Below are 57671 nucleotides of genomic sequence, written 5' to 3'. Positions count from 1 at the left end.
CCGTGCGGTCGACCGGACCGCCGACTTCTTCGTGGAGGGCGGCGACTCGCTGGCCGCCACCCGCCTGGTCGCCCGGCTGCGGGCCGAGGGTGTCACCGGCGCGTCGATCGGTGTGCTGTTCGAGCGGCCGGTGCTCGCCGACTTCGCGGCTCGCCTCGTTCTGTCCGATGCCTCCGAGTCGACCGGCGCGATCGTCGCCGATCCGGCGGCGCGACACGAGCCCTTCCCTCTGACCGACGTGCAGCGCGCGTACTGGCTCGGCCGGGATCCGAGTTTGCCGCTCGGTGGCATCGGCACCAACTACTACCTGGAGTTCGAGCTTCCCGAGGTGGACATCGCCCGGCTGGAGCACGCGTGGAATCGCGTGGTGCGCCGGCACGACATGCTCCGCGCGATCGTGTCCGAGGACGGCACGCAGCGAGTGCTGGCCGACGTGCCGTGGTTGCACATCGCGTGCGACGAGGTGGCCGATGCCGAGGCGGCCGGCGCACTGCTCGCCGAGACCTGCGCGCGCCCGCCGTTCGACATCGCCGACTGGCCGATTCACCGGTTGCGGGTCGCCCGCTACCCGGGAGGCGCGCGGATCGGGCTGTGCGTCGACTACGTGGTGCTGGACGGCCTGAGCGTGCTGATCGTGCTGCGCGAGCTGGCCGCGTGCTATTCCGACGAGTCGGCCGAGCTGCCGCCGATCGACCTCACGTTCCGCGATTATCTTCTGTGTCAAGCAGAACCACGCCCGGTGTCCACTGTGGACGAACTGCCGCCGGCGCCCGCGCTGCCGCTCGCGGTCGACCCCGAGGCGGTGACCGAGCCGACGTTCACCCGGCGCCAGGTGCTGCTCGACCAGAAGCGCTGGCACGCGTTCACCGAGCGCGCCCGAGCCGAGGGTGTCACGCCGTCGGCCGCGCTGCTGTCCGCCTACAGCCATGTGCTCTCGGCGTGGAGCGGGCAGTCCGGCGTGACGGTGAACCTGACCCTGTTCGACCGGCCCGAGGTGCACCCGCACATCGATCGGGTGCTCGGCGACTTCACCTCGCTGCTGCTGGTGGCCTGCGAGACCGAGCCGGACGACGATGGGGCGAGCCGGGCGCGGCGCGTGCAGGCGCGGCTCGCGGACGCGTTGGAGTGCCGCGACGTCTCGGCGATCGAGGTGCAGCGCGAGCGCACCCGTCGTACCGGCGCGAGGGACGCCGTGGTGCCTGTCGTGTTCACCAGCACGCTCGGGATCGGCGGGCTGGGCACCGAGTTGGGTGAGCTGGTCGGCGGGCTGTCCCAGACGCCGCAGGTGTGGCTGGACCACCAGGTGCTGGAGCGGCCGGACGGCGTGCTGCTCTCCTGGGACGCGGTGGAGGACTTGTTCCACGACGGCGTGCTGGACGCGATGTTCGTTGCCTACCAAGGGATTCTGCGTCACCTGTGCGACGGGGACTGGTCTTCGCCCCTGCCCGATCCGCTGCCGGCTGATCAGCGCGCGGTGCGCGATCGGGTGAGTGACACCGGCGTCGAGGTGCCGTCGCAGCGCCTTCACGACGGGTTCTTCGCACTGGCGTCGGAGTGTCCACAGTGGACCGCACTGGTGAACGGCGAGACACGGTGGACCTACGGCGAGCTGGCCGACACGGCGCTGCGGGTCGCGGGATGGCTTGTGACAAAAGGTATGTCGGCCGGCGACACCGTGGCCGTGCGGCTGCCGAAGTCGCCCGAGCAGATCGCGGCCGTGCTGGGAGTGCTGGCCGCCGGTGGGGTGTACGTGCCGATCGGTGTCGATCAGCCCGACGCGCGCGCCGAGCGGATGGCCGCACGAGCAGGGATCACGCACGTGCTGGATGCCGACCACATCGCCGAAGCGATGGTGGCCGAGCCGCTGCGCGCCCCTGTCGTGGTCGATCCGGGCGCGCCCGCGTATGTGATCTTCACGTCGGGTTCGACCGGTGAGCCCAAGGGTGTGGAGGTGTCGCACCGGGCGGCGTGGAACACGATCGCGGATGTCAACGAGCGTTGGCATGTTGGCCGTGGCGATCGGGTGTTGGCGGTTTCCGCGTTGGATTTCGACTTGTCTGTGTATGACGTGTTCGGGTTGCTTTCCGTTGGGGGAGCACTGGTTCTGGTCGGCGAGCACGAGCGGCGGGATGCCGCACGGTGGGCGGATCTGGTCGCATCACATGATGTGACCATCTGGAATACCGTGCCGGCGTTGCTGGACATGCTGCTCACAGCGGGATCGTCGGAACAGCTCGACGGGCTGCGGCTGGCGTTGGTGTCGGGTGACTGGGTGGGGCTCGATCTGGCACCCCGATTGGCTGAAACCTCGTCGGGTGGCACGCTGATCGCCTTGGGCGGTGCCACCGAGGCCGGAATCTGGTCCAACTTCTGTGCGGTGCCAACGGTTGTGCCACCCGAGTGGTCCTCGATCCCGTACGGCGCGCCGCTGGCCCGACAGCGGTACCGGGTGGTCGATCCGTCCGGCCGGGACTGCCCGGACTGGGTGCCCGGCGAGCTGTGGATCGGCGGCGCCAGCCTCGCCTCCGGGTACCGGGGCGATCCGGAGACCACCGCCGCGAAGTTCGTGTGGCACAACGGAGAACGGTGGTATCGGACCGGTGATCTCGGCCGGTACTGGCCGGACGGCACGCTGGAGTTCCTGGGGCGCACCGATCACCAGGTGAAGATCCGCGGCCACCGCATCGAACTCGGCGAGATCGACTCCGCCGTCGAGGCGCACCCGGGCATCCGGCACGCGGTGACCACCGTGCACGGCACCCGACTCGCCACCGCCGTCGTCCCGGCGCACGACCCCGTCGATCTCCCGACGGCGAGCGCCGCACCCGAGGGTGACCCGCAGGAGATCGCGCTGACCGTCGCACTGATGCGCCGCCTGCTCGACGAAACCGTTGTCGCACAAGAGTTCCACGACGTCCGGGACCGGTGGGCCGACTTCGTGGCCCGGCACGGCGGCACCGTGCCGCCCGTGGACACCCGGCACGCCGAGGTGATCGAGCGGATCCTGCACCGGCTGCCCGCGATCCTGCGCGGCGACACCAGCCCGTTGACCCTGCTCGACGATCCTGTCCTCGCCCCCGACGCGCAGTTCGCCAACCACCCGGCCGCCGCCGTCGCGCTGGACGCCGTTGCCGCCGACATCCCGGCCGGTCTCCGCGTCGCCGAGCTGGGCGCGCGCGGCGGCCACACCGCCCGACGCGTGCTCGACGTGCTGCCGGACGGCACCGAGTACACGCTGCTGGACTCCTCGGCCGCCATGCTCACCAGCGCCCGCGATCGGCTGGGTGATCGCGTGGACTACCGGCACCTGCCTGGCGACGCGCTGCCCGAGGACCTGTGGCAGGCGTTCGACGTGGTGATCGCCGCGGGCGCGCTGCACCGCTACCCCGATCCGACACACGGCGCCACGCTCGCCGCCGCGCTGCTCACCCCCGGCGGCCGGCTCTACACGATCGAGCACACCGCGCCGCCCGTGCTGCCGTCGATCGTGGTGGACCTGTTGCGGCACAACGAATCCGAGCCGCTCGACGCCGACGCGTGGATCGCCGTCCTGGCCGCCGCCGGCCTGCGGGCGAGCGCCCACGGCACCTCGATCGTGACGCTCACGGCCGAGCAAGCCGAGGTACTCGATCTGCGTACCTGGACCGCCGGCCGGCTGCCCGCGCACATGCTGCCCGATCGCTACGTCCTGCTGCCCGCACTGCCGCTGACCGCGAACGGCAAGGTCGACCGCAAGACCGTGCACGGGCTGCTGGACACACCAGACGTGAGCACCGAGTCCGAGCAGCCGGCCGATGGCGTCGAGCGGATCGTCGCCGATCTGCTCGCCGAGTTGCTCGGCGTGCCCGTCGTCGACCGGCGGGCCGACTTTTTCGCGCTCGGCGGGGACAGTCTGACCGCGACTCGGTTGATCACCCGACTGGCCGAGGCTGGCGTGGCCGGCGCGACGATCGGCGAGCTGTTCGCCCGGCCGGTGCTCGCCGACTTCGCGGCCACCCTCACGGTGGGCACCGCCGGGAAGTACGAGCTGACCGTGGTCGCAGACCCCGAGCGACGGCACGAGCCGTTCCCGCTCACCGAGGTGCAGCGCGCCTACTGGGTCGGCCGGCAGGACGGGTTCACCCTCGGCGGCGTCAGCGCGCGGTGCTTCTTCGAGCTGGACGGCGAGGATCTCGACATCGCGCGCCTCGAACGAGCCTGCGACACGCTCATCGCCCGGCACCCGATGTTGCGCGCGGTCATCGAAAACGATGGCACACAACGGATTCTGGCCGAGGTGCCGGCGACGCGGATCCCGGTCGCCACCGCCGCCGGCGCGCACGAGGCCAGCGCGATCCTGCGCGCCGAGTTGGCCGACCGCACGATCGACCTGAGCCGCTGGCCGCTGTTCGAGGTGCACGCGGTGCGCTACCCGGGTGGCGTGCGGCTTGGTCTGAGCATGGAGAACATCGTGCTCGACGGGCTGAGCATGCTGATCGTGTTCGCCGAGTTGGCGCGGCTGTACCGGGAGCCGGAAGCCGAGTTGCCCGCCGTCGGCGTCTCGTTCCGCGACACCGTCACCGGCCTGCGGGGCGCGCCGGACGCCGAGCCGGCCCGCCGGTACTGGCTGGAGCGGATCCCCGAGCTGCCGCCCGCGCCGCGCCTGCCGCTCGCCCGCGATCCGTCCACGGTCGGCCGGCCGCGGTTCACCCGCCGGGAGACCCGGCTGTCCGTCGAGGAGTGGCAGTCGCTGCGCGAGCGGGCCCGCTCGCACGGGCTCACCCCGTCGATGGTGTTGCTGACCGCCTACGCCGAGGTGCTGTCCGCCTGGAGCGGCGGCGACGCGCTGACCGTGAACCTCACGCTGTTCGACCGGCCGGCCGCGCACCCCGACATCGACCACATTCTCGGCGACTTCACTTCGCTGCTGCTCGTGCCGCACGAGCCGGTGGCCGGCGAGAGCTGGCTGGACTCGGCGCGTCGGGTGCAGGCCAGGATGGCCGCCGCGCTGGAGCACCGGGCCGCGTCCGCCGTGTGGGTGCAGCGCGAGATCGCCCGCGCGGGCGGGCCGTCGGACGGCGCGATGCCGGTCGTGTTCACCAGCGCGCTGGGCGTGAACGACGGGCTGCTGGCCGACCTGCCGGACGAGTTCCCGCGCATCGTGGACGGGCTGTCCCAGACCGCGCAGGTGTGGCTGGACCACCAGGTCATGGAGTACGCGGGCGAGCTGCTGCTGACCTGGGACGCGGTGGAGGAGCTGTTCCCGGACGGCGTGCTGGATGCGATGTTCGTTGCCTACCAAGGGATCCTGCGTCACCTGTGCGACGAGGACTGGTCGGAGCCGCTGCCTGATCTCGTGCCGGACGACCAGCGCGCGGTGCGCCGCGAGGTCAACGCCACCGAGGCACCCGAGTCCGGTCGGCTGCTGCACGAGGCGTTCTTCGCCGCCGACCCCGAGCGGGTTGCACTGCGTTGGAGCGGCGGTCAGATGAGCTACGGCGAGCTGGCCGAGGCAGCGCTGCGCGTCGCCGGCTGGCTGACTGAACGCTTCTGCGGCGTGGGCGAGCCGGTCGCCGTCCGACTCCCCAAGGGACCGGATCAGGTGGTCGCCGTACTCGGCATCCTGGCCGCCGGTGCGGTCTACGTCCCGGTCGGCGTGGACGCGCCGCGCGCACGGCGGGAGAAGATCTACGCGAGTGCGGGTGTCCGGTTCGAGCTGGACGACCTGGCGCCGAGTGCCACCGCCGAGCCGCTGCCGCACCCGGTCCCGCAGCCGCCCGATGCCACCGCGTACGTGATCTTCACGTCCGGGTCGACCGGCGAGCCCAAGGGTGTCGAGGTGTCACATCGGGCCGCGATCAACACGATCGAGGACATCGACGAGCGGTTCGGCGTCGGCCCGGACGACCGGGTGCTCGCCGTGTCCGCGTTGGACTTCGACCTGTCCGTGTACGACATCTTCGGCCTGCTGTCCGTCGGCGGAACGGTTGTTCTGGTCACCGAGGACGAGCGGCGCGACGTCACATGTTGGCTGGAGCTGGTCACGACACATGATGTGACCATCTGGAATTCGGTGCCGGCACTGCTCGATCTTCTGCTCGGAGCGGGCACCGTCCCGGCGAGTCTGCGGCTGGCACTGGTGTCCGGCGACTGGGTCGGCCTGGATCTGCCGGGCCGGCTCGCCGAGGCCGCGCCGGACGCCACCTTGGTCGCTCTCGGCGGCGCGACCGAAGCGGCGATCTGGTCCAACGCGGTCGAGGTCGACGAAGTCCCCGCCGAGTGGTCCTCGATCCCGTACGGCTTCCCGTTGCGCAACCAGTGTTACCGGGTGGTCGACGTGCGCGGCCGGGACTGCCCGGACTGGGTGTCCGGCGAGCTGTGGATCGGCGGAGTCGGACTGGCCAAGGGATATCGCGGCGACGAGGCGACCACCGTCGACCGGTTCACGCACCGCGACGGCGCGCGCTGGTACCGCACCGGCGATCTCGGCCGGTACTGGCCGGACGGCACGCTGGAGTTCCTCGGCCGGGCCGACCACCAGGTCAAGATCCGCGGCCACCGCATCGAGTTGGGCGAGATCCAGGCCGCACTGGACGCGCACCCGGACGTCGAGTCGGCGATGGCGGTGGCCACCGGCGAGCGCACCCGGCGGCGGCTGCACGCGTTCCTGCTCACCAGAACCGGCGAGCTGCCCGACCTGACGGAGTCACTGCGCGATCGGCTGCCCGACTACGCGATCCCTTCTGGCTACACGGTTCTCACCGAGTTCCCGCTCACCGCGAACGGCAAGGTCGACCGGGCGGCGCTCTGCCGGCTGGCCGACGGCGTGCGCCCTGATCAACCAGCCGAGCCGCCGCGCGGACCGGTGGAGACCCGGCTCGCCGAACTGTGGGCCGACGCGCTGGACGTGCCGGCCGTCGCCAGATCCGACGAGTTCCTGTTGCTCGGCGGCGACTCGCTGCTCGCCATGCGCGTACTCGCCGACGTGCGCACCGAGTACGGCGTCCGGCCGCCACTGCGCGCCCTGCTCGCCGGCGCGACGCTCGCCGAGTTCGCCGCTGAAGTCATCCGACACGAATCCGAGAACGACGAGGAAGGCGTGGTATGAGCACCAGCTCGCCAGAAATCCCCCGGCTGATCGCCGAGTTGGACGGCATCGGCGTCCGGCTGTGGACCGAGGACGGACAACTGCGCTTCCGCGCTCCCAAGGGCGTGATGACTCCCGAGCGCGTGGCGGAGCTGCGTGCGCGCAAGGCCGCGATTCTGAATCACCTGGCGGCCATCGAGGCGGAGCCGACCGTGCGGCCGGCACCCGAGGAGCGGCACGACCCGTTCCCGTTGACCGACATCCAGTCCGCGTACCTGCTCGGCCGCAACGACGGCTTCGACTACGGCGGCGTGGCCTGCCACGGCTACCTCGAACTCGGTGTGTCCACAGTGGACACCGAGCGGCTGGACGCGGCGTGGTGGGCGCTGATCCAGCGGCACGACATGCTGCGCGCGGTGATCCACCCGGACGGCTACCAGCAGGTGTTGCCCGAGGTCGAGCGCCGGCCGCTGCGCGTCACCGACCTGCGCGGGCAGGACGCGGACAGCTCACTCGCGGAGATCAGGGCCGATCTCGCGCACCGGGTGTACCCGGCCGACGCGTGGCCGCTGTACGAGCTGGCGGTCACCCGCACCGACGACGGCGATCTGCTGCACCTGTCGATCGATTTGCTGATCGCCGACTACCAGAGCGTGCAACTGCTGCTGCGCGAGCTGGACACGCTCTACCGCGATCCGGCGCACGAGTTGCCCGCGCTGGAGTTGACCTTCCGGGACTACGTGCGCGCGCACCGGGCCCGCACCCAGCCCGGCGCGCAGGGCGGCTACGAGCGCGATCGCGAGTACTGGCTCGGCCGGGTGGACGAGCTGCCGCCCGCGCCCGAACTGCCGCTGGCCGACCGTGTGCTGGACGACGGCACCCACCGGGAGAACACCGGCAAGGCGCGGTTCACCCGCCATCAGGTCACCCTCGACCCGGCGCGCTGGGAGCGGCTGCGCCAGCGCGCGGCCGAGGCCGGTGTCACCGCGTCGGCCGCCGTGCTGGCCGCCTACGCCGAGGTGATCGGCGCCTGGAGCCGCACGCCGAGGTTCACGCTCAACCTGACCGTGCTCAACCGCGAGCCGCTGCACCCTGGGGTGGACCGGCTGGTCGGCGACTTCACCTCGGTCAACCTGCTGGCGGTCGACCAGTCCCCGAACGACTCCACCGCCGACTTCACCGCGCGGGCCCGCGACGTGCACGGGCAGCTGCTGACCGACCTCGATCACCGCGCGTTCTCCGGCGTGGAGGTACTGCGCGAGCTGGCCCGCCGCCGAGGGCGCACCGAGGCGCTGATGCCGGTGGTCTACACCAGCACGATCGGTGCCGCCGAGGCTGCCGCACCGGACGGTTTGCTTGCCGGGCAACCGATCGGCGGCCTGAGCCAGACCCCGCAGGTGTGGATCGACTGTCAGGCGATGGAGTGGCAGGGCGCGCTGCTGGTCAACTGGGACGTGCGGGACGGCGTGTTCCCGAGCGGCATGATCGCCGAGGCGTTCGCCGCGTTCGAAGGGCTGCTGCTGTCGCTCAGCGAGGGCGAGTCGTGGACGGCGGCGCACCCGGTGGCGTTGCCCGCCGTGGAACTCCGTGACACAACCGCCCCGCTGCCGGACGGGTTGCTGCACGACGCGGTGGTCGCCGCCGCCGAGGCCGCCCCCACCCGCCCGGCCGTGGTGACCGAGGACCGCACGGTCAGCTACCGCGAGCTGATCGACTCGGCCAACGCGGTGGCCGCCGCGTTGCGCGAGCGCGAGGTGGCCGCCGGCGAGCTGGTCGCCGTCGCGCTGCCGAAGAGCCCCGAGCAGATCGCCGCCGTGCTCGGCGTGCTGCTCGCCGGCGGCGCGTACCTGCCGATCGACCCGGACGCGCCGCCCGTGCGCCGGGACACGATCCTGGCCGACGCCGCCGTGCGCACGGTGATCACCACAGGCGGCACCTGGCCGGAAACCGTTGTGCCACTTGACATCGGTGCCCTCCCGGCCAGCGCCCCGGTCGAGCCGATGGCCGTGGCGCCGGACGGTCCCGCGTACGCGATCTACACCTCCGGCTCGACCGGCACGCCGAAGGGCGTGCTGATCAGCCACCGCGCCGCGCTGAACACCGTGCGCGACATCAACTCCCGCTACGGCGTGAACCGCAGCGACCGGGTGCTCGGGCTCGCCGAACTCGGATTCGACCTGTCCGTGTACGACATCTTCGGCCTGCTCGCGGTCGGCGGCTGCGTCGTGCTGCCCGACCCGGAGCGCACCGCCGACCCGTCGCACTGGGCCGACCTGATCGCCGAGAACGGCGTGAGCATCTGGAACTCGGTGCCCACGCAATTGCAGATGCTGCAAGACTTTCTGGCGACCAGCCCCGGCGTGGAGCTGTTCACGCTGCGGCTCGGACTGCTGTCCGGCGACTGGATTCCGGTCGCACTGCCGACCGCGATCCGCGCCCAGGTGCCGCTGATGCAGATGGTCGGACTGGGCGGTGCGACCGAGGCGTCGATCTGGTCGATCCACCACGACATCGGCGAGATTCCCGAGGCGTGGCACTCGATCCCCTATGGCGCGCCGTTGACCAACCAGACGTGGCACGTGCTGGACGACGCGCTGCGCACCCGCCCGGACTGGGTGGCCGGCGAGTTGTACATCGGCGGCGCGGGCCTGGCGATTGGCTACCTCGGCGACGAAGAGCGCACCGCACAACGGTTTCCGACCCATCCGTCGACTGGCGAGCGCCTCTACCGCACCGGAGACTACGGCCGCCGGCTGCCGAACGGCGAGATCGAGTTCCTCGGCCGGATCGACGACCAGGTGAAGATCCGCGGCCACCGGATCGAGCTGGCCGAGGTGGAGAGCGCGCTCGCCGCACACCCCGCGGTCGCCTCCGCCGTCGCACTGGTCGACGGCGACAAGCCGATGCGCCGTCGGATCGTGGCGTTCGCCAGGGCGGCCGGCCGTCCGGCGGGTGACGCGGACGGCGACGGTGTGGCGAGCGCCGTGCGGGCGGCTGCCGCCACCACGGCGGCACGTGGTCTCGACGTGCCGGCCGACGACCTGGTGACCTTCGTGCGCGCGGCCGACGAGGTGGCGCTGCTGGCCATGGCGGCCACGTTGCGCGGTGCCGGCCTGTTCGCCGATCAGGCGCACTCGTTCGACGACATCGCGTCCGCGACCGGTGCGGCCACGCGGCACCACCGTCTGCTGCGGCGCTGGCTGAACGCGCTCACCACCGCCGGCATGCTGCGGACCGACGGCGATCAGTATCGCGACCTTGGCGATTCGGCCCCGCTGCGGGAAAAGCTGGCCGAACTGGAGGACACCGTCCAGCGGCAGGCCTACGGCTGGGAGCTGGTGCAGTACCTGCGTGGCTGCGCCGAGCACCTGCCGGAGCTGCTGCGCGACGAGCAGAGCCCGCTGGAGCTGCTGTTCCCCGGGCAGAACCTGGACACCGCGCAGGCCGCGTTCCGGGACAACCCGGTCAACCAGCACCTCAACCGCGTGCTGGCCGAGTCGGTCCGCGCGATCGCCGCCGAGCGCGGCTCGCTGCGGGTGCTGGAGATCGGCGCGGGTGTCGCCGGCACCAGCAGCGCGCTGATCCCCGCGCTCGCCGGGTACGACGTGGACTACCTGTTCACCGACGTGACGCAGTTCTTCCTGAGCGAGGCGCGGCAGACCTTCGCCGAGTACCCGTGGGTCAGCTACGGCATCTACGACCTCAACGCGGACCCGCTCGTGCAGGGCTACCTGCCCAACTCGTTCGACGTGATCGTCAGCGGAAACGCCTTGCACCTGGCCAAGAACGCGCCCGAGGCACTGGAGCGGCTGCGTTCGCTGCTGGCCCCCGGCGGGTGGCTCGCGTTCATCGAGGGCACCGGCGAGAACCTGCCGCTGATGGTGTCCATGGAGTTCCAGGGCGAGCTGTCCGGGTTCACCGATCTGCGGCACACCACCGACCAGACGCTGCTCACCGACGAGCAGTGGCGCCACTTGCTCGAGGACGCGGGCGCCTCGATCGAGGTCGGCGTGGACGCGACCGACGCGGAGGTGTCGCTGGGCCGCCAGCACGTGTTCCTGGCCCGGTTCAAACTCGACCGCCAGCCGGTCACCGTCGCCGAGATCACCGCGCACGCGGCGAGCCGGCTGCCCGAGTACATGCTGCCCGCGCACCTGCAGCTGGTCGACGAGTTTCCGTTGTCCGCCAATGGAAAGCTCGACCGGCCGCGGCTGCGCGCGCTGCTGCCGAAGCGCGGCGAGGAGCGGTCCCGTCCGGCCGTCGCGCCCACCGACGAGCTGGAGCGGAGGCTGGTCGCGATCTGGTCGGACGTGCTCGGCCACCCCAACCTGGGCCGGGACGACGACTTCTTCGCCGTCGGCGGCGACTCGCTGCTGCTGGCCCGGCTGATCGGGCAACTGCTGGAGCGGGAACCCACGGCCGAGGGCATCGACTTCGGGCTGCTGCTCGGCCAGGTGCTGCGCCGCCCGACGGTCGCGGCGCTCGCCGCCTACCTGCGCACCGTGCCGGGTGCCAGCGAAGCCGTCGAGCAGTCGCCGCTGGTGACACTGGCCGAGGGGAGCGGTCCGGCGATGGTGCTGGTGCACGAGGGCACTGGCACGCTCGCGCCGTACCGGCACCTGATCGGCGCGCTGTCCGAACGGCCCGTGCGGCTGCTCGGCATCGAGGCGCGGCGGCCGGAGCACTACCTGGGCATCGACACCGACGAGTTGATCAAGCGGCTCGCCGAGGACTACGCGCGGCGGCTGCTGGACGCGGGCGTGGACACCGTGCACCTAGTCGGGTACTGCCTCGGCGGCTTCCTGGCCACCGAGATCGCGCGGGTGCTCACCGAGGCGGGCGCCCAGGTCGCGAGCCTGACCGCGGTCAGCTCCTACCGGGTGCCCTACGAGGTCGAGGACGATCTGGCCGCCGATTACGCGTTCGCCAGGATCCTGGGCGCCGATCTCGCCGCGGTCGGGTTCCCGACCGACGAGGCGGAATTCCGGTCCGCCATGCGCGCCGTGCTGGCCAAGACCCCGGGCCGGGTGCCCGACGGCGCGCTCGGCGAACTGGACGGCGAGTTCGCCGAACTGGCGGCGGCGTTCCGCAAGTTGGCGAAACAGCCGCACGACGAGCGGCTGGAGGCGATCGTGGCGAGCCTGCCCGCCGGCCGCTTCCCGGTCGACGGTGAGTATCTGCGCACCAGCTACCGGATGTTCCGGCACAACCTGTCCGCACTCGCCCGGTACGCGCCGGAGCCGTACGTCGGCCCGGTGACGCTGCTGCGCGACTCCGGGCACGCCCGGCTGCTGCCGACCCGCGACGACGAGTCGACCACGTTCTGGCAGCGGCTGTGCGTCGACGAACCGTCCATTGTGGACATTCAGGGTGACCACTTCAGCTGCCTGGCACCCCCGCACGTCGACACCGTCGGCACGATCCTCACCCAGGAGCCGAAGTGAACGAATCGATCGTTGGTGTCATCGGAGCGACCGGAGCCGCCGGCCGGGAGGCGGTGCGCGCGCTGACCGACCCGACGTTCTTCGGCGAGCCGACACCCGTGCTGCGCCTCGGCGGACGACGGCCGGACGCCGTCCAGGAGATCGCCGACGAGTTCGGCGGCTCCGTGGTGGCGGTCGACCTGGAGGACCCGGCCGCACTCGCCGAGTTCTGCGCCGGCTGCACGGTCGTGCTGAGCTGCGCCGGCCCGTCGTACACGATCGGCGACCGGATCGCCCGCGCGGCGTGGGCGGCCGGCGCCGACTTCGCCGACGTGTCCGGCTACGACCCGGTGTACGGGCAACTCGTCGCGCTCAACCCGGAAGCCGATGGGCGTGCCGCGGTGTTGTCCGCCGGGATCTACCCCGGGTTGTCCACGCTGATCCCGCGCTGGCTGGTGTCACAAGGGCTCGGTGATCCGGTCGGGCTGTCCGCGTACGTCGGCGGAATCGAGGAGGCCACCGTCGGGTCGGCCGCCGATCTGGTGCTGTCCATCGGGGACGGCGCGGTGTGGGGCTCCTCCGGCGCCGGGCTCGCCGCGTGGCGGGACGGCCGCCGCCAGGAGCACCGGCTGCGGGTGGCCGAGGACATCGAGGTGCCGTTCTTCCCGGACCGGCTCACCGCGCAGCCGTTCCTCAGTTCGGAGGCCGAACGGCTCGCGGCGAACCTCGGGCTCGTCGAGCTGGATTGGTACAACGTGTTCATCGGCGACCACATGCGCACCGCGCTGAACCGGCTGCGCGGTGGCTCGCCGGACGATCCGGAGGCGCTGGAGGCGTCCGCGCGTGAGCTGATGCGGGCCTGCGAGCTGGACGTCGGCGGCCGCGAGTCGTACTACGTGATGGCGTACTGGATGCACGGCCGGGCCAACGGGCGGCCGACCAGGCTCACCGGTGTGCTGCGCTGCGACGACACGTTCCAGGTCACCGGGGCGGTCGGCGCGCTGGCTGTGCGCGCGCTGCTGGCCGGTGAGGTGCCGCCCGGCGTGCACATGGCGGCCGAGGCGCTCGACCCTGCCGACACGGTGACCCGGATCCGCGGGCTGCCGTCGGTGCTGGCGCTGGAGTCCATCGACACCACGAGTGCCGCCGACGAGGAGGTCGAAGTGGGGGCCCTGTGACGCGGGTTGTGGTGTGTGGCACCGGATTCGGGCGGATCTACCTCAAGGGGGTGCGGCGATCCGGCATGGAGTTGGCCGGCGTGCTGGCGACCGGTAGCGCCCGGTCGGTCGAGGTCGCGCGCCGGTACGACGTGCCGCTGTACACCTCGGTGGCCGATCTTCCGTCCGATGTGGACATCGCGTGCGTGGTGGTCCGGTCGGGGTTGCTCGGCGGGCAGGGCACCGCGCTGGCGGAGGAGCTGCTCGCTCGTGGCGTGCACGTGTTGCAGGAACAGCCGGTGCACGCGGACGAGGTGGCCGGCTGCCTGCGGGCGGCGCGGCGGGCCGGCGTGCTGTACCGGGTCAACGCGTTCCACCCGCATCTGCCTGTGGTGCAACGGTTTCTGGCCGCCGCGCGCACACTGGCGAGCCTGCGCGAAGTGTCCTTTGTGGACGCGGCGTGCGCGGTGTCGGTCAGCTATCCGTTGGTCGACCTGCTCGGCCGGGCGCTCGGCGGACTGCGGCCGTGGTCGTTCACCGCGTCAGCGGGCTCGCCGTTCAGCGTGGTGACCGGCACGATCGGCGGCGTCCCGTTGACCGCACGGGTGCAGAACCAGTTGCACCCCGATGACCCGGACAACCACGCGCATCTGTTGCACCGCATGGCGATCGGCACCGACGGCGGCGTGCTCACGCTGGCCGACACGCACGGCCCGGTGCTGTGGACGCCTCGGCTGCACGTGCCGCGTGTCGACGGTGATCTGGTTCTCGACGGCGACGCGATCGGTGCGGACGGCGACCTGGCCAGCACCACCGTGCTCGCCCCCGCGCCGGCCACCTTCGCCGAGCTGCTGGACCGCGAGTGGCCGGACGCGGTGGCGCACGCGTTGACCGAGTTGACCGCTCAGATCGGCCGGCCGGGCGCCGAGTCGCGGCGCGTCGAGCAGTACCAGTTGAGCGTGTGCACGGCGTGGGCCGATCTCACCCGCGAACTCGGCCCGCCCGAGGTGGTGCGCCCGGCACCGCCGAAACCGTTGCCGGCCAACGAATTGGAGATCGCATGACCCTGCGCTGCTACGAGCGTCGTCCGGGCGCACGGCTGCGACTGTTCTGCTTCCCGCACGCCGGCGGTTCGGCGAGCAGCTTCCGCACCTGGCCGGAGCTGCTGCCGGCCGACATTGAGACACACGCCGTGCAGTACCCGGGCCGGGAGAACCGGATGCGCGATCCGTTGGTGCACCGAATGGACGACCTGATCGCCGAGATCGTGGACGCCGTCATCGCGCTGGACGACCTGCCGTTCGCGTTCTTCGGACACAGCATGGGCGCGGCGGTGGCCTACGAGACCGCTGTCGCGCTGCGCGATCGGGGTGCGCGCCGGCCGGTGCACCTGTTCGCCTCCGCGCGCGAGGCACCGCACCTGGCCAGAGGCGGTGACGTGCACCTGCGCGACGAGGACGGCATCTGCGCGGAGATCGGCCGGCTGGGCGGCACCGCGGGCGAGGTGCTCAAGCAGCGCGAGCTGCGCGACCTGATCGTTCCGGTGGTGCGCAACGACTACCGGCTGATCGAGACCTACCTGCCCACGATCGGCCCGCCGCTGGACCACCCGGTGACCGTGCTGCGCGGCGACGTCGACCCGGAGGTGACCGAGGACGAGGCGCTCGGCTGGAAAACGGTCGCCGGTGACCGGTTCGAGGTCGTGGTGTTCGCTGGTGACCATTTCTTTCTGGTGCCGGCACGAGAAAACGTCGTCGAATTGGTGCGGCGCGAACTGCGTGCTCACAATGAAACGGAGAGCGGAGAAATCACATGATCGAAGATTCGACCGACGCCTATCTGCACGTCGCCGAGTTCTACGATTTGCTGTCCCAGCCGCACTGGGACCATGTCGCCACCGAGGTGCTCACCAAGGCGTTGGCCGACGTCGATCCCAGCGTGGGGCCGGCATTGGACATGGGGGCCGGCACGGGGCAGGCCACCCAGGTGCTGGCCGAGGCGCTGCCCGACGCGAAGGTCATCGCCACCGAACCGTCTCCGGCCATGCGCATCGCCCTGACCAGCAGAGTTGTGCACAATCGGCATCTGTCCGGGCGGGTCACCGTGCTGCCGCACAAGGCCCAGGACGTCGACCTGCCGGACCGCATCTGCGCGGTCGTCGGCTTCGGGATGATCGGCTACCTCGATGAGTCGGCCCGGCGGACGCTGTGGTCGAAACTGCTCGACCGGCTCCCGCCAGGAGCGCCGATCGTGCTCGAGTTGATGGCACTGGCGACCGTGCAGCGAATGGCGCCGGCACGAATCGCGCGGCGGAGTCTCGGCGATCAGGAATACGACGTCTGGATGCGCGGCGAGCCGATCGGCTCGGACCTCATGCGTTATGCGTCCACCTTCACGGTGGCCCGCGAGGGAAAGGTCGTGCGCCGGCTGCAATTGGAGCAGGAATGGTACACGTTCGGCGTCGAACAATTGCAGGAGGAGACCGGACTCCCGGTACGCAAACTGACCAACGACATCATTGTCATGACCCGGTGACGGGTGATCAGATTCCCTACGATAGGCCGTGGTGCCACCCCGGCGACTTCCGTTAGACAGGGTCATACGCTCCGGTGACCCGGGCCGGAACCCTGCTGAGAAATGGAGACAGAGGGATGGCGAAGAAGCGTGTTCTCGGTCGAATCGCGGTAATCGGCGCCACAATCGCGGTGGTCGGTGTCACGGCGATTTCGGCCGCCAGTGCGGATCAGCCCGGCGGGGTCCGGCCGTTCATCGTCGGCGGTGAGGAGACGACGATTCAGGAGAACCCGTATGTCGCCGCACTGCTGACGCCGGACGGTCAGCAGTTCTGCGGCGGCAGCGTGGTCGCCAAGAACAAGGTGGTCACCGCCGCGCACTGCGTCGAGGGCTCCAAGCCGGCCGACATCCAGGTCCAGACCGGCCGCACCAAGCTCAGTGGCACCGACGGCCAGGTCAACAAGGTCACCAAGATCTGGACACACCCCGAGTTCAACAAGCCGGTGCAGTTCGCTCACGACTACGCCGTGCTGACTCTCGAGGGCGAGACCCCGGCCGCGCCGCTCGCGCTGGCCGGCGCCGACGCCGCGGACAAGGACCTCTACAAGGAGGGCACCGAGTCCACCACGCTGGGCTGGGGCGCGACCAGCCAGGGCGGCCAGAGTTCCGACACGCTGATGAAGGTCGGTGTGCCGGTGCGCAGTGACGAGAACTGCACGAAGGCCTACCCGGACGCGGTCGACGGCGCGACCATGGTGTGCGCCGGCCTCGACGAGGGCGGCAAGGACTCGTGTCAGGGTGACTCCGGCGGTCCGCTGGTCGCCGGCGGCAAACTGATCGGAGTCGTGTCCTGGGGCGAGGGTTGCGCGCAGCCGAAGAAGTTCGGTGTGTACAGCGACGTTCTCGGAGGCTATGCGGACCTCAAGAAGGAAATCGATTCCTGATTAGCTCTGAAAAGGGAGGCGGTCGGCAAATCTCGCTGACCGCCTCCTCTTTCTGTCCACGGGTGGTTTATCGCTCGCGGGACGGGTACCCAGCGAGGCGTCGAGAGGAGTCGACCGTGCGCATGACCGCGCCACCCGCACCCGAGCGACCGATGCCGCCCGAACCGGACCCGATCCCGCCGACCGAGCCGGGACCGCAACGGCCCATGCCGGACGAGCCGAGCCCCGAGCCGGAACCGGGCTCGCCGCCCGACCTGCCGCCGGATCCGCCGCCGGTACGGCGATAGCCGACGGTTCGGGTTCTGCCGGCCGGCTACACGTGGTCGTCGTCGCTGGGACTGGTCTTTGACGACCACATTTCCCCGTCCTCGGGGGCGTATCGGCGGATCAGTTGAGCGGAATCGTCCAAGTTGGTCCGCGTAGAGCGTCCATGCCGCCGTAGGAATTCTTCCCGCCGGCGCCATGTCGATCAGATGCTGTGAGGATTCCCTGACCTGCGACGACAGCCGGCTGAGCAACTGAGCGAGTCTGTCCCAACTCGGCCGTGAGCGCTGGACACTGCAAGTCCTCCTAGTTTCGCAGCAATCGTCGCGGTGCCGGTCACCGGCGAGGACGTGCCGCTCGCATGCGTCGCGTTGCAGGCGAGCCCGACCCAGGCGGCGGACGCGGACGACGAAATCGAGTTCAAGGGCGCCGACGGGCCGCAGAGCTTCGCCTTCCTGGATCCGAGGTTTGAGAGCGGGGCAAGTGCTCCGGACTGGCTGCTGCACACGATGGCCTTCGCGACCTGGCCGTACGACGGCGGGGCATCAACGTGCGGGCGAACTGGGCGCGTGTCGGTAGCGCCGGACCATGCACAGCTCGAACATGTGTTCGAATCTTGTGTTAGGGTGGTCGGGTGGCAGGGGAGTGGAGTACGCGTGAGTCGGTCCGGGCTGATCAGGTAGAGGTGCCTCGGCAGCGCCAGGGTGGCGAGGAGGTCGTGAGGTCGGACGAGTGGCGCTCGTCGGTGCGGATGTATCTCCCGTGGCCGGAGCCGGTTCGCGCCGCGCGGTACGGCGATCCCGGCGCGCTCGGCACGATGGTGGCCTGGGTGGAGTCGTTACGGCAGGCCGGTCACGTCGGCTCGAGAGTGCGGTTCTCTGTGCAGCGGTGTGGCGGTGTGCGGGTCGGGGTGCTCGAGGACGGCAAGCGCGTGGATGTGTTGCGGCCAAAGGGTTTTCTGGTATTCGACGGCAAAGGTCTGAGGGTTCTTGGGGAGGTGGAATTCTGGCGGAACTATCACACAGCCGAATAGTGATTCGTCCACTGTGGACAGTGCCTGTGACCGGGTGCCTCTCATGGGGGAGGTGCGCGTCGGTACCGTCCGGCCTCGTGGAACACGGCTCGGTACTCGCCTGATACGTACGGATACCCCGAACAGGTGAGTACTGACAGCGAGCAGCCGTGTACATATAAGAGGGCGGCGGGAACCAGCACAGAGCAGGGGCGTGCATGGCCAAGGGCGACAGCGGTGCGGTCGTGTTCGGCGCACGGCTCAAGCGGCTGCGCACGGACGCCGGCGAGACGTTGCGTTCCCTGGCCGAGAAGGTGCCGTTCCACCCCGGGCAGCTCGGCCACGTGGAGAAGGGCACCCGCCGTCCGACGCTGGAGTTGGCGCGGCTCTGTGACGAGGCGTTGGGCACCCGTCCCGAGCTGGAAGGCCTGTGGCGGGCCACCATGCTCGGCGCGCGCCCGCTGCAGCTTCCGCCCGATACGCCGAGGTTCGTCGGACGCGCGGAGGCGCTGGAGGCCATCGAGTCCGCGATGACCGGCGCTGAGACGCCCATCGTGGTCATCGACGGCGCACCGGGCACCGGCAAGACGACGCTCGCCGTGCACTGGGCGCACGCGGCTGCCCGTCGCTACTCGGACGGCCAGCTCTACGTCGACCTTCGCGGTTACGCGCCGGACCAGGATCAGCCGCTGCGGCCGGGGCCCGTGCTGGAGGGGTTCCTCACCGCGCTGGGTATTCAGGACACACCGAGCGACGTGAGCCAGATGTCGGCGCTGTACCGCACCCAGCTCGCCGACCGTCGACTGCTGATCGTTCTGGACAACGCGGCCGAGGCGTCCCAGGTGGAGCCGCTGCTGCCCGGCCAGGGCGGCTGTGGGGTCGTGGTGACGAGCCGGACCGCACTCTCGGCGCTGGCCGTCCGGTACGGCGCCGAGCGGGTCACGCTCCCGCCGCTGCCGCCGGCCGAAGCCGAGGCGATGCTGCGCGCGATCATCGGCACGCAGCGGGTGGACGCCGCCCCGGCGGACGCGGCACGCCTGATCGAGCTGTGCGGAGCGCTGCCGCTGGCCGTGCAGCTCGCGGCGGAGCGGCTCGCGTCCCGGCCCAGTGACACGCTGGCCGATCTGGTCGCCGAACTCGACCGGGAGGAACACCGCCTCGACGGGCTCGCGGTCGACGACCGGACCGCCGTGCGCGCCGTGTTCACCTGGTCGTATCAGCGGCTGAAACCGTTGGAGGCCAAGGTCTTCCGGGCGCTGGGCCTGCACCCGGGCGTGGACATGGACGCCGCGTCGGTGGCCGCACTGTCCGATGTGGACGGTGCACTCGCGGCGCGGGCGCTGCGGGAGTTGGCCGAGCGGCATCTGATCGAGCCGGCGAGGCCGGGCCGGTTCCGGCTGCACGACCTGATGCGCACCTATGCCGCCGAACGGGCCACCGAGGACATGTCCGGCGACGAGCGGCGCGAGGCGATCCGCCGGCTGGTGCTGTTCTATCTGCACAGCACGCACTCCAGCGGAGTCGCGCTCGCACCGAGGCGGGTCATGCCGTTGCATCTCGATCCGCCGACGGTGCCCGCGCTCGCGTTCGACACCGACGACCGGTTCGCCGAGGCACTGCGCTGGGGCGACGCCGAGCAGGGCACGCTGCCGCTGATCGTGCGGATGGCCCACGAGCACGGCATGCACGCAGAGGCCTGGCAGATCGCCGTCTGCCTCTGGGACTACCTGCAGATCCGACGGTCCTGGGCACTGTGGGAGCGCTCGCACGAGATCGCCCTCGAGGCGGCGCGCTCGGCCGGCGACCGGGCCGGCGAAGGCTGGGTCACCACGAACCTCGCCGAGGCGGCTCGCCAGCGCGGCGACCTCGACCACAGCGTCCTGCTCTACGAACAGGCGCTGTGCATCCGCCGCGAGACCGGTGACCGGTTCGGTGAGGCGTGGACGCTGGCCGGCTCGGGTTTCCTGGCGCTGGACCGCGGCCAGTTCGACGAGGCGACCCGGTACGCCGACGCCGCGCTGGAGATCTTCGATGAGCTGAGCGTCCCGGAGGGGCGGGCCTACGCGCTCGGGATCATCGGCGACGTGCACGGCGAGGCCGGCCGCCACGACGACGCGCTGGGCATCCTCGCCGAGTCGATGCGCCTGGTGGACGGGCTCGGCAGCCTGTACGGCCGCGGTGTGTTCCTCAGCAAGATCGCCAAGGTTTACCGCAGGAGTGGCGATCCCGAGCTGTGGCAGCGCGCGCTGGACAACCTGGACGGCGCGGTCGACGCGTTCTCCGAGACCGGGGACCGGTGGCACACCGCCGAGATGCTCGACCGGCGCGGCGACGTGCTGCGCGCGCTCGGCCGGCGCGCCGAAGCTCAGCACGACTGGGACCACGCGCTGCGCATCTACGACGAACTCAGCCACCAGGCCCCCGACGTGGAACGCAAACTCGACAAGGCGCTCACCGAATCCATGGGCCGCTAGGCCGGACTTTAGCGGGCTAAAGTACGCCGAACATGAATGGAGCGATCGCTAAGTTTCGGACATCAGCGCGGGGAGCGCCCGGCCTGTGACCGGCTCGGCGCAAGCTCGATGAGGCGCTCACCGAGTCCATGGGCCATTGGGCCGGACTTTAGCGGGCTAAAGTACGCGAAACGTGAATGGAGCGGTCGTTAAGTTTCGGACATGGGGGCGGTGAGCATGTCGAGCATTCGGCGCATCACCGGCTCGGCGTCGATCTCCCGGATGACGGTGACCGGTTCGCGGCCGGGCAGTGTGTGCGCGAACGGCAGTGGGCGACGGTCGATCATGGTGCGGCCTCTGCCGTGCCCGAGGAGTTCGACTGTCACCTCGTGCGGCTCGGCCAACCGCACCACCCCGGGGTCGGTCAGCACCGACGCGGCGAGCAGGTCGAACAACTCGCAGCCGCGTTTAGAGGACAGCTTGGTGTAGGTCTCCACGTACTGCCCGAGCCAGCTGTTCACCTTGTGCGCCAACGGATTCGGGCTCTCCTCGAGCGCGGTGAGGAACGCGTCGTCGGCCCACGCGCCTCTGGTCGCGTCGAGCGGTACGACGGTCAGCGGAAGGCCGGCGGCGAGCACGATCTCGGCCGCCTCCGGGTCGTGGTGGGTGTTCGCCTCCGCGTCCGGCGTGATGTTGCCGAACCGCTCGATCGTGCCGCCGAGCCAGACGACGTCGCGCACCAGCGACGGCAGATCCGGCTCCAGGTGCAACGCCAGCGCGAGGTTGGTGAGCGGGCCGAGTTCGAGCACGGTCAGCTCGCCGGGGAACTTCCTGACCATCTGCACGAGCTGCTCGGCGGCGGACTCGCGGATCGGCGCTGTGCGTGCCGCGGGCCCGGCGTTACCGCCGAGTCCGTCGGTGCCGTGCACGATCTGCCCGCTGTAGACGGGCGGCTCACGGTTGAGTGGCAGATCGGCGCCGACGGCGACCGGGATGTCCTCCATGCCGACCAGCTCGAGGATGCGCAGCGCGTTCTCGGCGGCTCCGCGCGCGCCGAGGTTTCCGTGGACACTGCCGACGGCCTCGATGGTGACGCCGCCGTGCAGTGCCAGGTAGATCAACGCGAACGCGTCGTCGACCCCGGGGTCGGTGTGCACCACGACCCGTGGCCTCCGGTCGATACCGGACGAACTGCCCACCGGTCCCCCTCACTTGTCCGCCGTCAGCGACCGCAACTCTGCTCGACGGAGAGCCGTCGCGATACTGCCGTCGCCGACTGACGACAGACTGACGACAAGCCAGTGACCATCCGCAACGCGTGACCAGCCACATTGGCCGCAGTTTTCGCGACCAAACGAGGAGAAAACTACGCAACGTTACGACCATTGCTCCACACGGGTGTATTCAAAGTCGATCGACGGTGCGGGTGGAACATGGACTTAGCGTTTTGTGCAGAGGGACGAGGGACTCGGCACGGGGGTTAACACAGTGGAGTCGACGGCACGAGGGTCGGACGACGATACGTCCGACCAATCTTCGAGGTCACAGTTCGCGGTCGCGCATCGAGCGCACCTCCTCGCCGGGGGTCCGGCCGTAGCCGGGGCGGATGGTGACTTCTCATCATCAACCGATCCCTCGCCTGAGGGGACGGCACCGGACATTGTGGCGGACGGCGCAAGCCCCCCACAAAGCAACCGTCAGCGGGGCGGCCTACTGGACCGGATCAGGACCTGGGAGCTGTGGCGGATGGGGCCCGTCGCGGTCGCCGCCTTCCTGGCCATCGAAGCCGTCGTCGCGGCGTTCATCGCCGTCGTGTGGGTGGACGAGGCGGTACCCAGCCTGCGTGAGTGGGCGCTTTTCGCCGCACTCACGGCGGCGGCGTTCGTCCACTGGGTGGCCACCCGGCCCGCCGAGGAACGGCGCCGGCACGGCCACCGCAACACCGAGCACGTCAGCCACACCAGTGTGTGGATCCTGGTCGCCGCGGTCACGCTCCCGGTGCCGCTGTTCCTCGCGCTGATCGCGGCGCTGCGCTGGCAGGTCTACCTGATCGCACGCAAGCCGCCGCACCGGTTCGCGTTCACCACCGTCGCGATCGTCGGCTCGGCGCTCGGCGCGCACCTGGTGGCGCGCGCGTTCGGCGTCTACCAGCTCACCAGCGGCGACATCGTGCTCGACCGGGACTTCGTGGTGCGCGCCGCGATCGGCGTACTGCTCGGCGCCGCGATTTACTTCGCCGTCCAGTCCGCGCTCATCGGCGTCGTGCGCGGCATGCTCACCCGCGAGTGGACGCCGACCGGGATGTTCGGCGGCCAGTCGACCAACGTCGAGTTCGTGCAGACGCTCGCGGTCGCGCTGCTGGTCGCCTGCACGACCGTGCTCACCAGGGGAATGCTGCTGCCGGTCGCCGCGCTCGCCGTGGTCGGCTGGACGCGCTGGCGGCACCGGATCGACCAGCTCGAGGCGCAGCTCGACCAGGCCAGCGCCGACGCCCTGCACGATCCGCTGACCGGTCTGCTCAACCGGCGCGGATTCGAGCCGCTCGCCGAGGCGGCACTGGCGCGCGACCTGGCCGACCGGCGGCACAGCGCGGTGCTGATGCTCGACCTCGACCACTTCAAACAGTGGAACACCAGGCTCGGGCATTTCGGCGGTGACCAGGTCCTGGTCGCCGTCGCCGACGCGTTGCGGGACGAGACCCGCCGAGGTGATCTGCTCGCCAGGTGGGGCGGCGAGGAGATCGCGATCATGCTTCCGTCCACCGAGCCGCGGGAGGCGATGGCGGTCGCCGAGCGGATCAGGCGGGCGGTCGCGGCGCTGGAGACCGAGGTGGCGAAGCCCGCCGGCGGCCAGCCGGTCCGGCTGGGCCACGGCGGGCTGCCACCGTGCACGATCTCCATCGGCGTGGCCGTGTCGCCGAGGGACGGCGACGACGTCTCGGTGCTGCAGGAGGTCGCCGACGACGCGCTGGATCGGGCCAAGCGCACCGGCCGCAATCGGGTCGTGGTGCACGAGCCGGACCTGGACACCTCACGCGTTTCGGTGCCCACCGCGCGTGCACCGCAGCGCCCGGTCGTGTTGGGTCACTGACCGACTTCGGTGCTCCGGTGACGGCGTCCTGCCGTGCCTGATCGTGCTCGACGCGTCGATGCCGGACGCGATGTCACCGATGCCCGTGCGCAGCCTGCCGAGCAGGCCTCGCGTGCGGGCTTTTGTTGTGTCCGTTGACTTTTCGTGGTTCACGTTGTTCCTCATGCCAACCATGGTGTGACATCTCGACGGCCACGACGAGTGGCGTAGACGACCATCTTCGATAAGATTGCGCCATGGTTGGCCAGCGACAGATCTCCGTGTCCGTACTCGCCTACGACGGCATGTCCTCGTTCGAGACGGGCATCGTCATCGAGGTGTTCGGGCTCGTGTGGCCCGAGCTGGACGTGCCGTCCTACCGGCTGACCGTCTGCACCGAACGGCCCGAGCCGGTGCGGGTGATCGGCGGCGCGACGCTGTCCACCCCGCACGGGCTCGACGAGTTCGCCGCGGCGGACACGGTGATCGTGCCGAGCATCAAGGACGTGCACGAGGAGCCGTCGCCCGAGCTGATCGCCGCGTTGCGGCTGGCGCACCAGCGCGGCGCGCGGATGGTGTCGATCTGTTCGGGCGCCTTCGCGCTCGCCGCCGCCGGTCTGCTCGACGGACGGACGGTCACCACGCATTGGCGTTACGCGGATACCCTCCGGCTGCGTTTTCCGACCGTGAAAGTCGACCCGAATCCGCTCTATGTCGACGACGGTGACGTGTTCACCAGCGCCGGTTGTGCCGCCGGTATGGATTTGTGCCTGCATCTGGTCAGGAAGGATTTCGGTGCGGCCGCGGCGAATGCGATAGCGCGGCGTCTGGTCGTGCCGCCGCACCGGGACGGCGGGCAGGCGCAGTACATCGAGTCGCCGGTGGGCGTCGAGTCCGACGACGACCGTGTGGCGGCGACCATGGAATGGGTGCTGCGGAATCTCACCGAGGAGATCACGGTTCCGGTGCTGGCCGAGATGGCCGCCATGTCCACCCGTACCTACCTGCGACATTTCACCCGATGCACGGGCACGAGCCCGATCCGATGGCTGATCACGCAGCGAGTACAGGCCAGCCTTCCGCTGCTGGAGACCACGAGAACTCCTGTCGAGAAAATCGCCTCGGCGGTTGGTTTCGACAGTGTGGTGACATTTCGGCATCATTTCACCAAAGCAATGCACACGTCGCCGACCGCATATCGTCGGACGTTTCACCCAGTCGAGAGTGCGCGTATTTCTTGAAAATGGGATAACCATTGTCCGGCCGGTGTGGCACGGCGGAGAATGGCCGCCGTGTCGACCGGGCGAGTGTGGGATGTGGTGGCGCGGTGCGCCGCGGTCGCCGCGCTGTACTACGGCGCGGCGCAGATCGGGCTGCAGCTCGCGCTCGTCCGCGGGCAGGTCACCCCGCTGTGGCCGTCGACCGGAGTGGCACTGGCCTGCCTGCTGCTGCTCGGCATGCGGGTCTGGCCGGGGATCGCGGTGGGCGCACTACTGGTCAACATGCCGTTCGGGCCGTCGGCGAGCGCGCTGCTGGTGATCGTCGCCGGCAACACGCTCGCGCCGGTGTGCGCCCGGCTGCTGCTCGACCGGGCGCGGTTCCGGCCCGAGCTCGACCGGCTGCGCGACGCGCTCGCGCTGGTGTTCCTCGGCGCGCTGGCCGGTATGGCGGTCAGCGCCACGATCGGCACCTCGACGCTGGTCGTGGCCGAGGCGGTGCCGCTGCGCGAGTTCGTGTCCACCTGGTCGGTGTGGTGGACCGGCGACGCGATGGGCGTGCTGGTGATCGTGCCGCTGGTGCTGGTCATCGCGCGGCAGTGGCGGTGGCCCTGGCGCGTCTCACCGCTGCGCTGGCTGGAGGCGGGCGTGCTGGTGGCCGGGATCTGCGCGGTCACGCTGTTCGCCACCAGGACCTCGTTCGACCTGCTGTTCCTGGTGCTGCCGTTGCTGATCTGGACGGCGATGCGGTTCCAGCACGCGGCGGCCGCGCCGTGCGCGCTGCTGGTCTCCGTGCTCGCGGTGGTCGCCGCGGTCGAGCGGGCGGGGCCGTTCGCCGAGCACGGGACGCTGGCGAACATGGTGGTGCTGCAGGCGTTCAACGGATCGGTGGCGCTCACCGCGCTGCTGCTGTCGGCGATAACCAGGGAGCGTGACGACGCCCGGCGCGCGATCGAGGAGGCGTGCGTGCAACTCGCCGAGGCGGTGTCGGTGCACCAGAACGGTCGCGCGCTGCTGCACGGCTCGTTGCTGGAGACCGTCCGCCGTGCCCGCCACCGGCAGGCCGACCCGACTGGCTAGGCACAGCAACGCGCACCCGATCGCGGGACTCGCCGGTGCAGGGCGCGGGACTCGCGGGTGCACAGCGCGGGACTCGCGGGTGCAGGGCGCGGGACTCGCGATGTCGGACGCGGCTAACGGCGGTCGGCGTCGGCGGTGCAGCGCAGGTCGGGTGCTTCGTCGGTGCCGCACGCGCCGGAGCCGGCCTGGGCGCCGATCGTTTCCGGCTCGACGTGCGGGCGGGTCTCCCGTGCGGACAGCCACACGCCGGCGGCGACCACCGACAGCGCGCCGGTGAGGGCGAACGACGCGCCGAACGAGGTCGCCTGGGCCAGCGCGCCGGCCACCACCGGTCCGAGGATCGCGCCGAGGTCCGCGGCCATCTGGAAGGTCGCCAGCGCCGGGCCACCACGCCGGTCGCGGCCCACCACGTCGGCCACCGTCGCCTGCTGCGGCGGGTTCAGCAGACCGGACCCGAGGCCGGCCAGCACGGTCGCGGCGATGAACGCCGGCACCGTCTCGGTGTACCCGAGCCAGATCGTCCCACCGGCCGACACCATCAGCCCGACGAGCACCAAAGGCTTGCGCCCCAAGGAATCCGCGAGCTTGCCGGACACCAGCAGCATGACCACGTTGCCGGCCGCGAAGATCGCCATCGCGGTGCCGGCGAACGCCGCGTCCCGGTGCAGCACCTCGGTCACGAACAGCGGCACCAGCGCGATCCGCACGCCGAACACGGTCCACCCGTTGGCGAAGTTGGACGCGAGCGCTGCCCGATAGCTGCGGTGCCGCACCGCCTCCCGCACGGTCAGCACCGGCTTGTCGTCGTCGGCCGCCGCCGCGATCAGCGTCGAGTGCCGCAGGAACCACCACGCGATCCCCACCGCGACGATCAGCGCGCCCGCGTACACCAGGAACGGGGTGCGCAGGGACACCGCGATCAGCCCGCCGCCGATGATCGGCCCTGTGACGTTACCCAGCAGGAAGCCGTTGGCCCACCAGCCGGACGCGGTGCCGCGCAGCGTCGGCGGCGTCACGTGCACGAGCAGCGCGACGCCGGACACGGTGAACATGGTCGAGCCGATCCCGGCCAGCGCGCGTAACGCGAGCAGGTGCCAGTACGCCTCGGCGAACGCGCACAACCCCGTGGTCACGGCCACGATCAGCAAGCCGGTGACGTACACCTTGCGCTCGCCGATGATGGCCAGTAATCGGCCGCTGGCCGGGGCGAACACCAGCCGGGACACCGCGAACACGCTCACCACGATGGACGCGGCGGTCACACTCACGTTGAAGCTGTGCGCGAACGTGGGCAGTGCCGGGGCGACGATGCCGTACCCGACCGCGATGACGAAATTCGCCGCGACCAGCACCCACACCTCGCGCGGCAGGCGCTCGGTCCGCCCGGCGACGCTGCCGGTAACCACGCTCACAGGGCCTCCCAAAGGTTCTTAGCCAAGCAAACCATATTCGGGGCGAAAGCGGCATCGAGTTGTTCGCCAGGTGCTATAAAGACCCGCGTGTTCACCAAGCGACAGTCCATGGTCGCCGCCGGCTTGCTCGTGTCCGCGCTCGCGTTCGGAGTCGGCCCCGCGGCGGCCGACCCCGCGCCCGATACCGGGCCGGAAAACCTTGCGGTGATTGACGTTCCGGCCACCGCCGAGGTCCTCGAGCAGGTCAAGGCGGCCGCTGAGAAGACACTGTCCTACAACTACGCCGACCTCGGTGCGCTGGAGCGCGCGGTGTCCGATCTCACCACCGGGGCGTACCAGCGCAAGCATCGCGAGATCATGGGCGCGGTCGTCGCGCAGGCTCCCGCGGCGAAGGCGGTGCTGACCGTCAGGGCCGTGCGCGCCGCCGTGCGAACGCTGTCGCCGACAGACGCCTCGGTGCTCGTGTTCCTGGACCAGAGCAGCACCCGCGACGGCAGCCCAGGTCAGACGGGGGCGTCGCAGGCGCTGGTGACCGCGGCTCGGGTGGACGGCCGCTGGAAGCTCTCCGACATCGATCTGTTCGCCCGATGAAGGCCCCGATGAAGGCACTGTCACCCTCGGACGCGCGCGAGGTCGGGCCGTACCGGCTGGTCGCCGAGCTCGGCAGCGGCGCGATGGGCCGGGTGCTGCTCGGCGTCTCCCCGGACGGGCGCCGGGTCGCCGTCAAGCAGGTGCGCGCCGAGTTCGCCGAGGACACCGGGTTCCGCGCGCGGTTCCGCCGCGAGGTGGACGCGTCCCGTGCGGTGTCCGGCGCGTACACCGCAGCCGTGATGGACGCCGACGCGGACGCGCCGACGCCGTGGCTGGCCTCGGTGTTCGTGCCGGGACCGTCACTGCGCCAGGCGGTGGACGCCGTCGGACCGCTGCCCGCCGAGTCGGTGCGGCACCTGGCCGCCGGCCTCGCCTCGGCGCTGATCGAGATCCACCGTGCCGGGCTGGTGCACCGGGATCTCAAGCCCTCCAACGTGTTGCTCACCGACGACGGCCCACGCGTGATCGACTTTGGCATCGCCCGGGCGGTGGAGGGCGGCGAGAGCACCGAGCTGACGCACACCGGCGTGGTGATCGGCTCACCCGCGTTCATGTCGCCGGAGCAGGCCGACGGGCGGGAGATGACCCCGGCGTCGGACGTGTTCTCGGTCGGCGCGATCCTGCTGCTGACGATCACCGGGCGCTCGCCGTTCTCCGGCACGTCCACCCCACAGACGCTGTACAACGTGGTGCACGCCGAGCCGGATATGGACGGCGTGCCGGACGAACTGCGCGCGATCGTGGCGCCGTGCCTGGCCAAGGATCCCGCCGAGCGCCCGAGTCCGAAGGAGCTGCTGGAGCTGGTCGGCCGGGTGACGCCGACCGAGCGGCCGTGGCCGGACGGCGTGCACCGGCTGATCGCCGCGCAACGAGCCGAGGTCGCAGCGCACCTCGGTGAGTCCGAGAGCACGGCGATCGGTCCGGTGGAACCGTTGCCGGACAAGGGAAACCGGCTGCCGTGGCTGGTGCTTGCCGGCGTCGTCGCGGTCGCGACGATCGGGTTGGTGGTCGGGCTGCTGTGGCCGGCCAGCACGGTCGCGGGCACCGCCTTGCCGCCGCCACCGGCCAACGAGATCGCGGCGCTGGCCGACGTGCGCGACGAGGTGCTGCGCGCCGGGTCGGAGGGTGCGCGAGTGATGCACACGCTCGATTACCGCGACGTCGACGGTGGCCTGCGGGCCTGGCAGTCGGTGGTGACCGGGGACCTGCTGCAGGAGATCAGGGCCAAGGCGGAGGACAGCAAGAAGACGATCCGGCAGGCGAAGTCGGTCACCACGGCCACGATCCTGAGCGCCGCGGTGTCCGAATTGGACAGTGCGGCCGGGACCGCGACGGTGCTCGCCGCGGTGCGCACCAGGGTGGAGCGTGAGGGCGCGGCGCCGACCGACAAGCTCAGCCGGATCGAGTCGACCCTGCGGCGGACCGAGGACGGCTGGAAGCTCGCGTCGCTGGTCCCGGTGCCCGCGACCTGAACGACCGACCGCCGACCGTCCACAGTGGACGGTCGGCGGTTCCCCGAACCGATTCCTGGTCAGCCGATGTCGCGGCGGCGGAAACCCGCCATTCCGGCGGCGACCGCCACCACCGCGATCCCGGTCAACCACACCAGCGGCGTCATGGTCAGCTCGGCCGCCGGCAGCTTCGGAATGTGCGTGAACGGCGAGACGTCCATGATCGCCTGGCTCAGGTTCACCGCCGGGCCGAACATGGTGATCAGCACGAACAGGCCGATCGGCGCCCACGCCGCCATCGCGTACTTGGGGAACAGGCCGAACAGCACCGCCGAGATCCCGGCGACCACCCAGACCGCGGGCAGTTGGGCGAGCGCGCCGCCCAGCGCGCCGGGCAGTTGGCCGCCCACATCGCCGACCCGCAGCCCGTGCATCAGGCCCATGCCGAACCCGCCGACCGCGAGGATCACCGCCGGCCCGACGATCGGGAACACCAGGTGGCTGCCGACCCAGCTCAACCGGCTCACGTTCGTGGCCAGCAGCGGTTCGACCCGCACGGCCGTCTCCTCGGTGCGCATCCGCAGCACGGCCTGCACCGCGTACAGCGCGGCGAAGATCCCGAACATGCCACCCATACCCGCGATGAACGAGTCCACAATGGACTGTGCGCCGCCCATGCGCTGGAAGATCTCCTTGGCCTGCGGGCTGTCGCCGATCAGGTCGCCCATCCCGGAGGCGAGCGAGCCGAACATCGCGCCCACCAACAGCATTCCGGAGGTCCAGCCGATCAGGGTGCCCTTCTGCAGACGCCAGGCCAGCGCGAACGGGCTGCGCAGGCCGGGTGCGGCGACGGCCGGTCCCGGGCGGGCCGGCAGCACGCCGGCGCCCACGTCGCGGCGGGGCAGCAGCCAGTAGCCGACGCTTCCGATGGCCACCGCGAACACCAGCGTCATCGGCAGTACCCACCAGCGCTCGCCGGCGAACGCCCTGACCTGTTGCGCCCAGCCGATCGGCGACAGCCAGGACAGCCAGGTGGCGTCCGTACTGGAGTCGCCGGCGCCGCGCAGCAGGTAGGTCACGCCCAGCACGGCCGAGCCGATTCCGTTGGCGGTGCGGGAGAACTCGGCGATCTGCACGCACACGGCGGCGACGCCGGTGAACGTCCAGCCGACCAGCGTGAGGCCGAGGCCCATGGCGAACGAGCCGGCGGCCGGCAGTCCGGCGCCGATGCTGGAGAAGGCCATCAGCAGGCCGATCACCAGGCTGGTGCCGGCCGACACGAGCACGGCGGCGGTGAGTGCCGCGTACCGGCCGACGACCGTGGAGCCGAGCAGTTCGAGGCGGCCGGTGTCCTCCTCGGCCCTGGTGTGCCGGGTGACCGTGAAGATCGCCATCAGGCCGATGAGCACGGCGATCACGCCGGTGTACCGCCACGAGGCGAACCCGCCGGGAGTGGACAGGTCGAACGCCGGCCCGTAGATCACGCTGATCGACGGGTTCTTGCCGGCGCCGCTGATCAGCGCCTGGCGCGCGGCCTCGGTCGGGTACAGCTCGTGGTAGAGCTTGGCGGTGCTGGCCGGCAGGAAGCTCAGCACCAGGATCCAGATCGGCAGGATGATCCGGTCGCGGCGAAGGGCCAGCCGGACCAGTTGCCTGGTGCCGACCAGTGCGGCGCTCATTTCGTCACCGCCCCTTCCGCGGTGTAGTGGCGCAGGAACAGCTCCTCCAGCGTCGGCGGCTGGCTGGTCAGGCTGCGCACGCCGACATCGCTGAGCCGGCGCAGCACGTCGTCCAGCGCGTGCGTCTCCACGTCGAAGCGCACCTTGTTCCCGTCCACGTGCAGGTCGTGCACGCTGTCCAATGTGGACAGACCGTTGGGGTGGCCGGCGAGCTCGGCGGAGATCGACGTGCGGGTGAGGTGGCGCAGTTCGGAGAGCGTCCCGGTCTCCACGGTGCGGCCGTTGCGGATGATGCTGACCCGGTCGCAGAGCGCCTCGACCTCGGCGAGGATGTGACTGGACAGCAGCACGGTGCGGCCCTGCTCGATCTCCTCGCTGATCGCGTACTGGAACGTGGCCTCCATGAGCGGGTCGAGGCCGGAGGTCGGCTCGTCCAGCACCAGCAGCTCCACACTGGAGGCGAGCGCGGCGATGATCGCCACCTTCTGCCGGTTGCCCTTGGAGTAGGTGCGGCCCTTCTTCTTGGGGTCGAGGTCGAACCGCTCGATGAGGCTGTCGCGGCGCTTGGTGTCCAGGCCGCCGCGCAGGCGTCCGAGCAGGTCGATCACCTCGCCGCCGGACAGGTTGGGCCAGAGGTTGACGTCGCCGGGCACGTAGGCCAGGCGGCGGTGCAGGTCCGCGGCGTCGCGCCACGGGTCGCCGCCGAGGAGGGTGACCTCGCCGCGGTCGGCGCGCAGCAGGCCGAGCAGCACGCGGATGGTGGTCGACTTGCCCGAGCCGTTCGGGCCGAGGAAGCCGTGCACCTCGCCGGTGGCGACGGTGAGGTCGAGTCCGTCGAGAGCTTTGGTCCGCCCGAACGACTTGTGTAGTCCGTTGACGGAGATGGCGTTGTCCATAGCTCGGAAGGTACTGTGACTTCACAAAGTTGTGAAGTTAAGAAAACGTATGGATCGGGTGATGAACCATGGCACTGTCACGCAGGATGAAGTCATGAGTTCCCAGCCCGCCAGTTCTCAGTCCGACGCGCCAGACCGCGACGAAGAGGCCGTTCGCCAGTTCATCGAGCGGTTCGCGCTGGTGCTCACCAACGCGGGTATGCAGCGGATGGGCGCCCGTGTTTTCGTCGGCATCATGGCCTCCGAATCCGGTGAGCTGACCGCGTCGGAGCTGGCCGGGTTACTGCAGGTCAGCCCGGCTGCGATCTCCGGATCGGTGAAGTACCTCGAGCACATCGGGCTGATCGAGCGGGCGCGCAAGCCGGGTGAACGCCGCGACCACTTCAAGCTGCTCGACGACGGCTGGTTCGAGGTGTACGGCCGCAGGAACACCATTTGGGACAACATGGTCAACGCGCTCGATGATGGCCTGGGCGCGGTCGGCACGAACACCGAGGCGCAGGCGCGGCTGGCCGAGACCCAAGACTTCTTTCGGTTCGCCGCCAAGGAGTTCGACAGCCTGCTCGAGCGGTGGCGGGCGCATCGCGACGAGGTGCGCCGCGCCGACGGCTAACGGGTCTCCTTGGTCGGGCGCAGGTTCTCCAGCAGCGCCTTGACCAGTTGGCCGGCCAGATGCTCGATGACCGCGTCGTCCGGCGGCTGGTCGTCGAAGGTGGCGAAGAACGCGGTCTGGAAGCACGCGCCGAGCAGCAGCGACGCGGCGGCGTCCGGGTCGAACGTGCGCCGCAGCCGGCCCTGGCTCTGTTCGGCGCCCAGGTACTCGGCGAGCTGGTTGTTCGGGTACCTCGGGGTCATCTCGCGCAGCTTCAGCTTGGCGCGGTGGGCGTCGAGCAGTGCGCGCGAGGAGAACAGCGACATCGCGATCGGGAAACTCTCCAGGTAGAACCGCAGCGCGCTGTCGGCGACCAGCATGAGGTTCGCCCGAACGGTGCCGGAGCCGGCCTTCGCGATCAGGTTGTCCAGGTGGAAGCCGAGATCGGGCAGCCGGAGCGTGAGCACCGCGAGGAAGATGTCGGTGCGGTCCTCGAAGTGCTTGTACAGCGTGGCCTCGGAGCAGTCCGCCGCCTTGGCGATCTCCTTGGTGGTGGCGTGCGCGTAGCCCTTCTCGCGCATGAGCTTCTCCGCCGCGTCGATGATCCGCTCGCGCGTGGGCACCATGTCGTCTCCTCGGGTGAGTGAGTGCTCACCACAGTAGTAGCGAGTACTCACCCACTATGGGTGCGACGCGTCTGAGCACGTTCTCAGCGTCCGGTTGGCATGGTAAGTGAGTAATCACTAGCCCCTGGGTGAGTACTCACTAACCGGAGGAGCGTGGCCCCATGAAGATCACCGTGTTCGGAGCGACCGGAGGCACCGGCACCGAGTTGGTCAGGCAGGCGCTGGACGCCGACCACCAGGTCACCGCCGTGGTGCGGGATCCCGCGCGGCTGGAGATCGGCGAGCGCACCGGTCTCGACGTGGTGACCGCCGACGTGATGGACCCGGAGTCGATCGAGCCGACCGTCGCCGGCCGCGACGCCGTGGTGTTCGCGATCGGCGCGCGAGGCCGCGGCCCGACGACCGTCGCCCAGGACGCCGCGAACTCCATCGTGACCGCGATGCGCGGAGCGAGCGTGCGCCGGTTCGTCGTGGTCAGCGCCGCCGGGATCCACACCACCGGCGACGATCCGGTCACCCGGTTCGTGGCCAAGCCGATCCTGAACGCGGTGCTGCGGCACCCGTTCGCCGATATGAAGGTGATGGAGACCGTGGTGCGCGGCAGCGGACTCGACTGGACGCTGGTGTGCCCACCCCGGCTGACCGACGGCAAGCGGACCGGCACGGTGCACCGCAACACCCGGCGCAACGTGCGCGGCCGGTTCAGCATCTCACGCGCCGACCTGGCCGACTGCCTGCTGGCCACGATTACGGACGATTCCCTTGTGCGGCAACAGGTCTCGGTGGCCGGCGGCATTTGGTAACATCGTTATGTGAACGCTGTCAGACCACTCGCCGCCACGGCGGCCACCGTCCTGCTCGCCCCGGCGCTGCTCGCACAGGGCATGCGGGTGCGCCGGGACACCCCGAGGCTGCCACCCGCGACCGAGGACGCGACGGGTGCCGCCGGGCGGGCCGGTGCTCCGGAACTGCGGTTGCTCACCCTCGGCGAGTCCACAGTGGACGGTGTCGGGGTGGACAGCCACACCGACGGGCTGACCGGCCGGCTCGCCATCGCGCTCGCCGGCCACACCGGTCGCCGCGTGCACTGGCTCGCGTCCGGCCGCACCGGGGCCAACGCCCGGCGGGTCCGCCGCGAACTGCTCGACAGCGCGTGCGCCGCGCCAGCCGACGCCGTGGTGATCGCACTCGGCGTGAACGACACGATCGAGCTGCGCTCACCGGCCGCGTTCCGCCGCGACATGCTGGCACTCGTGGTCGCCGTGCGCGCCCGGCTCGGCCGCGTCCCGGTGATGCTGGCCGGCGTGCCGCCGATGGACGCGTTCCCGACCTTGCCGCAGCCGCTGCGCACCGTGCTCGGCCTGCGCAGCCGCGCGCTCGACGCGCAGCTCGCCCGTCTGTCCCAAGTGGACGGTGTGTGGCACGTGCCGGCCGCGCGGGCGGCGCTGCGGCCGGAGCACTTCGCCGCCGACGGCTTCCACCCCGGCGCGCACGGCTACCGCATCTGGGGCGAACAGCTCGCCGGCGAGCTGGCGCGACTCGTCTAAGCAGCCGCTCGGCGGTCGGTGAGCATGCGCACCGCGAAGAAGCCGAGCACCGCGCCCATCGTGTAGCGCTGCGCCCGCAGCCAGCCCTCGCGCGCGGAGAAGAACCTCGACAGCCCACCGGCGGTCAGCACCACGAGCCCGTTCACCGTGATCGCCACCGCGATCTGCACCAACCCGAGCACCAGGCTCTGCAGCCACACCGCACCGTGCGCCTCGTCCACGAACTGCGGCAGCAGCGACACGTACAGGATCGCGATCTTCGGGTTCAGCAGGCAGGTGAGCACGCCCATCCCGAACAGCTTGCGCCTGCTGTCCGGCGCGAGATCCTTCGGCTGGAACGGCGAGTTGCCGCCGCGGATCGCCTGCCAGGCCAGGAACAGCAGATACAGCGCGCCGGCGATCTTCAGCACCGTGTACGCCGCCGGCACGGTCACGAACACGGCGGCCAGCCCGGCCGTCGCGAACGCCAGGTACACCAGGAATCCCGCGCCCACGCCGAGCAGCGACACCAGCCCGGCCCGCCGTCCCTGCGAGATCGACCGGGACGCCAGGTAGATCATGTTCGGCCCGGGGGTGAGCACCAAGCCCAGTGCGATGAGCGCGATCGCGAGGATCGCCGAGCCGTCGACCATGGCGTCACGCTAACCCGCGAACGTGGCACTCCGAGACGGCCACCGGACGCCGGTTCCGGCAGGCCACTCAGCCGCGCGACTTCTCCGCGGCGGCGATCAGCTTGCCCAGCATGTGCTTGATCACGATCCGCGTGCCGCTGGACACGGCCAACCCGCTCAGCGGCACCCGCTCGGTGAACGCGACCCGCCAGGTCACCAGCGTGCGGCCGTCACCCCGCGGTGTGAGCAAGACCTCGCCGCGATAGTCCCGCACCACCGGGCTGAGCAGCGTGTACACGTGCAACCGGCCCGGCTCGTGCTCCAGCGTCTCCTCGCGCAGCAACAGCGGCCAGCGGCCCACCTTACGGATCGCGCCGACACCGGCCGGCTCGTCGACACCCTCGCGGGCCCAGGACGCGTGCCCGATCAGCGGCGCACCCCACTCGGTCCACCGTGGCCCCTCGGCGACCAGCGAGTGCACGGTCTTCGGATCCGCCGTGGTGGTGCCGGTCAGTTCGAACGAGAACCGCCTCGCGGCCATGAGGTGCCCTTCCGTCAGTGGTGCTCGGCCGGCTCCGGCTGCGCGATGTCGGTCAGCCCGTCGACCACGTGCGCCAGCCATTCGACCATCTGCGCGTGCCATTCGTGCTTCTCCGGGTCGACCGGAGGCATTTGGGCGTACCCGCGCTCGGAGGTGTCCTCCGGCGGCTGCCACACGCCGGACGCGATCGCGTACACGATCCGCATCGACGGCAGGGCGGCCGTCCACGCGTCGACCTCGCGCTCGTCCAGGGTGACCACGCCGCCGTTGTCCGGCAGCGACTCCAGGGTGACCTCGGTGACCAGGTAGAGGAACGACACCACGTCCGGCTCCCACCACAGCCGCAGCGGCTCGGGGTCCTCCAGCGGAAGGAATTTCTCCAACAGCGCGGCCAGTGGCGGGTAGTCGGTCAGTTTTTCGGGCAGGCTCAGGCCCAGCGCGACGCTCGTCTCGTCGGCCGTGTAGCCCTCGTGCCGCCATTCCAGCAGCCGTCGGAACCCGTCGAGCTGCCGGCGCAACCAGTGCACCGACCGCGGCCGGAACACCCCGACGACCTGGTCGGGCGTGCGATCCCAGCACACGGTGCCGGCGTGCGAATCCTGCATGACTCCCGTTTCGTCACCACCTGTGGCCGGGCCAGTCTGCATGGTGATCTTCCTGTCTCGCCACCATTCCGGAAAACTTGGCCTTAACCTCACAGCCCGACCAAGTACCCCCCGACGACAGGGAGCACATGAACGCCGACCCCGCGACCAGCGTCCAGACGATCGCCGACGAGTTGCTGCGCGCCCTGCTCGAGGCCGAGCCGCTCGAGGCGAGCCTGCTCGGGCTGCCAGGTTACGAGGGTCTCGGTGACCCCTCGGAGGAGGGGGACGCGGCCTCGCGGGCGCGGGTGACCGACATCGCGGCGCGGCTGGACGCCGTCGATCGGGCCGGTGTGCACGGCGAGGACCTGGTGACGCTGGACGTGGCCAAACAGCAGGCCGATGCGTTCCTCTCCGCGCTGGACTCCCGCCAGGTCGAGTACACGATCACCGACCTGTTCGTGGCCCCGGCGTCCGGCCTGCTCACCGCGCTGCCGATGCTCAGCCTGGACGGGCGCGGCGAGTCCTACGTGGAGCGGCTGCGCGCGATCCCCGCCTTCCTCGGCGCGATCGCCGAGCGGCATCGGGTGGGCCTGCGTGCCGGCCGGCTGCCGGTCGCGCACCTGGTCACCAACGCGGTCGCGCACCTGGACCGGTACCTCGCCGATCCGGACGCCGACCCGCTGCGCCGGCCGACCCCGCCGGACGGAGCCGAGGCGTTCGCCGTCGAGCGGGACGCCCTGCTGGAGGCCGTGGTGCGCCCCGCCTTCACCGCCTACCGGCAGGTGCTCGCCACCGAGGTGAACGGGCACGCCAGGGACGCCGAGAAGGTCGGCCTGTGCTGGCTGCCGGACGGCGAGGCGTCCTACGCGTCGCTGTCGGAGTTCCACACCACCACCGCCCGCACGCCCGAGGACCTGCACCAGACCGGGCTGGACCTGCTGGACGCGCTGACCGGGGAGTACGCGGAGATCGGCCAGCGGGTGTTCGGCACGTCGGACCGGCAGCAGGTGTTCCAGCGGCTGCGCACCGACCCGGCGATGCGCTGGCGGGACGCCGACGAGCTGCTGGACGCCGCGCGCACGGCGGTGGCCCGCGCGGAACGGGTGGCGCCGGAGTGGTTCGGCCGGCTGCCGAGTTCGCCGTGCGTGGTGGAGGCGGTGCCGGCGGCACAGGCGCCCGGCGCGCCGATGGCCTACTACATGCGCCCGTCGGCGGACGGCACGCGCGCCGGCACCTACTTCGCCAACACGCACGACGCCGAGCAGCGCGACCGGTACCTGGCCGAGGTGACCGCGTTCCACGAGGCGGTGCCGGGCCACCACTTCCAGATTTCGATCGCGCAGGAGCTGGCCGAGCTGCCGGACCTGCGGCGGTACGTGATCGTCAACGCCTACGCCGAGGGTTGGGGGCTGTACACCGAGCGGCTGGCCGAGCGGATGGGCCTGTACACCGACGACGTGGCGCGGCTCGGGATGCTCGCCATGGACTCGGTGCGGGCGAGCCGGCTGGTGGTGGACACCGGCATGCACGTCAAGGGGTGGAGCCGCGAGCGGGCGATCGACTTCATGATCGAGAACGTGCCGATGGCGCGGCAGGACATCGTGGTCGAGATCGACCGGTACATCGCCTATCCGGGCCAGGCGCTGTCCTACATGGTGGGACGGCTGGAATTCGAGCGGCTGCGGGACCGGGCGCGGGCGAGCCTCGGGGATGCCTTCGACATTCGCGAGTTCCACGACCTGGTGTTGGGCGGCGGCGCGCTGCCGATGACGGTGCTCGACGACGTTGTGGCGCGCTGGGAATCACGTTAGGCCATTTGGACTAATTGTCACCCCCCGAACACTGTCCGTTTTGTGTCAGCGCTAAAGTCCGGCCTCGCTGATCGACTCACCAGGAGTGGCTCCCGGATCTCAACAGGGGGAGCGGACCGTGAGGTGATCAACATCGGGGACCGCTGTTTAGGACCGCGCATAAGGAGAGCCATGGCTAGTCGGTCAACCCTCGTCCGCGCCGGCGCTGCCGTCGTGGGAGCCTCGATCATCACCATGCTGACGGCACTGCCGGCCAGCGCGCAGACCACCGGGAAGCTGGACCCCTCGGGCAACGTGGACGGCCTCCGGGTCAACCTCAAGGGTGGCCCGCAGAACATCACCACCAAGCTGATCGGTCTCAAGAGCGGGGACGCGAAGCTCAGCACGTACTGCGTCGAGCTGCACGTCACGATCGACCCGAAGTTCCCCGACTTCAACGAGGTCGGCTGGGACGCCTACCCGCAGGGCGAATCGCCGTTCCACAAGAACCGCGCCAAGGTCAACTGGGTGCTGCACCACTCCTACCCCGCGGTGGAACTGGACAAGCTGTCCACCACGACGACCAAGGCCGGCCTGCAGTTCAAGGACGGGCTGAGCAAGGAAGAGGCCATCTCCGCGACCCAGGCCGCGGTGTGGCACTTCAGCGACCAGGCCAACCTGGACACGGCGAACCCGACCCCGGGCAACGCGGACGCCAAGGACGACGTCAACAAGCTCTACGGCTTCCTGACCGGCAAGGACAACGTCGGCATCGGTGACCAGCCGACCCCCGCGCTGAAGATCAGCCCGGAGAGCCTGTCCGGCGAGGCCGGCAAGAAGGTCGGCCCGTTCAAGGTCAGCACCACGGCCGACGCGGTCGAGCTGACCAAGCAGCTTCCCGAGGGTGTCAAGGTCGTCGACACCGCCGGCAAGGAGCTGGCCGCCAAGGACATCAAGAACGGCTCGGAGATCTTCTTCGACGTGCCGTCCGCCACGGCCGCCGGTGAGGGCAGCTTCAAGCTGGACGCCAGCGCCAAGCTGACCGCCGGCCGGCTGTTCATCGGCAAGGACTACCAGCAGCACCCGACGCAGTCGCTGATCCTGGCGAAGGCGGACAACACCAAGCTGTCCGACGAGGCCAAGGTGAGCTGGAAGGCCGCCGCTCCGGTGCCGACCAGCCCGAAGCCGAGCGTTCCGGTGAAGATCCCCGCCGGTGACGCGCAGGCCGCGCCGGCCGAGTCGGGCGGCGGCAACGCGCCGCTGCTGGTCGGCCTCGGCGTGCTCGCCCTGGGTGCCGCGGGTGGCGTGTTCGCGCTGCAGCGCCGCCGCAACCACGGCTGATCAAGGCATCACTCGCATGAGGGGCGCGTCCGGCTTCGGACGCGCCCCTCATGCTCGATAGGGGTAACGTTCGACGGCGTAATGCCACGATCGAGTGGTGGCCCGACCTTCAGTTGGAGTGCGAAGGAGCACCATGGGTATCGACTTCGGAAAGCTGAAGAAGAAGGCCGAGGAGATCGGCGAGAAGCACGGCGACAAGATCGAACAGGGTGTCGACAAGGCCGGAGAGTTCGCCAAGGGTAAGTTCGGCGGCCACGCGGACAAGATCGACAAGGCCACCGACAAGGCGAAGGACGTCCTGCCCGGCGGCGGCCCCGACAAGCGTGGGGACTCAGGCAACCAGTGACGAACGCTCAACACGGTGAGCGGGTCCTTCCGAACGGAGGGACCCGCTCCTCATCTGTGATCCACACCTGGCGCGGCGAGAACCCGCCGTCCATGGAGTCGGTCCGGCTCCTGGTCAGCGAGGGCCGGCTGCGCGGGTCCGGCAGGCTCGTCGTGGCGTCGGACCCGGCGGCGGGGATCGAGGCGTACAACGCGTCCTTCGAGCTCGGCGTGGACAAGACCGCCGACTCCGGCCGGCTGCTCGTGCGCAGCACCACGGCAGAGGAGGAGCGCACGGTCTCGCTGAGCCGCTCCGAGGACGGCGTGTGGCTGGTCGACCACGGCCGCGGTGATTCCGGCGCCGAGCGCAGCGACTTCGACGGTGCCGCGGACATCGATCTGGCCGGCGCGGTCACGTTCAACGCGCTGCCGATCCGCCGGCTCGGGTTGCACCGTGAGCCCGGCGAGCACGAGCTCGCCGTGGTGTGGGTGACGCTGCCCGACCTCACCGTGCACGTCGTGCGGCAGACCTACTCGACCGTGTCGATCGGTGAGCGCGAGTCGGTCGTGCGGTTCGCCCAGGACGACTTCACCGCCGACATCACCGTCGACTCCGACGGCGTGGTGATCACCTACCCCGGGATCTCCTCGCGGGTCTGATCAGGGCGTGAGCAGCAGCGACACGTAGCGGTTCGCGCGGGTGGCGTTCGGGTCCGTGCTGATCACCCTGACCTCGATCGAGTGCGGGCCGGGCACAAGGCCGACGGTGTTCAGCGCGATCCGCCAGCGGCCGCCGACGCCCGGCCCGTCCGCCGTCGTGGGCAACCCGGCGAGGTGCCGGCCGTCCAGCCACACCTCGATTCCGGCCAGCCCGGCCACGGCGGCGCCCGCACGCCGGCTCGCCGCCGCGTCCATGGTCACGTCCAGCAGCAGCCGGCCGGGCGGCACGCTCCTGCCGGGGTCGACCGGCATGCCGGCCGCGTCCAGCAGCACGGGCTCCGGCCGTGCGACCGCGGGCGGTGGCGGCGGGACCGGCGGAGTGGGCGGCGCCGGCACCGCACCGGCACCCGGCTCGCCGGTCAGCTCCAGGCTGGCGTGCTCGATGTCGGCGAGCAGCCGCGTGCTGTCCCGCGCGTTCCACACCCGCACGGACAGCTCGCCGCGCTCCTTGCCCAGTACGATCGCCTCCGGCGGCAGGTCGACCACGACCGGGTAGCGCACCCGCCTGGCCAGCACCTGACCCGGCACGGCGGGCCGCGCCGGCAGTACCTTCCCGCCGACGTCCACGACCAGCGCGTGCCGGTCGACCGGCGCGGGCACGTCGGTACTCGGCACCACGGTCAGCCGCAACTGTCCACTTCGGACACCGGCCATCGGCGGGCCGTCGACCGGCGTGGGCAGCGGGTTGAACGGCCCGATCCGGCGCTCCAGGTCCAGTGCCGGCGGCACGACCAGCTGCGGTGTTTCCGTTGGCGCACCGGCGAAACCGGCCCGGTCCACCGCCGCACGCAGTTGCCCGCCCTGCGGTCCGACGAACCCGACCAGCGCGGTCGCCTCGGTCCACGTCGGCACCACCTGGCCGGCGCCGACGAGCTGACCGTCGCGGAACACGCGGACGCCCTCGCGGGTCAGCCGCACCTCCCAGCGGATGGTCAACCCGGTTCTGGCCAGCGGCACCGGGTGCGGGGTGACCGGGACACCGGCGGCCGGCGTGCCGGGTGCGGTGACCACCTGGACCTGTGTCAGCGGGGTGCCGAGCGGGCTGTCCCCGGTGACCGGTCCGCCGGTCGGGATCGTCCACACCCGCACCCGGATCGCGCCGGGCGGGACCTGCTCGTCGATGCCGGCGGGACCGGACGGGGCGGGCGGGCCGGCCGGTGTCGGCGTGAGGTCCACCGGGCCGGGCACGAAGTCGAACAGCAGCTCGCCGGAGTTGCCGGGTGCGTCGGTCTCGACAACCGCGCGGCCGAGCACGTTCTCGTTGTGCGCCAAGCGAAACGGCGTGCGGGAGCGCAGTGCCACGGACTGCGGCCCACAGCGCGCCGAGATCATCAGCCGGCCGCGCTCCGGGGTCGCGCTGGCGCACGCCTGCGAGTGCGCGAACCGCCACAGCCGGGGGTCGGGGGCGTTCGGGCCGTCGAACCGGTCGAGCACGCTCAGCGGCGCGCTGTCCGCCGGATCGGGTACCGGCGTGCCGGCCGCCTTGGCCGGCTCGGACCGCTGGCCCCACGCGTCGACCGTGCGCACCTCGACGTTGTAGGTGTTGCCCGGTTCCAGGCCGTCGAGCTGGATCGCGGGTTCGGCGATCAGCTGGGGTTCGCCGAGCTGACCGCGCGCACCCCAGCGCACCTCGTAGCCGGTGGCGCCGGCCGGTTCTGGCGTGCCGGTCTCCTGTTGCCCCCACATCACCCGCAGCCGGTCGCCGCCCGGGTTGATCACGAGCCGCACCGGTGCGGCCGGCCGCGCGCCCGGATCGGGGAGCACGACGCCCTCGCCGGCGTGCCGGCGCACCGACGTCTGCGCGACCGGCTTCTCCGGCTCCGGCGTGGCGTTGTCCGCCGCCGGTTCGCGCAGCACGACCACGAGGCCGCCGATCACCGCCACGCCCGCGGCGAGCAGCACCGCTCGCCGCACTCGTTGATCCATCCCGTCAAACTAGAAGGTCCGGCCCTCGAAGGCACGTGTCGTTGTGCACCCGAGACGTGGAGCTAGTGCCCCGTGTCCGAGGTCATCTTGCGATTGCCGGGGCCGGCGCGGCGCCTCGCTGCGTTGTCGGCAAGGGCAAGTACAACCCCGGTACTAGCCTTACCTCCGCCTTGCGATGCATCCACGCCGATCCCCGGCAATCATCAAGGAACCTTGGACACGGGACACTAGTCGGCGGGCTCGGGCGGCACCTCGCCCAGCGCGTCATCGCCGTCCAGCCGCACGATCCGGCCGCCCTGGGCGCCGAGCGCGCGCAGGCCCGCCAGCGCCTCGGGTGCGGCGAGGTCGAGCCGGATCGGTACCGGCGCGGCGGCGCGGTGACCGTCCAGCGCCCGCCGCCCGTCGTGTCCACTGTGGACGGTCTTGCCGAGTGATCCGGTGGACGCCAGCGAGCCGCGCGCGGCGCCGAGCCGGCCGAGCGCCTCGTCCAGCGCCTCCCGCAACGGAGCTTGATTGCCCTCGCACATCGCGCGCACCAGCTCCGGCGAACTGCCGGCGACCCGGGTGCCGTCGCCGAACGAGCCGGCGGCCAGCGCCAGCGCCAGCGGCCCGCCGTCCGCGCCGACCGCGGCGAGCACCGCGGCCAGCAGGTGCGGCAGGTGGGATACCCGGGCCACCGCGTCGTCGTGCTCGCTCGCGGTGGTCGGCACCACGTGCGCGCCGAGGTCCAGCGCCAGCTCGGCCACCGTGCGCCAGGCGTCGACCGGGGTGCCGTCGTCGACGGTGACCACCCACGCTGCGCTCTGGAACAGCGTGGCGCTGGACGCCGCCCACCCGGACGACGAGGTGCCGGCCATCGGGTGTCCGCCGATGTACACGGTGGCCGGTGCCAGTCGGGAAACCGCGTGCCGCACCGGGGTTTTCACGCTCACCACGTCGGTGAGCAGGCAGTCGGGCGCGAGCACGGCGACTCGTCTGAGCACCTCGTCCACGGCCGGCAGCGGTACCGCGATCACGACGATCGCGTCCCGCTCGGCCGCCGCCCGCAGCGCGTCGTCCACAGTGGACTCGACGGTGAAGCCGTCAGCGGCGGCCGCCTCCGCGTCCTCTGTGGACAGTGTGCCGCCGAGGACCTCCCGGCCCGACGCGGCGGCGGCGCGCAGCACCGACCCGCCGATGAGTCCCAGCCCGATCACGCATACCGGTCGCATGTGGACATTGTCCCCTCAACGCAGTGTTTTCTAGCGAAGGGCGTCGAGTGCGACCGCCGCGTACATCGCCACGCCGTGCACCATCGCCGACTCGTCGAAGTGCACCCTCGGCGAGTGGTTGGGCGGCGCCTCCTCCGGGTCGACCCCGGGCTGGCACGCGCCGAGGAACGCCATCGCGCCGGGAACCCGTTGCAGCACATAGGAGAAGTCCTCGGCGCCCATCACCGGGAAGTCCATCAGCGCGGCGTTGTCCGCACCCAGCGCCGCACCGGCCACGCGCACCACGTGCTCGGCGAACGCGTCGTCGTTGACCGTCACCGGATAGCCCGGCACCACGTCCACCCCGGCCCGGCAGCCGTGCGCCTGCGCGACGTGCTCGCACACCTTCGGCAACTCCTCGCGGACGAACGCGCGGGCCTGTTCGGACACCGTGCGGATCGTGCCCTCCAGGTCGGCGAACTCCGGGATGATGTTGTTCGTCGTGCCGGCGTGGATGCTGCCCACGGTGATCACCGTGGGGTCGAACGCGCTCACCCGGCGCGTGATCATCGTCTGCAGCGCGCCCACCATGGCGGCCGCGGCCGGCACCGGGTCCAGCGCGTCCTGCGGCATCGCGCCGTGCCCGCCCCTGCCGGTGACCCGCACGCTGAACGTGTCCGCCGCGGCCATCATCGCCCCCGGCCGGGTGCACACCACGCCGCTGGGCAGCCGGGTGGTGACGTGCAGCGCGAACGCCTTGTCCGCCGGTCGTCCGGCGGCCGTCAGCACGCCGTCGTGGATCATGTGGCGGGCGCCGTGATAGCCCTCCTCGCCGGGCTGGAACATGAAGATCACCTGGCCGGCGAGCGCGTCCCGCCTGTCGGCCAGCAGGCGCGCGGCGGACACCAGCATCGCGGTGTGCGTGTCGTGCCCGCACGCGTGCATCGACCCGTCCACCTCGGAGGCGAACTCCAGCCCGCTGGTCTCGGTCAGGGGGAGCGCGTCCATGTCGGCGCGCAGCAGCACGGTGGGGCCGGGCTTGTCGCCCTCCAGCACGCCGACCACCGAGCTGCAGCTCTCGCCGGTGGTGATCTTGAGGTCCAGGCCGCCGAGCGCGTCCAGCACCGCCTGCTGGGTGCGCGGCAGCCGCAGCCCCTGCTCGGGGTGCTTGTGCACCGCTCTGCGCAGCGCCACGGTTTTCGGCTGCAGCGCGCGGGCGGCGTCCAGCAGGCCGGTGAACCGGGGGTCGTCCGAGAGCGGGGACGGCGGCAGCGGCGGCGGCGTGATGTCCATGTGATCGATACTGGCACGGATTCTCGGTTGCACCTTGAGTGCGTGATCCCAGTACCGTGTCCTCCATGGAGCCTCTCGAGGGCTTCGCGGTCGCCGTCGTCCGCGAAGACGGCAAGTGGCGCTGTGAGGCGCTGGAGATCGAAACGCTGCGAGAGCTCGACGCGGCGATCACCGGGCTGCGCAAGATCAGGTCCACCGGCGCGGTGTTCGGCATGCTCGACGTGGACGACGAGTTCTTCCTGCTGCTGCGCCCTGGCCCGGCCGGCGTGACGCTGCTGCTGTCCGATTCGGCCGCCGCGCTGGACTACGACATCGCCGCGGACGCGCTGGACCTGCTGCGGGTCGAGCCGCCGGACGACGACGATGACGATCTGTGGCCGGCGGGGTCGCTGGACCTGCTGGCCGACATCGGTGTGCCGGCCGCCGAGCTGCAGGTGATCATCGACGATGTCGATCTCTACCCGGACGAGCAGCTGCAGATGATCGCGCAGCGGTGCGGCTTCGAAGACCAGTTCAGCAAGGTGCTGGACACCATCCAGGCGTGACCGCCGACGAGCGGGCCATGCGTGCCGCGATCGCGGTGGCCCGCCGCGCGGCGGACAGCGGTGACGTGCCGATCGGCGCTCTCGTGCTCGCCCCGGACGGCTCGGACCTGGCCTCGGCGTGCAATGCCCGCGAGGCGCTCGGCGATCCGACCGCGCACGCCGAGGTGCTGGCGCTGCGGGCGGCGGCGGAGCGGTTCGGCGACGGCTGGCGGCTGGGCGGTTGCACGCTCGTGGTGACCGTCGAGCCGTGCACGATGTGCGCGGGCGCGCTGGTGCTCGCGCGGATCGCGCGGGTCGTGTTCGGGGCGTGGGAGCCGCGCACCGGGGCGGTCGGCTCGCTGTGGGACGTGGTGCGCGACCGGCGGCTGACCCACCGGCCCGAGGTCGTCAGCGGGGTGTTGGAGCGGGAGTGCGCCGCGCTGCTGGACGAGTTCTTCGCCGATCATCGCTGATGTGAGCTGAATCACATCGACGTGAGGGCGTCGGCTTGCCGGGAATCCGTTCGGAGTGACCGGGCCGGTACCGGATCGGTCCGCCGACCACGGAGGTGTCGTCGACATGGGCATTTTCGACGAGATGAAGGACAAGGCCGGAGAGTTCGTCGACCAGGCCAAGGAGAAGTTCGGCGGTCAGGGGCAGGACCAGGGTCAGGAAGCCCCGCAGGAAGAGCAGGGCGGCCCCCAGGACATGCAGGACCGGGCCCAGGAGGGCTTCGACAACTTCAGGGACAAGCTCCCCGGCCAAGGGTGAGCTGATCGCCGCGCGGGGTCACCCAACGGGGTGACTCACTGCCGCTGCGGCTGTTTCAGCAGGCCAGGCCGGCCTCGCGTTGAGACGATCGGGTTGGTCCGCATTCCTTGCGGGCCAACCCGATCGGGCGTTGGAGGGCTTTGGCTTGGCGGCTCTGACCGAGGCTGAACAGTCCACAGTAGACATCCCGGACGCCGTGATCGCGGCACGCGCCGCCGACGGCGATGTCGCCGCGTTCGAGATGCTCGTGAACCGGTACTCCGAGCGCGTTCGCAGGCTGGCCCTGCGCATGCTGCACGACCCGGAAGAGGCCGAGGACGTGACCCAGGAGGTGTTCGTCACCGCCTGGCGCAGGCTGTCCGAACTGATCGACCCGGCGGCCGTGCGCACGTGGCTGTTCCGCATCGCGCACCGGCAGTGCCTCGCGCTGTTGCGCAAGCGCGCCGACCGCCGCACCCACCCCACCGAGGAGCTGTCGGACATCATCGGCACCGTGGTGGGCAGTTCCGGCGGTGACGGGGTGAGCGCCGACCCGCAGCGCGCCGCCGTCGCGGGTGCTGGCGTGCGGGCGCTGCGGGTGGCGCTGCGGCAGTTGCCGCCAGGGCAGCGGGTGGCCTGGCTGCTCGCCGAGGTGGACGGGCTGAGCTACGCCGAGATCGCCCTCGTCGTCGGCGCTTCCGAGCAGGCCGTGCGCGGCCGGCTGTCCCGTTCGCGCACCCGTCTCGCCGAGGTCATGCGCGGCTGGAAGTAACCACTCTTGTACTCTGTCCGGCGGTGGCGTGTCCGAGCGGCCGAAGGAGCACGCCTCGAAAGCGTGTGAGGGTTCACGCCCTCCGTGGGTTCAAATCCCACCGCCACCGCTCTTGAACAGGGAAACCCCGGCAACCAGGAAGTACGGTTGCCGGGGTTTCCCTGTTCAGACCCAGTCCGTCTCAGTTTCCGTCTCAGTTGACCCCGTTCAGACGGCCAACCGGCACGGTGTCGGACTGGCCGTCATCGTCGCCGTCGAGGTCGCCGAAGTAGGCCGTCCAGAGGTCCGGTCGGGCTTGGGCGAACCGGCGGAGCGCGGCTACCTGTTCGTCGGACAGCTCCTCGATCTCGCCGGGCTCGGCATCCGGGTCGCCCCAGATGTGGGCGACCACCTGGTCGGCGATCGCGGCCACCAGCTCGCTATCGACGTGCTGGTATCGCTTCGTCATTGACGCCTCAGACCAGCCCATCACGTCCATGGCGGCCCGCTGTTGGGCTCCCAAGGCAAGCAAGCATGGTGGCGGCCGTGTGCCGCGCGTCGTGCAGCCGGGCGTCACGCACGCCGGCACGCCGAAGTAGGGCCTTCCATGTGTCGTGGTCTATGCGAGTATGGGTTGGCTTTCCGACGTGATTCGGAAACACCCAGTCCTCGTGATGCCACAGGTTGCCGGCGTTCCTTGTTCTGACGCTCGCGGTGTTCGGTCAACACCACGACCAGTTGTTCCGGCAGGCCGATCGTCTGTTTCCCGGCGTTCGACTTCACCTCGGCGACGACCATTCCACCGTCGCGCCGTTGTGGACAGTGTCCGCCGTACCGGTGGCCACACAGAGCCGCGCGTCGCATCCGTGCTTCCACTTCAGCCGTCGAACTGTGCGCCGAACCGAAAGCGTGCGCTTCTCAAAGTCAGTATATCGCCACTTCAGGGCCGAGCGCCTCACCTTTTCGTAGCCCAAGCGTAAGGGCGATGACGAACCGGGCGATGTTCCGAAACGAGTCGGCGGCAGCCAGAATTTTGGCAGCTTCCTCCTCAGTGAATGGGCTGATTTCCTCGTCAGGTATTCGTGGCGGCTTGGCCAGCTTTGCCGGTTGTTGGTGATGTGGTCGCGCCGATGGGTTTGGGCGAGCACGGTGCGCGCGACGCGGTGAATCTGATGAATTCGTGCCGGCTTGAACTCCGTTCCTGCCCGCGTCTTCATCGTGGCCAGCTTCGCGTACAGCCGTTCCAAGCACTCAGGCCCGCGACGGCTTGTCTGGACCGGCGCGACGGGACATCTGGATCGACCGGCTGTGAGGTGTCCCTGGCTCTAGACGACCAACAAGGGGGCCGCAACTACGTGGGCGTCGATGCCGGGCACGTGACGCATGGGGCTGATGAGAAGTTGGGACGACGCGCCGCTGCGGTGCTCGACGAGCTTGAACTTTCTCGATATACCTAGAGACGTAGGCCTCTGAACTGCGCAAAAGGTGGCCTGTCAGACCCCCGATCTAACGTCCAGAAGCGCGACGACCAGACTGAAGTACGACGACCGACCATGTGGAGTCCCACCCGATGAGCCACACCTCACTGACCGCCGCATCGAGGGCGTCGCAGGCCGATTCGGAGCCTGTCGCAGCCCGACCTCACCTCGGCACTGCCAGCATCACCCAACTGGCTGACTGGGATCGTGACTTGCTTGAGCCTAGCCTCAAGTTCACGTCGGGCGATGCTCGCAAGACTGGACTTCCCGACGACTCCGTCGACCTGATCGTTACCTCGCCGCCGTACTGGAACAAGCGTAACTATGGTCACCCGGACCAGATCGGCCTGGAGTCGACTCCGGACGCGTACGTCGAGTCAATCATGGCGTGTCTTGACGAGTGGCGCCGTGTCCTCCGTCCATACGGGTCTGTCTTTCTGAATGTCGGCGACACCTATTTCAACAAGTCGCTCATCGGCATCCCGGGACATATTGAGTGGCAGGCTGCCAAGGGCAACTGGCTCATCCGCAACCGGATCATCTGGGCCAAGGAGTCCGGTATGCCGGACCCGGTGAAGAACCGACTGGCCAACCGTCATGAATACGTCATCCACCTCACCTATAAGCCCGACTACTACTACGACCTATTTGGCTACTCCGAGGAGTTCGGCAATGGCGCTAACCCTGGTGACGTCTGGACGATCAATCCGGAGCGAAACATGGGCGCGCACCTGGCGCCCTATCCTCGCGAGCTCGTCCGCCGCGCTATAAAGCTGGCAGCTCCTGAGCAGGTCTGCGCCGAGTGCAGAGCACCTCGAAAGCGCGTGATCGAGCGGACCGCCGAGTTGGACCCAGAGCGTCCGCAGGCTCGTCGTGCGATGGAGCTTGCCAGGGAGCACAAGCTCACGCCCGAACACATTCGTGCCATTCAGGCCTTCGGTGTCTCCGACGCCGGCAAGGCAACCAAGTTCCAGAGCGGCACTGGCCGAAACAGCCTTGAGGTGCAGCGGTTGGCGGCTGAGGCGAAGGCGGCGCTCGGTGGCTACTTCCGCGAGTTCACCTTCGCCAAGAAGCGCACCGTCGGCTGGACCGATTGTGGCCACGAGGCTCCCGCACGAGGTGTCGTGCTCGACCCTTTCGCGGGCACCGGCACGACGCTCAAGACCGCTATCGAGGAAGGCCGTGACGCCATCGGGGTTGATCTCGTCAACTGGATGGATCAACCGGAGGTCGGCGTCTGAGACTCGGTCAGTCCCGCTAAGCCGCCCACCGTTGCGGCCATGTCTGCCAGCGCGGTGTCGATGTGCTTGTTGGACGACAGATCGAGGCGGTAGGCGTACACGTCCACCGAACGCACTCGGCCGACGTAAATCAGTCCCTTGGCCCCGTTGATCCATGGATGGATGAGCAAAGTGAAGTCGCGTCCGTAGCGCAGCGCGTAGGTTATCGCCTGCTCGACCTCGCCCCGCTCTGGTAGCACATTATCGGCCTGGGCATCCTTGCCATGGGCGGTGTTCTTGACCTCTGCCACCAGTGGGAAACTGCCATCGAGAGCACGGAGAACAATGTCTGGTTGCGCCTTGCCGGGGTCATCGGATGCCAGTGCTTCCAAGGGCACGCCGAAGGGCGCAGGAGGCGGGTCAGGCACGTCATAGAGGTCGACCTTGCCCTCGGCATTGCCGTCGAGCACAGCCACGGGCCATCCCAACTTCTTGGCCTGCTTGGCCAAACTCACCCGGACGAAGTTCTCGAACAGCTTGTTGGTGTCGATCAGGAGCGACCTGAGCTGCACGTCATTGCCGCCCAGTTCCAGTGCGATACCAACGCCCTGCAATATGAGGATGGCCAGGTCGAGCACTGGGTGGTAGTAGGCGCGAGGGTCAGGCAAAGGCGTCAACCCGAGCACCTCGGGGTCATCAAGGAATCGGTAGTCCGGGTCGTCGGAGACTTCCACGAACGCGTGGAACTGCCCAGCTAGACGGGCCAACTTCGCCCGGTCGCCTTTGCGCGGCTTGGACCGTGCCTTGGAGAGGTGTTCATGCACGACCTCCATCGCGGCTTTTACGCAGCGATTGGCGGGCGTGTCAACGGTGCGTTCGAACCATGAGTAGGCCGCCTTGTTGTCGACGCCCCGGGCCGCAAAACGCTGCATAGTGCGCGTGAAGTCGATCCGTCCGTGTGGGAAGTGCCCCTCACCCTGGCGATTCGTGTAGGTGCGCAACAGTCCTGCGTCGAGGATGGTGTCCACATGATCCAGCAATGCATCGGTGTAGATGTCCATCGCCCAGTCGTCAGCTGTGCCTCGACCGGAGTACTCGCGGAACGTCGACAGGGGTAGGACGTTGTGACCGGTCTCGATGACCATTCGGGTCAGGTTGGCGATCGGGACGCGAGGCTTCACACGGACGACCACGTATTCGTTGAGCGGAATCACGCCGACGTACGAGGTGGCCTGCAGTTTCAGGACACCCTTCTTGAAGGTGGCCCGCAGGATGTCCCGGCCGTCGATCTCAGAGTTGAACTTGGTTTGGTGGCGCTCGTCTAGCCAGAGCCCTGCATCGATGTCGATATGGTCGTACTCAGCGCACTCGACCACGACGACGCCGCCGCTCCGAGGCCCGGTCACGCGCGCTCGCCCGAGTCAACGCCAGCGGGCTCGACCGGTGGCGCCTCAGGCGCCTGGAAGATGTGCTGCCACGCCGTGTCGAACGCCTCGCGAGTGGGCTCATCGCGCCGGAAAGCACGCTGCACCACGTATTTGAGTTGGTACTCCCAAATGTCGGTGAGGCTGGCCTCATCGGTGGCCGTGGCGAAGTAGGCGTGGCCTACGGCGGCAGCTGCGTTCTTGTTGGCGTGACTATTGATCCGGCCGAACCACCTGAGGACCCGGGCCTTCAATGCCTCATCCATCCCGTTATCCGTCAGCATCTCGTCCAGCAACTCGCGGTCAGGATCCATCGTGATCTTGCCGAAGCGACGTTCAAAGGCTGCGTCGACTTCATCCACTCCGCGGTCGAAGGGATTCATCGTCGCCAGAATGACGAAGTTGGTCGGAACCGTGATCTTGTCGCCGTTAGCGATGTTGAACTGCAGTTCTCGCTTGGTGCGCTCGACATAGGTCAGTGCCTCACCGAACACCCGGCCGACGTCGGCCCGCGACAACTCGTCAATGACCAGGACATATGTGTTGCCAGGGTCGGTCGCCGCGTCACGCACGAGCTTGAGAAACGGGCCCTCCTTGAATGTGAATCCACCGTCGTTCTTCGGACGGAATCCCAGCATGAAGTCTTCGTACTGATAGCTGGCGTGGAATTGGACGAATCGCAGCCGCTGATCGCTGTACCCGGCCAGCACCTGCCCTGCCGCCGCAGCGAAGAAGGACTTCGACGTTCCCGGCGGACCGGAGAGAATTACGCCGCCAAACATCTTAGCTAGCCGGATGATCTCTTGGATCATCGGGTGATCAGCTGGAATGTCTGGTGCATCCGGCGATGATGAGGCGTGGCTGGCCGCCGCTGCTGCCTTGACACCGATCCCGAGATCGTCCGCTCCCAGAGTGCGCACGCCCGGCACAAGCCGTTTAAACATCAGCCAGTTCCCCGAGGAGGCGTTTGGTCGGCTGAGCAGGTTCGAACCAGTCGAACGGCACCTCAGGGGAATCAATCACAAACAGCTTCGAGAACTCACCCTCGGTGTCATCGGGGTAGTCGAACTTGGCGCGGAAGCCCGCGATGACGTCCTCAGCAGCGAGTCTGTCAGCCAAGACAAACCCGTCATTGCGGAGGAAGTAGGCACCGATTGCCAACGCGGAGACCGGCTTGCCGTAGAGCATCTGCTTGAGCGCGAGATCGACATGGTTGTCCGGCCAGGCATACGCGCTCTCGTCCGCCCCGAGCCATCCGCCACCCTGCAGGCGACGGATCGAGCCGGGCGACCAGCTTCCGGAGATGTTCTCCGCACGCCAGAACGTCGACAGCGGCTTGCCAGTGCGCTTGCCGCGGTCGATCAGCGGGAAGTAATACGGCTTCGTTGGATGTCCCGGCATTGTAATAAGCGCGAGGAGCTCTTCCGATTTGGCTGATGCCGTCGCCAGCGTGCCTGCCCGCTGCTGCGTGCGTAGATACAGGTACATCACGAACGTCGGGTGCAACCGCAAGGCGCCGAGCGTGTCGATACTCCAGCGCACAGCGTCCTTCGTCAGGACGTGTGTCGGCGTCGGATATTCAGGCACAGCAACAGCGTAGTAGTGGCATCCGGGATCTGGTGGCAGATGCACGACATGTCCGGGGCAGTGGTCGACTTCGTGACCTACTTCGGGAGGATCCCTTCGGGTCCGCCCGCTTCAGTTGCCAGTACGCCCGCCGCTTCAGCTGTGCCATGACCGTGGTGTCTGAGATGTCGTACATCTTCGCTAGTCGCCACGACTCGATCCCAAGGGGCACTCAACGCCGCCGGGCGGTCATCCGGCGAACGGGCATGTCGGGTGATACCCATGGCCCAGGACACTGATCTTGGCGAGTGGCCTTGGTCGCCTTCGCAAGCCTCACCTATCTCGGACCAAGGTTCGAGTGACGTCCAGCACCTCCGCTCAGCAAGCCCCGTACCCTCGTAGGTGGGCCGGGGTGTGGGGTTTTCGCGAGTCCCGCGCTGTGCACCGGTGAGTTCCGCGCTGTGCATCAGCCGCCGAACTTGGCGCGGGCGAGGTCCTCGACGGCCTTGGGGATCGTGGTCTCGAAATCCAGGAGCTTGGCCCAGTCCGGGGTGATCGTGATGCGGGCCATCTGGTCGAACAGGGTGTGCACGCCCTGCTCCCAGGCGGGGAACTCGGCGGGCGGGACGCTCTTGCGGCCGCCGTCGACGTACTCGGTGGGGACGCCGTCCACGATCTCGACGGTGGCGCCGCCGCGGATGAGCAGCGCGCGGCGCGGCCAGTCCTCGGTGTCGATGGTGACGGCGACGCGCGGGTTCGCCCGCAGCGCGGCGACCTTGGCCGACTTCACCGCGGTGGCGAGCACCAGGTCGGTGCCCGTCCAGGCGAAGCCGACCGGCACCACGCGCGGGTCACCGTCCAGGCCGGTGTAGGCGAAGCGGGCCAGCGTGGGGCCGTTCAGCAGTTCCAGCGAGATCGGCTTGGCGAGGACCTCGGCGACGGTGTCGGCGTTCATGGCGGTTCCTTCCATCCTGTGACGCCCCGGTGGCGCACTCGCGGGGAAGTCGAAGCAAAGGTTGGCATCTTCGACATCGCCGGCGGAAGATTCTTCGCCATGCACACCGACGACCTCCTGCTGTTCGCCGATCGCGCGCTGGACGGGATGTGCGACATCGTGTCCGGCCTCGGCGACGAGCTGGCCAACACGCGCCCGCCGCTTCCCGGCGCGAACTCGCCATACCAGGTGCTGACCCATTGCCTCGGCGTCATGGAGTACTGGGCTGGCCAGCTGATCGCCGGCCGTGCGATCACCCGCGACCGGCCGGCGGAGTTCACCGCCAGCGGGCCGGTCGACGAGCTGGTTTCCCTTGTGGCGCAACGGAAACAGCGGTTCCGTGACGACCTGGTACACGTCCGGCCGGGTGCGCTGGTGAGCACGCCGCCGCCGAAGTCGTGGCTGCCCGATGGCTACCCGTTCACCCACGAGGTGGTGCTGCTGCACGTGCTCGAGGAGCTCTGTCAGCACCACGGCCAGATGGAGATCACCCGCGACATGTTGATAGGAATGGCGGAGCGCCTACCCTCCGAATGAGGGGAATTTGTGCCTGCACGTGCAAAGAGTTGCGCATTGGCCTTTCGCCGTTCACCCGATCGGGTCAGGATTCACCAACGTCGCCGTGCCCGCCGGCCTGGAGGCACGACACAGTTCGGGAGGACGAGTTGACTTCACCCCTGCACAGGCGCCTCGCCACGCTCGGGGTCGCCGTGGCGGCCGCATCGGTCGGTCTCGCCGTCGCGGCCAGCGCGGAGGCTCCGCGAGACCCGACCACGATCAGCCAGATCCAGGGCACGACCCGCATCTCGCCGCTCAACGGCCAGAAGGTCACCAAGGTGCGCGGCATCGTGACCGGCGTTCGCCTGTTCGGCTCGGCGCGCGGCTTCTGGTTCCAGGATCCCAACCCGGACAAGGACCCGCGCACCAGCGAGGGCCTGTTCGTGTTCACCGGCAACAACACCCCACCGGTCCGGCCGGGCAACGCGCTGCTGGTCAGCGGCACGGTCAAGGAGTACTACCCGGACGACCCGGCCAAGTCGGCGTTCCAGTCGATGACCGAGCTGGTCGAGCCGGAGTGGACGCTCGAATCGCCGGACAACCCGATCCCGGACACCGAGATCCTCGGCCCACTGTCGGTTCCGGCCGCGCTCGCGCCCGACACCGGCGGCAACATCGAGCCGCTGCAGCTCGAGCCGGCCAAGTACGCGCTGGACTTCTACGAGTCGCGCGAGGGCATGCGGCTGCGGGTGGACGACGCGCGCGTGGTCGGCCCGTCCAACCAGTACAACGAGCTGTACGTGACCTCCAAGCCGGCGGAGAACCCGAGCGCGCGCGGCGGCGCCGTGTACCTCGGCTACGACAAGGCGAACACCGGCCGGCTCAAGGTGCAGTCGCTGATCCCGTTCGCGCAGCGGCCGTTCCCCAAGGTCAACGTGGGGGACAAGCTGGCGGGCCTGACCGAGGGACCGCTGGACTACGGCAGCTTCGGCGGCTACACCCTGCAGGCCACCGCGATCGGCAAGGAGACCGCCGGCGGCATCCAGCCCGAGACCACCCGCAAGCAGGGTGACGACGAGCTGGCCGTGGCCACCTACAACGTGGAGAACCTGGACGCCGCCGACGAGCAGGCCAAGTTCGACCGGCTCGCCAAGGGCGTGGTGACCAACCTGGCCAGCCCGGACATCGTGGTGGTCGAGGAGATCCAGGACAACAACGGTGCCACCGACGACGGCACGGTCATGGCGGACGCCACGTTCGAAAAGTTCGTCGACACGATCGCCAAGGCCGGCGGCCCGCGCTACCTGTGGCGGCAGATCGACCCGGTGAACAAGGCCGACGGCGGCGAGCCGGGCGGCAACATCCGGGTCGGCTTCCTGTTCAACGCCGACCGCGTCCAGTTCGTGGACAAGCCGGGCGGCGACGCGGCCACGGCCGTGCAGGTGGTCACCGAGCAGAACGGCCGTGCCGGACTGACGATCTCGCCCGGCCGGGTCGACCCGGCCAACGGGGCGTGGAAGGACAGCCGCAAGCCGCTGGTCGGACAGTTCACGTTCAACGACAAGAGCGTGTTCGTGGTGGCCAACCACTTCGCCTCCAAGGGCGGCGACCAGCCGATGCACGGTCGCACCCAGCCGCCGGTGCGCACCAGCGAGGCGCAGCGCGAGCAGCAGGCGACCGCCGTGCGCGCGCTGGTCGACCAGATCCAGAAGGTCGAGCCGGGCGCGAACGTCCTGGTCGCTGGTGACCTGAACGACTTCCAGTTCTCCAAGACGGTCGGCACCCTCACCGCGGGCGGCGCGCTGCGTGCGTTGATCGACTCGCTCGGTGAGAACGAGCGGTACGGCTACGTGTTCGAGGGCAACTCGCAGGTGCTCGACCACATTCTGGTCAGCGGTGCGCCGCGGAACGTCGAGTACGACGTGGTGCACATCAACGCCGAGTTCCACGACCAGGGTAGCGACCACGACCCGAGCGTGGTTCGCTTGCGCCCCACCGCAAAGCGCGGTCTCGGTCCGAAGTAGACGCCTCGGCCGGCGCACCGGATCTCCGGTGCGCCACCGGCGCCGCGAGCACGGCGGGTAACGTGATCCGCCGTGCTCGCGCCATGTGGGAGTGGTGCGACAAGTGGAGGAGGACCACATGGACACCGAGAAGACCGAGAAGAAGCCCGGCCGGGGCGGTCATGCCGCCGAAGATGGGGCGCCGCTGCACCCGCTGATCGACCTGTCCCGTGACCCCAACCCGGGCAAGGCCGACCACGCGCTGCCGGACGACGAGGCATAAGGGGACCCCGCGCACCCGCCAGAGCCCGCTTATCCTTGCTGCCTTCCGGCCCTGGGGAGGTTCGCGAGATGAACGCCGCACGGGGTCCACGGGCAAGTGTAGCCGCCTCTCCTGGAGTGTCATTCCAGGGGAGGCGGGCTCCGTTCGGACGAAGTTCACGAGACGTCGGTCGAAAAGCCGACACCTGCCCCGGGTGATCACTACTACCGTCGAGTCATGGGCACACGCGCATCCCGCTGGACACTCGCCGCGACGGCGACCGCACTGGTCGCCGCGGCTGTCGCGACCGTCGTGACCGCGACCGCGGCATCGGCGGCGGCCGACCCGCCGGACGATCCCGCCGCCGGCCACCCGCAGAGCAGCGAGGGATTCGTGCTGTTCAAGGGGAACAACGCGGAGAGCCTCAACGGCGTTTCGTATCACACGTTCCGCATTCCGGCGGTCGTGCGGACCAAGGCCGGCACGCTGCTCGCCTTCGCCGAGGGTCGGGTGGCCAGCCACAAGGACTTCGGCAACATCAACCTGCTGTACAAGCGCGGACGCAACGACGGGCGCAAGCCGTCCGACTGGTCCGGCCTGAAGCAGGCGGCCGGGGTCGGGATGGGCACCTGGGGCAATCCGACGCCCGTCGTGGACCGCGACACCGGCACGATCTGGCTGTTCCTGTCCTGGAACGCCGAGGACAAGAGTCAGAGCGGCGGCGCGAACCCGGACACCGGCAAGCCGACCACGCCGATCACCAAGTGGGGCGAGCGCCGCGTGTTCGCCATGAAGAGCGTCGATGACGGCGAGACGTTCACCGGGGCCAACGGCGAGGATCGGCCGACCGATCTCACGGAGTCGTTGCTGCCCAAGGAAAAGCCG

At 69.8% G+C, this 57671-nt stretch carries 49 protein-coding genes, 1 tRNA gene and 1 other RNA gene (2 of these 51 running past the window's edge); 32 read left to right on the top strand and 19 right to left on the bottom strand.

Going from position 1 to position 57671, the window contains the following annotated elements; genetic code table 11:
- The 10 genes from EV193_RS04510 to EV193_RS04470 form a co-directional block, all read left to right on the top strand.
- On the top strand, positions 1 to 7087 hold the 3' portion of the coding sequence (locus tag EV193_RS04510) for a non-ribosomal peptide synthetase (RefSeq protein WP_130342624.1). The gene continues 3119 nt to the left of window position 1, outside the view; 7087 of the gene's 10206 nt are visible here — the last part of the coding sequence; its start codon lies off the left edge, out of view; the stop codon is at positions 7085 to 7087.
- Positions 7084 to 12510: a non-ribosomal peptide synthetase gene (locus tag EV193_RS04505; protein WP_130342623.1), complete on the top strand. Its 5427-nt coding sequence runs from the start codon at positions 7084 to 7086 to the stop codon at positions 12508 to 12510. Before EV193_RS04510 ends, EV193_RS04505 begins: the two co-directional genes overlap by 4 nt.
- A complete protein-coding gene (locus tag EV193_RS04500) occupies positions 12507 to 13667 on the top strand; it encodes an NAD(P)H-binding protein (RefSeq protein ID WP_130342622.1) in 1161 nt (386 codons plus the stop codon). Before EV193_RS04505 ends, EV193_RS04500 begins: the two co-directional genes overlap by 4 nt.
- Entirely contained in the window at positions 13664 to 14710 is a 1047-nt protein-coding gene (locus tag EV193_RS04495; RefSeq protein WP_130342621.1) for a Gfo/Idh/MocA family oxidoreductase, read from the top strand. Before EV193_RS04500 ends, EV193_RS04495 begins: the two co-directional genes overlap by 4 nt.
- Positions 14707 to 15462 (top strand): thioesterase II family protein, encoded by a 756-nt coding sequence (locus tag EV193_RS04490; RefSeq protein WP_130342620.1) that lies wholly within the window; start codon positions 14707 to 14709, stop codon positions 15460 to 15462. The genes EV193_RS04495 and EV193_RS04490 overlap by 4 nt, the downstream gene beginning before the upstream one ends.
- Complete coding sequence (locus EV193_RS04485; protein WP_130342619.1) at positions 15459 to 16181, top strand: class I SAM-dependent methyltransferase; 723 nt, start codon at positions 15459 to 15461, stop codon at positions 16179 to 16181. The genes EV193_RS04490 and EV193_RS04485 overlap by 4 nt, the downstream gene beginning before the upstream one ends.
- Positions 16182 to 16297: 116 nt before the next feature.
- The gene (locus tag EV193_RS04480) at positions 16298 to 17104 is read left to right on the top strand and encodes a S1 family peptidase (protein WP_130342618.1); all 807 of its coding nucleotides are present in this window, start codon (positions 16298 to 16300) and stop codon (positions 17102 to 17104) included.
- A 116-nt stretch (positions 17105 to 17220) separates the two neighbouring features.
- On the top strand, positions 17221 to 17391 hold the full coding sequence (locus EV193_RS33115; RefSeq protein ID WP_165401218.1) for a hypothetical protein: 171 nt from the start codon (positions 17221 to 17223) through the stop codon (positions 17389 to 17391).
- A gap of 695 nt (positions 17392 to 18086) precedes the next feature.
- Positions 18087 to 18401 (top strand): hypothetical protein, encoded by a 315-nt coding sequence (locus EV193_RS04475; RefSeq protein WP_130342617.1) that lies wholly within the window; start codon positions 18087 to 18089, stop codon positions 18399 to 18401.
- Between the two features lie 197 nt (positions 18402 to 18598).
- Positions 18599 to 20854: an ATP-binding protein gene (locus EV193_RS04470; protein ID WP_130342616.1), complete on the top strand. Its 2256-nt coding sequence runs from the start codon at positions 18599 to 18601 to the stop codon at positions 20852 to 20854.
- A 188-nt stretch (positions 20855 to 21042) separates the two neighbouring features.
- Here EV193_RS04470 and EV193_RS04465 read toward each other — a convergent pair whose 3' ends face one another.
- Positions 21043 to 22032 carry a nucleoside hydrolase gene (locus tag EV193_RS04465; RefSeq protein WP_242613131.1) on the bottom strand — a complete coding sequence of 330 codons (990 nt, stop codon included), beginning with the start codon at positions 22030 to 22032 and terminating at the stop codon, positions 21043 to 21045.
- 547 nt (positions 22033 to 22579) lie between these two features.
- Here EV193_RS04465 and EV193_RS04460 point away from each other — a divergent pair.
- The 3 genes from EV193_RS04460 (at position 22580) to EV193_RS04450 (ending at position 26199) form a co-directional block, all read left to right on the top strand.
- Positions 22580 to 23923 (top strand): GGDEF domain-containing protein, encoded by a 1344-nt coding sequence (locus EV193_RS04460; protein ID WP_130342615.1) that lies wholly within the window; start codon positions 22580 to 22582, stop codon positions 23921 to 23923.
- 236 nt (positions 23924 to 24159) lie between these two features.
- Complete coding sequence (locus EV193_RS04455) at positions 24160 to 25143, top strand: helix-turn-helix domain-containing protein (protein WP_130342614.1); 984 nt, start codon at positions 24160 to 24162, stop codon at positions 25141 to 25143.
- Between the two features lie 51 nt (positions 25144 to 25194).
- Positions 25195 to 26199 carry an MASE1 domain-containing protein gene (locus EV193_RS04450; RefSeq protein WP_207222483.1) on the top strand — a complete coding sequence of 335 codons (1005 nt, stop codon included), beginning with the start codon at positions 25195 to 25197 and terminating at the stop codon, positions 26197 to 26199.
- A 113-nt stretch (positions 26200 to 26312) separates the two neighbouring features.
- Here the strand turns inward: EV193_RS04450 and EV193_RS04445 are convergent, their stop codons facing one another.
- Positions 26313 to 27611 carry an MFS transporter gene (locus EV193_RS04445; RefSeq protein WP_242613130.1) on the bottom strand — a complete coding sequence of 433 codons (1299 nt, stop codon included), beginning with the start codon at positions 27609 to 27611 and terminating at the stop codon, positions 26313 to 26315.
- Positions 27612 to 27698: 87 nt separating this feature from the next.
- Between EV193_RS04445 and EV193_RS04440 the strand changes: the two genes are divergently transcribed.
- Both EV193_RS04440 and EV193_RS04435 read left to right on the top strand, forming a co-directional pair.
- Positions 27699 to 28202 (top strand): hypothetical protein, encoded by a 504-nt coding sequence (locus EV193_RS04440; protein WP_130342612.1) that lies wholly within the window; start codon positions 27699 to 27701, stop codon positions 28200 to 28202.
- An 8-nt stretch (positions 28203 to 28210) separates the two neighbouring features.
- Positions 28211 to 29674 carry a protein kinase domain-containing protein gene (locus EV193_RS04435; RefSeq protein WP_130342910.1) on the top strand — a complete coding sequence of 488 codons (1464 nt, stop codon included), beginning with the start codon at positions 28211 to 28213 and terminating at the stop codon, positions 29672 to 29674.
- Positions 29675 to 29733: 59 nt separating this feature from the next.
- Here EV193_RS04435 and EV193_RS04430 read toward each other — a convergent pair whose 3' ends face one another.
- Together EV193_RS04430 and EV193_RS04425 are read right to left on the bottom strand one after the other, a co-directional pair.
- Entirely contained in the window at positions 29734 to 31332 is a 1599-nt protein-coding gene (locus EV193_RS04430) for an ABC transporter permease (RefSeq protein WP_130342611.1), read from the bottom strand.
- Positions 31329 to 32228, bottom strand: coding sequence for an ABC transporter ATP-binding protein (locus tag EV193_RS04425; RefSeq protein WP_130342610.1), 900 nt, complete (start codon positions 32226 to 32228; stop codon positions 31329 to 31331). The genes EV193_RS04430 and EV193_RS04425 overlap by 4 nt, the downstream gene beginning before the upstream one ends.
- A 94-nt stretch (positions 32229 to 32322) precedes the next feature.
- On the opposite strand from EV193_RS04425, the gene EV193_RS04420 reads away from it, so the two are divergent.
- Positions 32323 to 32841, top strand: coding sequence for a GbsR/MarR family transcriptional regulator (locus tag EV193_RS04420; RefSeq protein ID WP_130342609.1), 519 nt, complete (start codon positions 32323 to 32325; stop codon positions 32839 to 32841).
- On the opposite strand, the gene EV193_RS04415 is transcribed toward EV193_RS04420, so the two are convergent.
- Entirely contained in the window at positions 32838 to 33446 is a 609-nt protein-coding gene (locus EV193_RS04415; RefSeq protein ID WP_341273136.1) for a TetR/AcrR family transcriptional regulator, read from the bottom strand. The genes EV193_RS04420 and EV193_RS04415 overlap by 4 nt on opposite strands.
- 161 nt (positions 33447 to 33607) lie before the next feature.
- Here EV193_RS04415 and EV193_RS04410 point away from each other — a divergent pair, with 161 nt between their 5' ends.
- Together EV193_RS04410 and EV193_RS04405 are read left to right on the top strand one after the other, a co-directional pair.
- Entirely contained in the window at positions 33608 to 34249 is a 642-nt protein-coding gene (locus EV193_RS04410) for an NAD(P)-dependent oxidoreductase (RefSeq protein ID WP_130342608.1), read from the top strand.
- An 81-nt stretch (positions 34250 to 34330) separates the two neighbouring features.
- Positions 34331 to 34993: an SGNH/GDSL hydrolase family protein gene (locus EV193_RS04405; protein WP_130342908.1), complete on the top strand. Its 663-nt coding sequence runs from the start codon at positions 34331 to 34333 to the stop codon at positions 34991 to 34993.
- On the opposite strand, the gene EV193_RS04400 is transcribed toward EV193_RS04405, so the two are convergent.
- The 3 genes from EV193_RS04400 to EV193_RS04390 form a co-directional block, all read right to left on the bottom strand.
- Positions 34990 to 35625, bottom strand: a complete 636-nt coding sequence (locus tag EV193_RS04400; protein ID WP_130342607.1) for a LysE family translocator — start codon at positions 35623 to 35625, stop codon at positions 34990 to 34992. The two genes, EV193_RS04405 and EV193_RS04400, sit on opposite strands and share 4 nt — an antisense overlap.
- 67 nt (positions 35626 to 35692) lie before the next feature.
- On the bottom strand, positions 35693 to 36145 hold the full coding sequence (locus EV193_RS04395; protein ID WP_130342606.1) for an SRPBCC family protein: 453 nt from the start codon (positions 36143 to 36145) through the stop codon (positions 35693 to 35695).
- Between the two features lie 14 nt (positions 36146 to 36159).
- Positions 36160 to 36750: a DUF2017 family protein gene (locus tag EV193_RS04390; RefSeq protein WP_165401217.1), complete on the bottom strand. Its 591-nt coding sequence runs from the start codon at positions 36748 to 36750 to the stop codon at positions 36160 to 36162.
- Between the two features lie 128 nt (positions 36751 to 36878).
- Between EV193_RS04390 and EV193_RS04385 the strand changes: the two genes are divergently transcribed.
- The 4 genes from EV193_RS04385 to EV193_RS04370 all read left to right on the top strand — a co-directional run bounded on the left by EV193_RS04385 (position 36879) and on the right by EV193_RS04370 (position 40847).
- Positions 36879 to 38543 (top strand): DUF885 domain-containing protein, encoded by a 1665-nt coding sequence (locus EV193_RS04385; RefSeq protein ID WP_130342604.1) that lies wholly within the window; start codon positions 36879 to 36881, stop codon positions 38541 to 38543.
- A gap of 171 nt (positions 38544 to 38714) precedes the next feature.
- Positions 38715 to 39863, top strand: a complete 1149-nt coding sequence (locus tag EV193_RS04380) for a thioester domain-containing protein (protein ID WP_130342603.1) — start codon at positions 38715 to 38717, stop codon at positions 39861 to 39863.
- A gap of 133 nt (positions 39864 to 39996) precedes the next feature.
- Entirely contained in the window at positions 39997 to 40209 is a 213-nt protein-coding gene (locus EV193_RS04375; RefSeq protein WP_130342602.1) for an antitoxin, read from the top strand.
- 56 nt (positions 40210 to 40265) lie between these two features.
- The gene (locus EV193_RS04370) at positions 40266 to 40847 is read left to right on the top strand and encodes a putative glycolipid-binding domain-containing protein (protein WP_242613129.1); all 582 of its coding nucleotides are present in this window, start codon (positions 40266 to 40268) and stop codon (positions 40845 to 40847) included.
- Here the strand turns inward: EV193_RS04370 and EV193_RS04365 are convergent, their stop codons facing one another.
- The 3 genes from EV193_RS04365 to EV193_RS04355 all read right to left on the bottom strand — a co-directional run bounded on the left by EV193_RS04365 (position 40848) and on the right by EV193_RS04355 (position 45316).
- Positions 40848 to 42833, bottom strand: coding sequence for a fibronectin type III domain-containing protein (locus EV193_RS04365; RefSeq protein WP_130342601.1), 1986 nt, complete (start codon positions 42831 to 42833; stop codon positions 40848 to 40850). It lies immediately after the preceding gene.
- A gap of 227 nt (positions 42834 to 43060) precedes the next feature.
- Positions 43061 to 44044 carry a prephenate dehydrogenase gene (locus EV193_RS04360; protein ID WP_130342600.1) on the bottom strand — a complete coding sequence of 328 codons (984 nt, stop codon included), beginning with the start codon at positions 44042 to 44044 and terminating at the stop codon, positions 43061 to 43063.
- 30 nt (positions 44045 to 44074) lie between these two features.
- Positions 44075 to 45316, bottom strand: coding sequence for a M20 metallopeptidase family protein (locus tag EV193_RS04355; protein WP_130342599.1), 1242 nt, complete (start codon positions 45314 to 45316; stop codon positions 44075 to 44077).
- Positions 45317 to 45381: 65 nt separating this feature from the next.
- Here EV193_RS04355 and EV193_RS04350 point away from each other — a divergent pair, with 65 nt between their 5' ends.
- The 5 genes from EV193_RS04350 (at position 45382) to EV193_RS04330 (ending at position 47471) form a co-directional block, all read left to right on the top strand.
- On the top strand, positions 45382 to 45861 hold the full coding sequence (locus EV193_RS04350) for a tRNA adenosine deaminase-associated protein (protein WP_207222482.1): 480 nt from the start codon (positions 45382 to 45384) through the stop codon (positions 45859 to 45861).
- Positions 45858 to 46313, top strand: coding sequence for a nucleoside deaminase (locus tag EV193_RS04345; RefSeq protein ID WP_278044154.1), 456 nt, complete (start codon positions 45858 to 45860; stop codon positions 46311 to 46313). The genes EV193_RS04350 and EV193_RS04345 overlap by 4 nt, the downstream gene beginning before the upstream one ends.
- 106 nt (positions 46314 to 46419) lie before the next feature.
- Positions 46420 to 46611 (top strand): hypothetical protein, encoded by a 192-nt coding sequence (locus tag EV193_RS04340; RefSeq protein ID WP_130342597.1) that lies wholly within the window; start codon positions 46420 to 46422, stop codon positions 46609 to 46611.
- A gap of 145 nt (positions 46612 to 46756) precedes the next feature.
- Positions 46757 to 47362: an RNA polymerase sigma factor gene (locus EV193_RS04335; protein ID WP_242613128.1), complete on the top strand. Its 606-nt coding sequence runs from the start codon at positions 46757 to 46759 to the stop codon at positions 47360 to 47362.
- A gap of 22 nt (positions 47363 to 47384) precedes the next feature.
- Positions 47385 to 47471, top strand: a tRNA-Ser gene (locus tag EV193_RS04330).
- 84 nt (positions 47472 to 47555) lie between these two features.
- Here EV193_RS04330 and EV193_RS04325 read toward each other — a convergent pair.
- The 3 genes from EV193_RS04325 to EV193_RS04315 all read right to left on the bottom strand — a co-directional run bounded on the left by EV193_RS04325 (position 47556) and on the right by EV193_RS04315 (position 48588).
- Positions 47556 to 47810, bottom strand: a complete 255-nt coding sequence (locus tag EV193_RS04325) for a hypothetical protein (RefSeq protein ID WP_130342596.1) — start codon at positions 47808 to 47810, stop codon at positions 47556 to 47558.
- 7 nt (positions 47811 to 47817) lie between these two features.
- Positions 47818 to 48003: a hypothetical protein gene (locus EV193_RS34690; protein ID WP_165401216.1), complete on the bottom strand. Its 186-nt coding sequence runs from the start codon at positions 48001 to 48003 to the stop codon at positions 47818 to 47820.
- Positions 48004 to 48120: 117 nt separating this feature from the next.
- The gene (locus EV193_RS04315; RefSeq protein ID WP_130342595.1) at positions 48121 to 48588 is read right to left on the bottom strand and encodes a hypothetical protein; all 468 of its coding nucleotides are present in this window, start codon (positions 48586 to 48588) and stop codon (positions 48121 to 48123) included.
- 323 nt (positions 48589 to 48911) lie between these two features.
- On the opposite strand from EV193_RS04315, the gene EV193_RS04310 reads away from it, so the two are divergent.
- A complete protein-coding gene (locus tag EV193_RS04310; RefSeq protein ID WP_130342594.1) occupies positions 48912 to 50060 on the top strand; it encodes a DNA-methyltransferase in 1149 nt (382 codons plus the stop codon).
- On the opposite strand, the gene EV193_RS04305 is transcribed toward EV193_RS04310, so the two are convergent.
- The 4 genes from EV193_RS04305 to EV193_RS04290 form a co-directional block, all read right to left on the bottom strand.
- Positions 50039 to 51445, bottom strand: coding sequence for a 5-methylcytosine restriction system specificity protein McrC (locus tag EV193_RS04305; RefSeq protein ID WP_130342593.1), 1407 nt, complete (start codon positions 51443 to 51445; stop codon positions 50039 to 50041). The genes EV193_RS04310 and EV193_RS04305 overlap by 22 nt on opposite strands.
- On the bottom strand, positions 51442 to 52407 hold the full coding sequence (locus EV193_RS04300) for an McrB family protein (RefSeq protein WP_130342592.1): 966 nt from the start codon (positions 52405 to 52407) through the stop codon (positions 51442 to 51444). The genes EV193_RS04305 and EV193_RS04300 overlap by 4 nt, the downstream gene beginning before the upstream one ends.
- Positions 52400 to 53050: a hypothetical protein gene (locus EV193_RS04295; protein ID WP_130342591.1), complete on the bottom strand. Its 651-nt coding sequence runs from the start codon at positions 53048 to 53050 to the stop codon at positions 52400 to 52402. The genes EV193_RS04300 and EV193_RS04295 overlap by 8 nt, the downstream gene beginning before the upstream one ends.
- A 445-nt stretch (positions 53051 to 53495) precedes the next feature.
- Entirely contained in the window at positions 53496 to 53984 is a 489-nt protein-coding gene (locus EV193_RS04290) for a pyridoxamine 5'-phosphate oxidase family protein (protein WP_130342590.1), read from the bottom strand.
- A gap of 99 nt (positions 53985 to 54083) precedes the next feature.
- Here EV193_RS04290 and EV193_RS04285 point away from each other — a divergent pair, with 99 nt between their 5' ends.
- From EV193_RS04285 to EV193_RS33110, 3 genes are all read left to right on the top strand, one after another.
- Positions 54084 to 54560 (top strand): DinB family protein, encoded by a 477-nt coding sequence (locus EV193_RS04285; RefSeq protein WP_130342589.1) that lies wholly within the window; start codon positions 54084 to 54086, stop codon positions 54558 to 54560.
- Positions 54561 to 54688: 128 nt separating this feature from the next.
- A complete protein-coding gene (locus EV193_RS04280; RefSeq protein WP_242613127.1) occupies positions 54689 to 56545 on the top strand; it encodes an endonuclease/exonuclease/phosphatase family protein in 1857 nt (618 codons plus the stop codon).
- A 118-nt stretch (positions 56546 to 56663) separates the two neighbouring features.
- Entirely contained in the window at positions 56664 to 56807 is a 144-nt protein-coding gene (locus tag EV193_RS33110) for a hypothetical protein (protein ID WP_165401215.1), read from the top strand.
- Here the strand turns inward: EV193_RS33110 and ffs are convergent.
- Positions 56804 to 56898, bottom strand: an RNA gene (gene ffs / locus EV193_RS04275) — signal recognition particle sRNA small type. The two genes, EV193_RS33110 and ffs, sit on opposite strands and share 4 nt — an antisense overlap.
- A gap of 125 nt (positions 56899 to 57023) precedes the next feature.
- Between ffs and EV193_RS04270 the strand changes: the two genes are divergently transcribed.
- Positions 57024 to 57671 carry the 5' portion of a sialidase family protein gene (locus EV193_RS04270; protein WP_130342587.1) on the top strand. It continues 639 nt past the right edge of the window, so the window shows 648 of its 1287 coding nt (coding positions 1-648); its start codon is at positions 57024 to 57026; the stop codon falls past the right edge of the window.

The sequence above is a fragment of the Herbihabitans rhizosphaerae genome, from assembly GCF_004216555.1.
Taxonomy (GTDB): domain Bacteria; phylum Actinomycetota; class Actinomycetes; order Mycobacteriales; family Pseudonocardiaceae; genus Herbihabitans; species Herbihabitans rhizosphaerae.
This window is presented reverse-complemented; position numbering and strand designations above follow the sequence as displayed.

What these genes read in the sequence shown, in the direction of transcription:
- EV193_RS04505 (WP_130342623.1), top strand. Translation starts at nt 7,084, where the DNA reads ATGAGCACCAGCTCGCCAGAAATCCCCCGGCTGATCGCCGAGTTGGAC.
- EV193_RS04490 (WP_130342620.1), top strand. Translation starts at nt 14,707, where the DNA reads ATGACCCTGCGCTGCTACGAGCGTCGTCCGGGCGCACGGCTGCGACTG.
- EV193_RS04485 (WP_130342619.1), top strand. Translation starts at nt 15,459, where the DNA reads ATGATCGAAGATTCGACCGACGCCTATCTGCACGTCGCCGAGTTCTAC.
- EV193_RS04480 (WP_130342618.1), top strand. Translation starts at nt 16,298, where the DNA reads ATGGCGAAGAAGCGTGTTCTCGGTCGAATCGCGGTAATCGGCGCCACA.
- EV193_RS04470 (WP_130342616.1), top strand. Translation starts at nt 18,599, where the DNA reads ATGGCCAAGGGCGACAGCGGTGCGGTCGTGTTCGGCGCACGGCTCAAG.
- EV193_RS04460 (WP_130342615.1), top strand. Translation starts at nt 22,580, where the DNA reads ATGGGGCCCGTCGCGGTCGCCGCCTTCCTGGCCATCGAAGCCGTCGTC.
- EV193_RS04455 (WP_130342614.1), top strand. Translation starts at nt 24,160, where the DNA reads ATGGTTGGCCAGCGACAGATCTCCGTGTCCGTACTCGCCTACGACGGC.
- EV193_RS04435 (WP_130342910.1), top strand. Translation starts at nt 28,211, where the DNA reads ATGAAGGCACTGTCACCCTCGGACGCGCGCGAGGTCGGGCCGTACCGG.
- EV193_RS04430 (WP_130342611.1), bottom strand. Translation starts at nt 31,332, where the DNA reads ATGAGCGCCGCACTGGTCGGCACCAGGCAACTGGTCCGGCTGGCCCTT.
- EV193_RS04425 (WP_130342610.1), bottom strand. Translation starts at nt 32,228, where the DNA reads ATGGACAACGCCATCTCCGTCAACGGACTACACAAGTCGTTCGGGCGG.
- EV193_RS04420 (WP_130342609.1), top strand. Translation starts at nt 32,323, where the DNA reads ATGAGTTCCCAGCCCGCCAGTTCTCAGTCCGACGCGCCAGACCGCGAC.
- EV193_RS04415 (WP_341273136.1), bottom strand. Translation starts at nt 33,446, where the DNA reads ATGGTGCCCACGCGCGAGCGGATCATCGACGCGGCGGAGAAGCTCATG.
- EV193_RS04410 (WP_130342608.1), top strand. Translation starts at nt 33,608, where the DNA reads ATGAAGATCACCGTGTTCGGAGCGACCGGAGGCACCGGCACCGAGTTG.
- EV193_RS04405 (WP_130342908.1), top strand. Translation starts at nt 34,331, where the DNA reads ATGCGGGTGCGCCGGGACACCCCGAGGCTGCCACCCGCGACCGAGGAC.
- EV193_RS04400 (WP_130342607.1), bottom strand. Translation starts at nt 35,625, where the DNA reads ATGGTCGACGGCTCGGCGATCCTCGCGATCGCGCTCATCGCACTGGGC.
- EV193_RS04395 (WP_130342606.1), bottom strand. Translation starts at nt 36,145, where the DNA reads ATGGCCGCGAGGCGGTTCTCGTTCGAACTGACCGGCACCACCACGGCG.
- EV193_RS04390 (WP_165401217.1), bottom strand. Translation starts at nt 36,750, where the DNA reads ATGCAGGATTCGCACGCCGGCACCGTGTGCTGGGATCGCACGCCCGAC.
- EV193_RS04385 (WP_130342604.1), top strand. Translation starts at nt 36,879, where the DNA reads ATGAACGCCGACCCCGCGACCAGCGTCCAGACGATCGCCGACGAGTTG.
- EV193_RS04380 (WP_130342603.1), top strand. Translation starts at nt 38,715, where the DNA reads ATGGCTAGTCGGTCAACCCTCGTCCGCGCCGGCGCTGCCGTCGTGGGA.
- EV193_RS04375 (WP_130342602.1), top strand. Translation starts at nt 39,997, where the DNA reads ATGGGTATCGACTTCGGAAAGCTGAAGAAGAAGGCCGAGGAGATCGGC.
- EV193_RS04365 (WP_130342601.1), bottom strand. Translation starts at nt 42,833, where the DNA reads ATGGATCAACGAGTGCGGCGAGCGGTGCTGCTCGCCGCGGGCGTGGCG.
- EV193_RS04360 (WP_130342600.1), bottom strand. Translation starts at nt 44,044, where the DNA reads ATGCGACCGGTATGCGTGATCGGGCTGGGACTCATCGGCGGGTCGGTG.
- EV193_RS04355 (WP_130342599.1), bottom strand. Translation starts at nt 45,316, where the DNA reads ATGGACATCACGCCGCCGCCGCTGCCGCCGTCCCCGCTCTCGGACGAC.
- EV193_RS04350 (WP_207222482.1), top strand. Translation starts at nt 45,382, where the DNA reads ATGGAGCCTCTCGAGGGCTTCGCGGTCGCCGTCGTCCGCGAAGACGGC.
- EV193_RS04340 (WP_130342597.1), top strand. Translation starts at nt 46,420, where the DNA reads ATGGGCATTTTCGACGAGATGAAGGACAAGGCCGGAGAGTTCGTCGAC.
- EV193_RS04325 (WP_130342596.1), bottom strand. Translation starts at nt 47,810, where the DNA reads ATGACGAAGCGATACCAGCACGTCGATAGCGAGCTGGTGGCCGCGATC.
- EV193_RS04310 (WP_130342594.1), top strand. Translation starts at nt 48,912, where the DNA reads ATGAGCCACACCTCACTGACCGCCGCATCGAGGGCGTCGCAGGCCGAT.
- EV193_RS04300 (WP_130342592.1), bottom strand. Translation starts at nt 52,407, where the DNA reads ATGTTTAAACGGCTTGTGCCGGGCGTGCGCACTCTGGGAGCGGACGAT.
- EV193_RS04290 (WP_130342590.1), bottom strand. Translation starts at nt 53,984, where the DNA reads ATGAACGCCGACACCGTCGCCGAGGTCCTCGCCAAGCCGATCTCGCTG.
- EV193_RS04285 (WP_130342589.1), top strand. Translation starts at nt 54,084, where the DNA reads ATGCACACCGACGACCTCCTGCTGTTCGCCGATCGCGCGCTGGACGGG.
- EV193_RS33110 (WP_165401215.1), top strand. Translation starts at nt 56,664, where the DNA reads ATGGACACCGAGAAGACCGAGAAGAAGCCCGGCCGGGGCGGTCATGCC.